Here is a 54753-nt window from a genome sequence, read left to right as displayed (position 1 = left end):
TGGGAGGCGGGTGCGTTGTGATCGAGCAAGGAGGGGCGTCCAGATCAAGGCAGGGAGGGCGCTCGCGGGCCGAAGCACTGTTCGGCCCGCGAGCGGCGATTTGACGGCGAGCGGTGCCGCGCGGCGCGACAGCCGATCGCGGGCCGGCCGGGCGGCTGTCGCGCGCCTTAGCGGCTCGCGCCCGGCTGCTGTCCCGCACCCGGCGACAGGAGCATGCGCACGCGACCCGTGGCGGCGCCCGGCGCGCCGCCACAGTCGCGGCTCTGAAGGCGGGCGACTCCCGTATCCATCTTGATGTTCAGAATGCAGCCCGTGGCGACGTTCTTGCCTTGGCTGAGCACCACATTGCCCCGCAGGACCGCGACCTGGGTCGCCATGTCGAAATCGGCCCGGTCGGCCGTGGCGACCTGATCGGCGGATTTGATCGTGACCTTGCCGAGCGCTTCCAGCTTGGAAATATCGTCCGAGCCGCCCGGCATGTTGGAGCGCGCGGCGGCCGGCTCGGCTTTGGCTGCCTTGCCGTTCGCCCCGTCCTGCTTGCGCACGTAATGAACCACCAGCTTCTCGGCGGTCATCGAGGTCGCGCCCTGCTGGACGCTGACATCGCCCGAAAAGGTCGCGACCGACTTGCCGTCATCGACGTCGAGCTGGTTGGATTCGATCGCGACCGGCTGGTCGCCCTGGACCTGAAGCCCACCGAACGAATTGCCGAAGCCTTGCGACTGGCTCTGGGCCAGCGCCGCGCCTGAGAGTGCGAGCGAGCCGGCCAAAGCCAGAAGCATGGCGCGGGAGCGATGGGTCGGGATCATGGTTTGGGCTCGCTGGATGGGGGCGTCGCCCCGTTGTTGGCGGTGGGCAGGAGGGTCAGTTTCACGCGGTCCCGAAACGAAACCTCGTGGCCGCGCTGGACGATCACGACGCTGCCCGCTTCGAGGGTCTGATTCGGGGTCGCGATGTTCACGGGTCCCTTGCCGGTCAGTTGCCCATCCTGAAGCGAAACGTCGGCGCTCGCCAGCTTGATGCGGATGCCGCTCGTCGTTTCCACGGTGATGTCGTCGTAAAGCCGGAGCATCTGCGTGCGCGTGTCGTAATGGCCCTTGGCGGCTTGAAGCTGGGCCTTGGTATTGTCGTCCACCGTCAGGTCGGCGCGCACGCCTTCCAGATCGACGCCCGAGCCGCCCAAGGTCTGAATGGCCCGGTTGGCCAGCATGGAATAGGGACGGTCGCGCCCATCGACGCCCGACATGCGCGGGTCGGACATGACGAGGCGTCCGTCCTGGATCGAGGTGGACGCAAAGGCCAGATCGCCGGGCACGACACGCGCCAGCCACGTCACGCCGAGGCCCGCCAGGACGATCACGGTCGCGACCGTGGGAAGACCGATCTTGAGCCAGCGCACCCAGCGCGAATGGCGGCGCGCGCGCCGGAACTCACGCTCGCGCCGCTCGTCCCCCTTCGGGTTCGTGGAACTGGCGAGCGCGGCATGGCGCGGATCCTGCGCGAACTGTGTCGAATCGATGCGAGCCTGCAATGGAATTCGATTCCTCGCCTGTCGCGGAAGAGCCTCCGAACCCGGATCGGTCGGATGCCTTCTGCGGTCAATCAACGTATCGTGTCGTATCTATAAGTGATATGGGGTTTTTGCGTGGTTAAGCGAAGGCCGGGCTGTGTCGATGCGCCCGGGACGATCGCGCCTCCGCTTCCCCGAATGGGCCGCCCGCTTGGCAGCGCCCGCGCCGCGTTCTATCGCTTGCCCGATATGGCGGGCCTCGATCCGCCCGGCAAGGAGCACTGGCGGATCATGAATGCGGACAGCCTGATCGATCGGCGGCGCCTGCGTCGCAAGCTGGGTTTCTGGCGGATTCTGGCCGTGCTGGCGGTGATCCTGGCCGTGCTCGCGCTGACAATTGCCGGCGGCTGGCGGCCGGGCGCGACCGTCGCCACCGCTGCGCCCGAGATCGCCCGCGTGGAGGTCGCCGGCCTCATCACCGAGGATCGCGACAGGTTGGAACTTCTCGAAAAGTTGAAGACCGATCCGAACGTTCGGGCCGTCATCATCCGCGTGAATTCGCCCGGCGGCACCACGGTGGGCGGCGAAACGCTCTATCACGCCATCCGGGATCTCGCCGCCGTCAAGCCGGTGGCGGCCGAGGTCGGCACGCTGGCCGCCTCCGCCGGCTATATGGTGGCCATGGCGACGGACCGGGTCGTCGCGCATCATTCCTCCATCGTCGGCTCGATCGGCGTGATCTTCCAATATGTGGATGCCTCCGTCCTGCTCGGGCGGATCGGCGTCGAGGTGAACGCGGTGAAATCCTCGCCGTTGAAAGCCGAGCCTTCGCCCTTCGCGCCGGCCGCCCCCGGCGCGCGCGAGATGATCGCAAGGCTCGTCAACAATTCCTATGACTGGTTCGTCGGGCTCGTCGCGGAGCGCCGCGCCCTGCCCGAAGAGGAAGCGCGGCGGCTGGCGGACGGCTCCGTCTTCACAGGCGAGCAGGGGCTTCAGAACAAGCTGGTGGATGCGCTTGGCGGCGAGCGCGAAATCCGTCGCTGGTTCGAGAGCGAGCGCGGCGTGCCGGCCGGGTTGAAGATCGAGGATCGCGAGCCCGAAAAGGACGGCTGGGGCCTGTTCGGCGCGGCGCGCTCGGCCTTCTGGGGGCTTCTCGGCTTCGATGCCGCCCCGGCCGATCTCATCGGCGCGCTCGGCAAGGCGAGCGGACACCTTGACGGCATGGTGTCGCTTTGGCAACCTTCGACGCCTTGACGCCGGGCCGCGAGTGATGCCGCTTTGCAATTGGAAAACAAGGGCTTGAAGGGCGGCCTCCGTGTCTTTATCCAAGACTCACGCCCGACCCGACGCCCGAGGATATCGCGTTGATCAAATCCGAACTCGTCCAGATCATCGCCAGCCGCAACCCGCATCTCTATCAGCGGGACGTCGAGACCATCGTGAACGCGATCTTCGACGAGATCACGCAGGCGCTCTGCGAAGGCAACCGCGTGGAACTGCGCGGCTTCGGCGCGTTCTCGGTCAAGAATCGCCCGCCGCGCGCCGGCCGCAACCCACGCACCGGCGAGTCGGTGGATGTCGAGGAGAAGTGGGTGCCCTTCTTCAAGACCGGCAAGGAACTGCGCGAGCGGCTGAACGTCGACTGATCGAGCCGGGCGCAACGCGCTTGGCTCGTTCCCACGACCTATGCTGCCATGATGGCCAACATGTTGGATCGGCGACAGGCGTCGGCGTGGAGCGTTTTCACGCTTCCGGCGTGGATGCCGGCCTCGGATCGTGGCGGAAGATTCAAGACCTGTCGCGAGGCGGATTGACCTCTTCCCTCGTATGCCTCATTCCGATGGGACAGCTTGCCGGTTCGGTGCGGCGCACCATTCTCTCTGGGCGTATTCCAAGGTTCGAAGTGGCCATTCGATGATCCTGAAGATAATTTCTTTCCTCATCCTCGCGCCGCTGGCGGTCCTGCTCGTGGTGTTCTGCGTCGCCAATCGCGAGGCGATCGACGTGTCGTTCGACCCGATCGGCACCATGCCGCAATTCGCCTTCCAGGCGCCGCTCTTCGTTCTGCTCCTGTGCTCGCTGATCGTCGGCCTCCTGCTCGGCGGTTTCGGCACCTGGATGTCCCAGGGCCATCACCGCACCAAGGCGGCCAACCGCCGCCGCGAGATCGAGAATCTGCGTCACGAGCTGGAGCTTTCGAACGAGCGGATGCGCCGCTTGCGCGAAGAGCGCGACCGGGAGCTGGCCGCCGCGCAAGGCCCCGCTCTCGCCGCCCCGACGCAGGGGCACGGCGCGCGCGCACTGGCCGGCCCCTCCGTCGCGGCCTGAGACTTTCTCATTCTTCCACGAAAAAGAGGCGGAGCGATCCGCCTCTTTTTTTGCCCGATTGAGGGGGCGCTCAGGCTCCGGCCGGTTCGGAGACTTCCGCCGCCGTGTCGCCGGCGACGCGCGCGGCGAAACAATCGAAGAACTGATGGGCGAATTTCTTGGCGGTGGAATCCACCAGCCGCCCGCCGAGCTGAGCGATCTTGCCGCCGACCTTGGCGTCGACCTCGTAGTGCAGGACCGTGTCCTCGCCGTCCTCCTCCAGCGACACATCGGCCCCGCCCGAGGCGAAGCCCGCGATGCCGCCCTTGCCTTCGCCCACAATGGAATAGCTGCGCGGCGCGTCGATATTCTCGAGCCGCACGACGCCGTTGAAGGTCGCCTTCACCGGCCCGACCTTGGCCACCACGGTGGCCGACATCTCGTTCTCGCCGGTCATTTCCAGGCTCTGGCAGCCGGGAATGCAGCTTTTGAGGGTCTCGGGGTCGTTCAGCAAGGCCCAGACCTTCTCGCGCGGCGCGGCCAGTCGGTATTCACCCTTCAGATCCATCCTCGTCCTCCCATGGGCCGCGCCTTGTCGGATGCGAAGGCTGCGGCAATTCAGAAAGAATACGCCGGTCTCGGTGCTTGCCAAGCGGCGAGACGCGTTTCACCGTTCGGGACGTTTGCTCCAAAACGCCTCCATGCGCTATGAGCCGCCGATGACGAAGAACAGGACATCCCGGCCCGGCGCGCCCAAGCGGCCCGGCCGGCCCGCGAGCCCCGACAGTGGCCCCGGCCATCGCGAGCCGCGCCGGCCCGGCCGCCGCGACGGAGCCGAGGCCGAGCGCGCCGAGCATCGCGCCCCCTCCAGGCGGCCCGAGCCGGCCGAGCGCGTGCGCGCCGCGCCCGAGGAAGCCGAGCGCCCCCGCCTTTCCACCGACGAACTCGGCCGCGAAGGGCGACGCGATCGCCCGGCCGTGGAATGGCCCGAGGGCGCACGCCCGGCCTTTCGCGCGCCTGTTATCCTCACGGTCGAGCCCGGCGCGGACTACGCGCTTCTGGATTCGGGCGACGGCGAAAAGCTGGAGCGTTACGGGCCGCTCACCATCCGCCGGCCGGAGAATCAGGCGATCTGGCCCCGCCGCACCGACGCGGCCGATTGGGACGGGGCCGACGCGATCTTCACCGGCGACACGGACGAGGAGGGCACCGGCCGCTGGCGTTTCCCGCGCGAGGCGCTGGGCGAGACCTGGCCCATGCGCCAGGATGGGCTCGCCTATCTCGGTCGCTTCACCTCCTTCCGGCATGTCGGTGTCTTCCCCGAACAGGCCGTCCACTGGCGCTTCATGACCGACCTGATCGAAGGGGCGGGGCGGCCGGTGCGCGTCCTGAACCTCTTCGGCTACACGGGCCTTGCCTCGCTTCTGGCGGCGCGCGCGGGGGGCGAGGTCACGCATGTCGATGCCTCGAAACGCGCCATCGGCTGGGCGCGCGAGAATGCCGAGATCGCCGGCGTCGCCGACAAGCCGATCCGCTGGATCTGCGAGGATGCCGTGCGCTACGCCGAGCGCGAGGTGAAGCGCGGCGCGACCTATGACATCATCCTTCTCGACCCGCCGAAATTCGGCCGGGGACCGAAGGGCGAGGTCTGGCAGATTTTCGAGGATCTGCCCTATCTCCTGATGCTGATGCGCAAGCTCCTGTCGGCTCACCCACTGGCGCTGGTGCTGACGGCCTATTCCATTCGTTCGTCCTTCTATTCGCTCTCGGCCCTTATGGGCGAGCAATGCCGGGGCCTTGGCGGCGCGATCGAATCGGGCGAACTCGTGATTCGCGAGGCGGGCGAGGATGCCCGTCTTCTTTCCACCTCGCTTTTTTCCAGATGGGTATCCGCTTGAGCCGTGACCGCGACGCCAACTCTTCCGCCCCGCCCGCGCGCCGGCCCGACACGGTCGCGCCCGGCCGGGTGAAGGAGGTTACGAGCGTTTCCAACCCGATCGTGAAGGACATCCGCAATCTCGCGCTGAAGAAGCATCGCGAGGAAACGGGTCTCTTTCTGGCCGAGGGGCTGAAGCTCGTTCTCGACGCGCTGGACGCGGGCTGGCGCATCGAGACGCTGGTGGCCGCCAAGACGCAGCTTCACTCCGAGCTTCTGCAAAAGGCCGCCGCGCGCACCGTTTCGCTCGGGGCCGACGTTCTGGAAGCGAGCGACAAGGTTCTGGCAGCCATCGCCCGGCGCGACAATCCGCAAAGCGCCATCGGCATCTTCCGCCAGCGCCTCCACCGCACGGACGAACTCGACGCGGGCAAGGACGGGCTGCTGGTGGCGCTCGACCGGGTGCGCGATCCCGGCAATCTCGGCACGATCCTGCGCACGGCGGATGCGGCCGGGGCCAAGGGCGTGATCCTGGTGGGCGAAAGTGTCGATCCCTTCTCGCTGGAAGCCGTGCGCGCCACGATGGGCTCGATCTTCGCCGTGCCGATCGTGCGCCTCAGCGAGGCCGAGTTCCTGCGCTGGCGCGGCACGTTCAAGGGGCTGGTGGTCGGCACCCATATGAAGGGCGCGGTGGATTATCGCGAGCCGCCCTATGGCAAGCGCCCGACCCTGCTTCTGATGGGCAACGAACAGAGCGGCCTGTCGGAGACGATGGCCGGGGCCTGCGAGACGCTGGTGCGCATTCCCCAGGTCGGCCGGGCCGACAGTCTCAATCTCGCGGTCGCCACGGGCCTCATGATCTTCGAGGCGCGGCGCGGGAGCCTCAAGCTGTGACGCGGCTTCTGAGTAGCGCGGCGCTGGTCGTGTCCTTCGCCGCGATCGACCAGATCGTGAAGCTCCTCGTCGTGCGCACCATGGGGCTGGGAGAGGCCATCGAGATCCTGCCCTTTCTGGCGCTGCTCCACGCGCGCAACGAGGGCATCGCCTTCTCGATGCTGGACGGGTTCCACGATCTCGGGCTCGCCGTCATCTCGGCCCTGGTGCTCGGCTTCGTGGTCTGGCTCTGGTGGAATACGCCGGCTTCGCGCCGGCTCACCCATTGGGGCTTCGCGTTGATTGCGGGCGGCGCGGTCGGCAATCTGATCGACCGGGTGAGCCTTGGCTATGTCGTGGACTATATCTATTTCCACACGCCGGTCTGGAGCTTCGCGGTCTTCAATCTGGCCGACAGTTTCATCACGATCGGCGCGGCGCTGATCCTGATCGACGAGTTTCTGGTCGGCCGCCGACCCAAGACGTCGGGCGAGATGCCGGCTCAGGACAAGGGCTGACGCGCATTCGGGAGGGAAAGCGCATGGGGAATGACAGGTTTCGGGCGATCCGTCTGACCCAAGGCGAGGGCGGGCAAACCCTGGTCGAGAACGTGACTCTCTCGACCCCCGACCTGATGGATGGCGATGTCGATGTCGCCGTCGAGGCCACCACCATCAACTATAAGGACGCGCTGGCGCTCACGGGGCGCTCGCCTGTGGTGCGCCGCTGGCCCATGGTGCCGGGCATCGATCTCGCCGGCACGGTTCGCGCCTCCCGCTCGCCGCTCTGGCGCGAGGGCGATCGGGTCCTGCTCAACGGCTATGGTCTGGGCGAGACGCATTGGGGCGCCTATGCGGGCCTCGCCCGCGTCAAGGCCGAATGGCTGGTGCCGCTGCCCGATCGCTTCTCTCCCGGCGAGGCGATGGCCATCGGAACAGCCGGCTATACGGCGGCACTCTGCGTGCTCGCGTTGGAGCGCTTCGGCCTCTCGCCCGAGCGCGGGCCGGCGGTGGTCACGGGCGCGGCCGGTGGTGTCGGCTCGATCGCGGTGGCGCTTCTGGCGAAGCGTGGCTGGCATGTCGTGGCGGTGACGGGCCGGCCGAGTGAGGCGGATTGGCTGCGCGGGCTGGGTGCGGCCGAGATTCTGGAGCGGGCCGAGTTGTCCGCGCCGGGCAAGCCGCTCGGCAAGGAGCGCTGGGCGGCAGGCGTCGATAGCGTCGGCTCCCACACGCTCGCCAATGTCCTGTCTCAGACGATGCGGGATGGAGCGGTGGCGGCCTGCGGTCTGGCGAGCGGCATGGATTTGCCGGCTAGCGTCGCACCCTTCATCCTGCGCGGCGTCGCGCTCTTGGGTGTCGATTCCGTCTATGCGCCGCAGGCGGAGCGCCGCCGCGCCTGGGCGCGTCTGGCCGAAGACCTCGATCCGGCCGCGCTGTCGAGCCTTACCAGCCCCATCGGCTTTGCCGACATCGTGCCAACCGCGCAGCGTCTGCTGGCAGGCCACGTGCGCGGGCGCGTCGTGGTGTCGGATGTGGCGACAGCCACTGTCATATGACCGTTTGCTTTGGTTTATGGTTTACGTCATGAAAGGGTCGCGAGGACGGCTTATGTCAATTCTTGGCAGAAGCAAGGCCCGGAGGTCGATCATATGGGTGCTTTCAAACGTATCGACATGACGCAGGCCCAGCCTATCAGGCTCAAGCAGCCGATCGGCGTTCGCATCAAGCTCGGGCGACCCGCGCCCTTCGATCCGCTGGCGCCGGTTCTCGGCCGCCTGTGCGAGCTGGAGGTGCGGCTGGCGCGCTCGCGCGCCGAGCTGCGCGAAGCGCAGCAGCTCCGCTATCACGTCTTCTACGAAGAGATGAACGCCAAGCCCTCCGCCTTCCAGCGGATGACGCGGCGCGATCGCGATGTCTTCGACAAGTTCTGCGACCATCTGCTCGTGATCGACACGACGCGCCCGGCGGGCTCGCGGATCGTCGGCACCTATCGCCTTCTCCAGCAGGACAAGGCGGCTCTGGCCGGCGGTTTCTACACAGCCGGCGAATTTGAGATCGACGGGCTGATTAGCCGGCATCCAGGCGCGCGCTTTCTCGAACTCGGCCGTTCCTGCGTTCTCAAGAGCTATCGCGGCAAGCGCACGGTGGAACTGCTCTGGCAGGGCATCTGGGCCTATGTGAAGCAGCACCGGATCGACGTTCTCTTCGGCTGCGCTTCCTTGAGCGGTACCGATCTCACCGCACTCGAAGCGCCGCTCGCCTTTCTGCGCGAGAACGCGCCTCCGCCGGAAGACTGGCGTGTGTCGGCCGTGCCGGGACGCCGGGCGCGTGTTGCCGGCTCCGTTTCCTGCCTCGACCCCAAGCGCGCGCTGGCCAGCCTGCCGCCGCTCCTGAAGGGTTATCTGCGCATCGGCGGCTATGTCGGGCTCGACGCGGTGGTGGATCACCAGTTCGGCACGACGGACGTGCTCGTGATCATGCCCGTCAAAAACATCAAGGCGCGCTACGTCCAGCATTTCGACACCGAGGGAACGCGCTCCGCCGCCTGACATCTTGGACGCGGACTTCAAAGCGCGTGCCTTAAAGTACGCCGTCGCCAATCTCTCGAGCCGGTCTGTAACACGCCTGTCACCGGGCTCCGGTAGCTCCTTTTCCAGAGAGCGCGGCTTCTGCCGCGTTGATCCTCGGGGAAGGACATTGCCGATGCGCCGCTGCCTCCTGGCTTGCCTGATATCCATGGCCGCGATCGGCGGGGCGCGGGCCGAATATGTCATCTCGGCCTATGGCGGCTATAATTCCTCGTTCGACAGTACGGTGGATGTCGCGCGCGGGCCGTCCACCCGGTCGCTCGATGTCGAATGGGATGGGCGCACCTTCGAAAGCGGCGCGCCCTATTATGGCGTTCGCGGCACGGCCTGGCTGAACGATCTCGGCCAGCCGCATTGGGGCGTCGCTCTGGATTATGCCCATGCCAAGGTCGCGGCCGATCCGCTGCCGGCGGGGGTGAAGGTTCTGGAATTCACCGACGGGCTTAATCTTCTGACGGTGAACGCGCTCTATCGCGCCGATCCGCTCATGGGCCGCGTCACGCCCTATGCGGGCCTCGGGGCCGGCATCGCCATTCCGCATGTCGAGTATCAGGAAGTGGGCGGCCCGCGTACCTTCGAATATCAGGTGACCGGGCCGGCGGTTCAGGCGCTGGCCGGCGCGGACGTCGCGCTCACGGATTTCTTGTCCGTCTTCGGCGAAGTCAAGCTGGCTTACAGCCACCACGACGCCGACCTGACAGGCGGCGGCTCGCTGAAAACCGACATCGTGACCAACCAGTTCGTCCTCGGCGCGAGCTTCCGTTTCGGCGCGCAGTAGACGCTGCGTAGGGCAGGCCGACCCGGCAGCATGTGAAACGGTATGGCTGGGGGAGGTGCGCTGCCTCAAAAAGGAGCGGGCGCGTCCTGAACGGCCGCTGTGACAGGAACGCAAGCCACCCGTTCGCTGCGCGCGGTGGGGGCGAACGCGATGACATTTGGCCGTCAAGATGCGAAGGGCGCGGCACCGGGCGCGCCGCGCCGCGGCAAGGCTTCGAGAAGCCGGCCCTGAAGAGGCCGACCCCTGCGAAGCCCGAAGCGTTCAGTCGATCCGCACGATGGAGCGGGTCGCCATATCGACCAGCACCGGGCGGCCATCATAGTAGAAATAGCCGAAATCCTTCGTGCCCTCGATGGCGGCGAGCTGCACCTGCGCGGGCACCGAAGCGCCCAGCGTCGGCGCAAGGCGCAGCGTCACGTCGGGCACGGGATGATCGACGGCATATTGATGGGCGTTCACCGGCATCTTGTCTTGCGCAAGGGCGGTCAGCGGAGCGGCGGCAAGGCCAAGGGCCACCAGCATTCCCGCAAGGCGGGCTCCGTTCCGTGTCATGGTCATTCCCGTTTCCAAAACTGTTCGCGTAGCGCATCGTCCGCGCTACCTTGCGGTGCATCATAGGCCTCACCGCCCCAGATGCCAACGCGCCAAGAGGGTAGGCCGATCGCTTGAATGAAAATAAGGGTTCGGCGCTGAACGGGCGCTGAATGGCCTAGGTTCCTGTCGGAGGGCTGATCTCATGCCGGAAAGGAGCGGAGGCTGGGTGCCGGCGCGCAGTTCCATGGCATGGCTGGCGCTTCTTTCGTCATTGTCCCCCTTGCGGTGCGGTATAGGCTTTGGAGAGGGGCGCGTCTCGTACAGCCGCCGTTGCTTAGGCCCTCATATGAGGTCGGCGTCCGCGCGCGGCTTGTGGATACCGGGTGCAAGCGCCGCCATGGTGGCTGCGTGACTTTCCTACCCCTCATGAAAACCGATACGATCAGCGGATGCTGGACATGATCCGACCTGCCCCCGCCGTCCCTGCTGCCGCCTCGAAGGCGGAGGGTGAACCTATGCCCGAGATGCGCGGGGCGGAAGCGAAAGGCGATGGCGGCGCGCCGACGCCGATGATGGCGCAGTTTCTGGAGATCAAGTCGCGCCATGCCGACTGCCTCCTGTTCTACCGCATGGGCGATTTCTACGAACTCTTCTTCGACGACGCGGTGGAGGCGTCCAAGGCGCTCGGCATCACGCTGACCCGGCGCGGCAAGCACGAGGGCGCCGACATTCCGATGGCCGGCGTGCCGGTCGTCTCCTCGGACGATTATCTGGAGAAGCTGATCGCGCAAGGCTACCGCGTCGCCGTCTGCGAGCAGGTGGAAGACCCGGCCGAGGCCAAGAAGCGCGGCGCGAAATCGGTCGTCAAGCGCGAGGTCGTGCGCCTCGTGACGCCCGGCACGATCACCGAGGAAACGCTGCTGGAGCCCGGCCGGCCGAACTTCCTCGCAGCGCTCGCGCGTCTCGGTGGGGAGGGCGGGTCCTTCGCGCTCGGCTGGACCGACCTGTCCACCGGGCAGTTTCGCATCGCGCCCTCGGCCGCTGATCGCATCTTTGCCGATGTGGTGGCGCTGGAGCCGGCCGAACTCGTCGTGCCCGACGCCCTGCGCGAGGACGAAGCCTTGCAGCCGCTGCTGCGCCGCCTCGGCCGGCGCGTGCGTTTCGAGCCGGCCAGCCTCTTCGATGCGGCGACCGCCGCCGAGCGCCTGCAAAGCTTCTTCGAGGTTTCGACGCTGGACGGGTTCGGCGCGTTCGGCCGGGCCGAACTCTCGGCGGGCGCGGCGCTTCTCTCCTATCTGGAACGCACGCAGCTGAAAGCCCGCCCGCCTTTGGAGCGGCCGGAGCGGGTCGAAGCCGGCTCCTTCATGGTGATCGACCCCGCGACGCGCGCCAGCCTCGAACTCTCGCGCACCGTCTCGGGTAAGCGGCAGGGCTCGCTTCTCGCCACGATCGACCGCTGCGTGACGGGCGCTGGCTCCCGGCTGCTGGCGAGCCGCCTCGCCTGGCCGCTGACCGACCCGCAGGCGATCGCGCGCCGGCAGGACAGCGTCGCCGCGCTTCTGGACGACCCGGAGCTTCGCGGCGAGCTGCGTGCCGCGCTGAAGGGAATGCCCGACACCGAGCGCGCGCTGTCGCGCCTCGCGCTCGACCGGGGCGGGCCGCGTGATCTCGGCGCGGTGTCCGAAGGTCTGGAGCGCGCGAGCCTGATCGGCGAGCTTCTCCAAGAAGGCGATTTCAGCTGGGAGCTGATGGAGGCCTGCCGCGCCATATCCGCGCTGCCGCAGGATCTGCGCTTCGCCTTGCGCGCCACCTTGCGCGACGAACTGCCCCTGCAAAGGCGGGACGGCGGCTTCGTGCGCGAAGGGGCCGATGCGGCGCTGGACGAGGCGCTGGCGCTGCGCGACCATTCGCGGCAGGTCGTCGCCGATCTCCAGGGGCGCTATTGCTCGGAAACGGGCGTGCGCTCCCTGAAAATCCGGCACAACAATGTGCTCGGCTATTTCGTGGAAGTGCCCGAAGCCCATGGCGCTGCGCTCCTGGAGCAGGGCAGCGGCTTTTCCCATCGCCAGACGCTCGCCTCCGCCATGCGCTTTACCACGGTGGAGCTGTGCGATCTGGAAACGCGCATCGCCCAGAGCGCGGCCGAGGCGCTGCGCATCGAACTCACCCTGTTCGATCGGATGCGCGGGGAGGTTCTGGCCGCGACGGATGCGCTTCGCGCGGCCTCCGCTGCGCTGGCGCTGATCGATGTGACGGCGGCGCTCGCCGAACTCGCGCTGTCGGGAAACTGGGTGCGCCCGCTGGTGGATTCCAGCCTCGCCTTCCGGGTCGAATGCGGGCGTCATCCCGTGGTGGAAGCGGCGCTGAAGGCGTCGGGCGGCGGTCAATTCGTGGCGAACGATTGCGATCTCTCGCCGCCGGCCGGCACGGGAGCCAAGCGCGAGGCCGGGGCGATCTGGCTGATCACCGGGCCGAACATGGGCGGCAAGTCCACCTTCCTGCGCCAGAACGCGCTGATCGCCGTGCTCGCCCAGATCGGCTCCTTCGTGCCGGCGACAAAGGCGCATATCGGCGTGGTGGACCGCCTGTTCAGCCGCGTCGGCGCGTCCGACGATCTGGCGGAGGGGCGCTCGACCTTCATGGTCGAGATGGTGGAAACCGCCGCGATCCTCAATCAGGCGAGCGAAAGGACGCTCGTGGTGCTGGACGAGATCGGGCGCGGCACCGCGACCTATGACGGGCTGTCCATCGCCTTTGCCGCCGTGGAGCATCTGCATGAGGTGAACCGCTGCCGCGCGCTCTTCGCGACGCATTTCCACGAAATGACGGCGCTCGCCGCGCGGCTCAAACGCCTCGCCAATGTCACCGTGCGCGTCAAGGAATGGGAAGGCGAGGTCATCTTCCTGCATGAGGTGACGGCCGGCGTCGCCGACCGCTCCTATGGCATTCAGGTGGCGCGGCTCGCCGGCCTGCCCCCGGCCGTCCTGGAGCGCGCGCGGCAGGTTCTGACCCAGTTGGAAAAGAGCGAGCAGGGCGAGAAGCGCACGGCCTTTATCGACGATCTCCCGCTCTTCGCCGCGCTGAACCGCAAGCCGGCCGAGCCCGAAGTGCCCTCGGCCTTGAAGGCGCTCAGCGAGGTGGACCCGGACGCGATGAGCCCGCGCGAGGCGCTGGAGGCGCTGTATCGGCTGAAGGCGCTGCTGCCGCGCTCGCCCAAGGCTTAGAACTGGAGACAGAACCCTTCGGGTCGATCGACCGGGTCTTGTTCCCGCCGGGCATCGTTGCCGGTGCTCGTCCATGCGCTGCATGGCCTGCGCCCGGCGCCTCGCCGACAGAAACAATCCCTCGCTCGCCCTCCGCCGAATGGTTCTGTCCCCGGTTCTTAGCGGCGGCGCTTCCCTCACAGACATGTAGCCGGCTCACCGAAGCGAGGGCTCGGTCGGCAGCCATGCGGGAACGCATGGGCTTTCGCCTCGCTTCCCCTTTCATGAGCCGGCCTTGGCCGGCATGTGAGAAGGGACCAGCCTCCATGTCGAATTTCCCCGCCCAGCATCAAGATCGGGAACCCGGCCGCGAGCACGAGATGAATCCGCGCCCGGACTACGAGCCGCGCTTTCCTGGATCGGGCCGGTTGAAGGGCAGGAGCGCCATCATCACGGGCGGCGATTCCGGCATCGGCCGCGCCACCGCCGTTCTCTTCGCGCGCGAGGGCGCCGATGTCGCGATCGTCTATCTCGAAGAGGACCAGGACGCCGAGGAAACCAAGGCGCTGATCGAGCGCGAAGGGCAAAAGGCCCTGCTGATCCGGGGCGATGTCCGCTCCAAGAGCTTCTGCAAACAGGCCGTGGACAAGGCTGCGGCCGAGTTCGGCAAGCTCGACATTCTCGTCAACAATGCCGCCCATCAGGAAGAAGCCGAAGACGTCCGCGATATCTCCGAAGAGCAACTCGCCAAGACCTTCGAGACCAATATCTACGGCTATTTCTACATGACACAGGCCGCGCTCGACCATCTGAAGTCTGGTTCGGCGATCGTGAACGTGACCTCGGTCAACTCCTACAAGGGCAACGACACACTGATCGACTATTCCTCGACCAAGGGCGCGATTACGGCCTTCACGCGCTCCATGGCCTCCAATCTCGTGGAAAAGGGCATCCGCGTGAACGGCGTCGCGCCCGGTCCGATCTGGACACCCTTCATCCCGATGTCGATGGACGAGGAGAAGGTCGCGAGCTTCGGCTCCCAGGTGCCGATGAAGCGCGCCGGCCAGCCCAACGAGGTCGCCTCCGCGCTGCTCTTCCTAGCTTCGGAGGATGGCTCCTACTTCACCGGGCAGGTCATGCACCCGAACGGGGGCACCATCGTCGGCGCCTGAAGACGCCGGCGCCGGACGGGGTACCTTGGGCGGTTAAGCTTTTGACAGATCGGGAAATGCACTATAGCGGCAACCACCCGATCAGAAGGCAGTGCCATGACCGCCCAAACGACCCTGTCCCGCCGCGAACGGTCCGGCGGCCAGCCGGCGCAAGCCCGGCAGGTCGTCGCGTCGCAAGCCGATCTTCGGCTGGGCGAGATCGTGGACGGCAAGGCGCTACGCGATGCCATGGCCGCGCTGATTCCGGCCGGGGGCGATGCTTCCGGTTCGCAAACGCGCAACGGGCTGCTGGCGCTGCTCAAGCGCGTCAACAGCGAAGGGCGAAAGGCCGCCGAGCGTCTTCTCTTCGAGGATGGCGGCGGACTTCTTTGCGCGGCCCGTATCTCGCATCTTCAGGACGAGCTGATCCGCGCGGTCCATGATTTCGCGCTGCATCACGTGTTCGGCTCGCCCAATCTCTCCAGCGGCGAGCGCATGGCGATCTGCGCCGTCGGCGGCTATGGGCGTGGGACGCTGGCGCCGGGCTCCGACATCGATCTTCTGTTTCTCCTGCCCTACAAGCAGACGGCCCTGGGCGAGCAGGTTGCCGAATATCTCCTCTATCTCCTATGGGATCTCGGGCTGAAGGTCGGCCACGCCACGCGCTCGGTCGAGGAATGCGTGCGCCTGTCGGCCGAGGATTTCACCATCCGCACCGCGCTTCTGGAGCGCCGGCTGATCTGCGGCGAGGAGGCTCTCTTCACCGATCTCGGCCGCCGGTTCGACGCGGAGGTAACGGCCGGCACCGGCCGCGCCTTCATCGCCGCCAAGCTCGCCGAGCGCGACGTGCGCCACCGCAAGACGGGCGACACGCGCTATCTGGTCGAGCCCAATGTGAAGGAGGGCAAGGGCGGGCTTCGCGACCTTCACACGCTCTTCTGGATCGCCAAGGATCATTACCGCGTCAATACGCGCGAGGAACTGGTGGCGGCCGGTATCTTCTCGCGGCGCGAGGCGCGCCTGTTCGAGAAGGCCGAGGATTTCCTCTGGGCCGTGCGCTGCCACATGCATTTCCTGACGGGCAAGCCGGAAGAGCGCCTCTCCTTCGACCTCCAGCGCGAGATCGCCTCGCGGCTCGGCTACAACACCCATCCTGGGCTGACGGATGTCGAGCGCTTCATGAAGCACTACTTCCTGATCGCCAAGGATGTAGGCGATCTCACCGGCATTTTCTGCGCCGCGCTGGAAGAGGAAAATGCCAAGGACGCGCCGGGCTTTCGCGGCTTCGTGCGCTCCTTCCGCCGCCGCACCCGGCAGATTCCTGGCACGCTCGCCTTTCTGATCGACAACAACCGCATCACGGTCGCCAATCGGAACGTCTTCACGGACGACCCGGTCAATCTCCTGCGCCTGTTCAAGCTCGCCGCCGCGCACGATCTTGAATATCACCCCGACGCGCTGAAGCTCGTGCGCCGCTCGCTGCGCTTGGTGGACGGGGCGCTGCGCGCCAACCCGGAAGCCAACAGCCTGTTCTTGGACGTGCTGACGGATCGCAACAATCCCGAACTGCACCTGCGGCGGATGAACGAGGCGGGCGTGCTCGGCCGCTTCATACCCGAGTTCGGCAAGATCGTGTCGATGATGCAGTTCAACATGTATCATTCCTACACGGTGGACGAGCACTTGCTGCGCACCGTCGCCGGCATGTCGCGCCTCGAACACGGCGAACTCGCCAGCGAACTGCCCATGACGAGCGGCTTCGTGGAGACGATCCGCGACCGCGTACCCCTTTATGTCGCGCTGCTTCTGCATGACATCGCCAAGGGTCGGCCGGAGGATCACTCGGTGGCCGGCGCGGCCATTGCCGAGGAGCTTTGCCCGCGCCTCGGGCTGGACGAGCGCGAGACCGAACTCGTCGCCTGGCTGGTGCAGGAGCATCTCGTTCTCTCGATGACCGCCCAGCAGCGCGACCTGACCGACCGCAAGACGATCCGCGACTTCGCCGAGCGGGTGCAGACGCTGGACCGGCTGAAGCTGCTGACGATCCTGACCGTCTGCGACATTCGCGCGGTCGGCCCCGGCGTGTGGAACAACTGGAAGGGCCAGCTCATCCGCACGCTCTATGCGGAAACCGAGCTGCTTCTGACCGGCGGCTATTCCGAATCCTCGCGCCGCCAGCGCGCCGATTTTGCCCGGCGCGAATTGGCCGAGCGGCTGAAGGACTGGCCGGAGGAGCGCCGCGCGGCGCGCGTCGAGCAGCATTACGACAATTACATGCTGACCGTGCCGCTGGACGATCAGGTGCGCCATGCCGAGTTCATCGATGCCGCCGACGAAAAGGGCCAGAGTCTCGCCACCGTCGCGCGCACCGACAAGTTCCGGGGCGTGACCGAGATCACGGTTCTGGCGCCCGACCATCCGCGCCTTCTCTCGCTGATCGCGGGCTCGTGCGCGGCGGCCGGCGCCAACATCGCCGACGCGCAGATCTTCACCATGACCGACGGGCGCGCGCTCGACATCGTCACCATCACGCGCGACTTCGCCGAGGATGCCGACGAGCTGCGCCGCGCCGATCGCATCGCCAAGACGGTGGAGGCGCTGCTGGGCGGGCGCGAGGCGATCCCCGCGCTTCTGGCGCGCCGCCGCCCGACGCGCTCCACCCAGTCCTTCGCGGTCGCGCCGCGCGTCGAGGTGCGCAACGATCTGTCGAACCGCCTGACGGTGGTGGAGGTCGAGGGGCTGGACCGGCCGGGGCTTCTGGCCGATCTGACCGGCGCGATTTCCGATCTCTCGCTCGACATCCGCTCCGCCCACATCACCACATTCGGCGAAAAGGTGGTGGACGTCTTCTACGTCACCGACCTTCTGGGCCTCAAGATCATCGGCGAGGGCCGGGCCGAGCGCATCCGCCGCCGGCTTCTCGCCGTGTTCGACAGCCCGGAGGGCGAACTCTCCTCCGCCACCGCCAAACCCTCTCCGGTCGCCTTCGGAATCGTCTCTTGAGCCTATTGAAGAAGTTCGCCACGGTTGGTGGCGCGACGCTGATTTCCCGCGTCTTCGGTTTCACCCGCGAAATGATGATGGCCTCGGCGCTCGGCGTCGGGCCGGTCGCGGACGCGTTCAACCTCGCCTTCCGCTTTCCCAACCTGTTCCGCCGCCTCTTCGCGGAAGGGGCGTTCAACGCCGCCTTCATTCCGCTTTTCGCGCGCTCGCTGGAAGAAGAGGGCGAGGAGGGGGCCAAGCGCTTTGCCACCGAGATCTTCTCGACGCTCTTCACCGTGCTTCTGGTCGTCACCGTCGCGGCCATGGTCTTCATGCCGGCGCTGGTGAAGACGATCATCGCGCCGGGTCTTGCCGCCTGCATCGACGATCCGCAGACGCTCGGCCAGCAGATTTCCTGCGAGGACCGCTACGCGATCACCATCGCCTTCTCGCGCATCATGTTTCCCTATCTCGCCTGCATGTCGCTGATGGCGATGGTGTCGGGGATTCTGAACGCCTTCCGCCGCTTCTTCGCCGCCGCTGCCGCGCCCACCATCCTAAACTTCGCGCTGATCGGCGTTCTCGCCTGGTGCTGGTGGAACGGGTCGGACCAGCAGACGATCGGCTTCCTGATGAGCTGGGGCGTCCTGTTTGCCGGCGTCGCGCAGCTCCTGATGGTCACGGTCGCCATGCGCATGGCCGGCTTTTCCGTGGCGCTCAAGCGCCCGCGCTGGACGCCCGCGCTCAAGCGCCTCCTGATCCTGGCCGGTCCAGCCGCCCTGATCGGCGGCATCACGCAGATCAACCTCTTCGTGGGACAGGCCATCGCCTCCTACAAACCGGGCGCTGTGTCGATCCTGCAATATGCCGACCGGCCCTATCAGCTGCCGCTCGGCATGGTGGGCGTCGCCATCGGGGTCGTGCTCCTGCCCGAACTCGCGCGCGCCTTGAAGGCTGGCCGCGCCGAGGAAGCCCAGCACACGCAGAACCGCTCGCTGGAATTCGCGCTGTTTCTCACCGTCCCGGCTGCGATCGCGCTCTATGTCATGCCGGAACCGATCATCCGTCTGATCTACGAGCGCGGGGCCTTTCTGCCGGAGACGACGCATCAGGTCGCCGCCGTGCTCGGCCTCTATGCGCTCGGCCTGCCGGCCTTCGTGCTGATCAAGGTCTTCTCGCCCGGCTATTTCGCGCGCGAGAACACGCGGGTTCCAATGATCGTGACGGGCATTTCGGCCGCCGCCAACACCGTCCTCTCCTTCGTGCTCTTCTGGTTCTATGCCGAGCAGGGCATCGCGCTCGCCACCACGCTGGCCGGCTGGCTCAACGCGTGGCTCCTGTTCGAAGGCCTGCGTCGTCAGGGCCTTTGGCATGTGGACATGGCGCTGGTGAAGCGATCAGTGCTGGTGATCCTGTCGGCCGGCGCGATGGGCGGCGTGGTCTGGTTCCTGTTGGAGCGCCTCGCGCCCTATCTCGCAACCGGTGTCGGCGCGCTGACGCAAGGACTCGCGATCCTCGCCATCGTGGCTGTCGCCATGGCGGTTTATTTCGGCCTCGCGCTGGCCACCGGCGCGGCCGACCGCGCCATGGTGCGCAATCTCCTGAAGGGCCGGCGCTCGAAGCGGGTCTGAGCACCGGCGCCTTTCGTCAGTCGCGAAGGTCGGCGGGAACCTGCCCGCCATTCTCGGCAAGCTTCGTCATGACCGCCTTGTGCAGCCATGTGTTCATGGTCGCGGAGTCATTCGTGTCGCCGGTATAGTGAAGCTCCTGAGCCAGTTCCTTGCGGGCCGACAGGCTCGAGTCGAGATCCAGCAGCTTCAGGAGATCGACAATCGACCGCCGCCAGTCGAGCGGCTGGCCGGCCGCCTTGGCTTTCGTTTCCAAAATGGCGGCGACGTCCACCGGCTGGCTGGGGGCGCTGGTGGAAGGCGTGCCGGCCGGCGCAGCGGGCGAGGCAGGAGCAGGCGTCTGCGGCTGAGGCGCGGCGGGCGCGGAAGCCGGCGCACCGCCAGCGGAGGCAGGAGCGGGAGTCGGGGCTGGCGATGGGGCGGGCGTGGGCGCCGTAGTTGGCTGCTGCGCCGGTTCGGCCGCCTCGGCGCTGCCGAAAATCTTGTCCCGGATGCGGTCGAAAAAACCCATATCGTCTCTCCTTGGCAATGAGGGCTCTAAAACGGCCCTTGATCCTTCGTAAGGGGAGACGACGATCCGCTGCGCTTGGTTCCGCCGGACGTGGGGGCCGGCTTCCCGCTTAGCCCGCTTGCGGCGCGGGCTTCGCTTCGCCATAAGCGCGCCAACCGGCGTTCGTCTCCGGGCCGCCGCTTTCGGAGTTTCCCCATGGCCGATTTCAAGCCCCTCGTCTTTTCCGGCATCCAGCCGACCGGCAATCTCCATCTCGGGAACTATCTCGGCGCCATCCAGAAGTTCGTCGCCTTGCAGGACACGCAGGACTGCATCTTCTGCGTCGTGGACCTTCATGCCCTCACCGCGCAGCTCGTGCAGGAGGATCTCGCCCAGCAGACGCGCGAGATCGCCGCCGCCTATCTCGCGGCCGGCATCGACCCCAAGCGCCACATCGTCTTCAATCAGGCCGCCGTGCCCGGCCATTCGGAACTTGCCTGGATCTTCAATTGCGTCGCGCGCATCGGCTGGATGACGCGCATGACCCAGTTCAAGGACAAGGCCGGCAAGGACCGCGAGAACGCTTCGCTGGGTCTTCTCGCCTATCCCAGCCTCATGGCCGCCGACATCCTTCTCTATCGCGCGACGCACGTGCCCGTCGGCGACGACCAGAAGCAGCATCTCGAACTGACGCGTGACATCGCGACCAAGTTCAACCACGATTTCTCCGCCCGCATCGAGGCCAAGGGGCTCGGCGTGCCCATGGCCATGGGCGATGAAACCGTCAACGGCTATTTCCCGCTGGCCGAGCCCCTGATCGAAGGGCCGGCGACGCGCGTCATGAGCCTCAAGGACGGCTCCAAGAAAATGTCGAAGTCGGACCCCTCCGACCTCTCGCGCATCAACCTCACCGACGACGACGAGACCATCGCCAAGAAAATCCGCAAGGCCAAGACCGACCCGGACGCGCTGCCCTCCGAACCCGCCGGCCTCGCCGGGCGGCCCGAGGCCGACAATCTCGTCGGCATCTATGCTGCGCTGTCCGGTCGCTCGAAGGCCGACATCCTCACCGAATTCGGCGGTCGTCCCTTCTCAGAATTCAAGCCGGCTCTCGCCGATCTCGCCGTCGACAAGCTCGCGCCCATCGCCGGCGACATGCGCCGCGTCCTCTCCGACCCCGCCGAAATCGACCGCACCCTTAAGGACGGCGCCGAACGCGCCCGCGCCCTCGCGGACCGGACGCTCGCCGACGTCAAGTCCATCCTCGGCCTCTTGGGCTGAGCTGGTAGGACGACGCGGGGGCGCTGCCCCCGCACCCCCGTCAGGGGAAATGATTTCCCCTGAACCCCTCATTCGTTTGGCATGTGTCCGAGATTGGGGAGGGCCGCCGGCCCTCCCCAATCTCGGAAAAGTCCCAAAAGAAGGGAAGGGTCCAGGAAGTCTTTCCCGGACGGGGTTCGGGGCGGTAGCCCCGCCATCAACCCACCCGCTTGCCGGAGCCCAAGCAGGCTGGCATGGTCCGGCCATGGTATCCAAGCGACTCGGGCGCGACGCCGGTGGGCGGCGCAAATTTCTGGCGGTGGTCGATGAGACGCCCGAATGCGGGCGGGCGGCGGCCTATGCGGCTCGGCGCGCCAAGGCGAGCGGCGGCGCGGTCGTGTTTCTCTATGTGATCGACGCGGCGGACTTCACGCAATGGCTCGGCGTCGGCGACATCATGCGCGCCGAGGCCGAGGAGGAGGCGCAGACGCGCCTGTCGCGCTTGGCCGAAGACATCCGCACGGCGGTCGGCATCGAGGCCGAGACGATCCTGCGCGAGGGCAAGACGGCGGACGAAATCCGCACGCTGATCGAGGCGGACCGCGAAATCGCGATCCTGGTTCTGGCGGCGAGCGATGCCTCGGACGGACCGGGGCCGCTGGTCTCGGCGGTGGCGGGCTCCGGCTCGGCCTTCCCGATTCCGGTGACGATCGTGCCGGCGACCCTGAGCGACGAGGAAATCGAAAGTCTTTGCTGAGGAGCCGAGCCGAAGCGCGACCGCTCCGGCTCGTCGGACGCTCACTTACTCGCTTTGTTCCTCGATGCGCCGGGCGCGTTCGGCGAAGGTGCGGTGCGTCTGCGGCTTGACGAAGAGAGTCGTGATCTCGGGATGCGCGGCGCGGATGGCCGCTTCGATGCGGTGAACGCTCGCCTCGATCTCGGGCGCGGTCATGGCGTCCTCGAACTCGGCGCTGAGGGCCGCGACGATCTGCGTCGGGCCGAGATGCACGGTGACGACGCCATTGGCGCTCTGTACGCCGGGGTCGCTCTCCGCGATCGCCAGGATCGCGGCCTGCGTGGCGGGCGCGGCGGCCTCGCCGATCAGGAGGCCCTTGCTTTCGCGCGCTAGGAAAATGGCCGTGGCCGCGAGAACGAGGCCGATGCCGATCGAGGCCGCGCCGTCGAGTTCCGGCATATCCAGCGCCTGCGCCAGAAAGATGCCGACGAAGGCGATGGCGAGGCCGATCAAGGCCGCGCTGTCCTCGAACAGGACGGTGAAGGTCGTCGGGTCCTTGGAGCGCTTCACCGCCTCGATATAGCCGAGCCGACCCTTGGTGACGCGAAACTCCTTGAGCGCCACGACCCAGGAAAAGCCTTCGAACAGGAAGGACAGGCCGAGCACAACATAGGTGATGGTCGGGTCCTCGATCGGCTCGGGGGCCAGCATGTGCGAGATGCCCTCGTAGATCGAGACGCCGGCCCCCAGCGCGAAAACCAGAAGCGCGACGATGAAGGTCCAGAAATAGAGCTCTCGCCCATGGCCGAGCGGGTGGGTGCGATCCGCCGGGCGGGCCGCGCGGCGCGTGCCGTAAAGAAGCAGGACCTCGTTGCCGGTATCCACCAGCGAATGCACGCCCTCGCTGACCATCGCCGAGGAGCCGGAATAGGCCGCCGCCACGAATTTGGTGATGGCGATCAGAAGATTTCCGGCGAGCGCGGCATAGATGACCTTTTGCGAGCCGCCGGACTGCGCCCCCGAATGTGATGCCATGACCTGTCCCCTCGATACTGTCGGCAGGGCGGAAATGGCGAGAGGGCCGCATCGTTGCGTCCGGTCGGTCTCTCTTCTGCGGAACTGTGGACGGAGCGGACACGGCTCTTGTGCTTGCGGGCGCGAGCGCGGGGGCTTATCTCGGGGTCAAGCCTTGTCCCCAAGGACAAAGCGTCAATCCTCTTGGCGGACGCAGCCCATGTTCATCCAGACCGAATCCACCCCCAATCCGCAGACCCTCAAGTTCCTGCCCGGCCGGGTGGTTCTGGAAAACGGCACGGCCGAGTTTCTGGAAGCCGCGGAAGCGGCCGCCCGCTCGCGCCTCGCGGGCAAGCTCATGGCCATCCAGGGCGTCACCGGCGTCTTCTTCGGCTACGACTTTATCACCGTGTCCAAGGACGCGACGGACTGGGCGCATCTGAAGCCCGCGATCCTCGCCTCCATCATGGAGCATTTCCTGTCGGGCGAGCCGGTCATGGCGCCGAGCGCCAGCGGCATGGCGGCGTCGGACTCCGGCGAGGAATTCTTCGACGAGTCGGACGAGGGCATCGTCTCCACGATCAAGGAACTGCTCGACACCCGCGTTCGCCCGGCGGTGGCGCAGGATGGCGGCGACATCACCTTCCGCGGCTTCCGCGACGGCGTCGTCTTCCTCAACATGCGCGGCTCCTGCGCCGGCTGCCCGTCGTCCACCGCAACGCTGAAGCACGGCATCGAAAACCTCCTGCGCCATTTCGTGCCCGAGGTCGAAGCCGTCGAGGCGATGGAAGCGGCCTGATCGGAGCCGCTTTCGTGCCCGACAACAAGGACCTGCTGCTGGCGATCGACACGGCGAACGAGCGCTGCTCGGCGGCGCTCCTGCGCCTGTCCGACCGCAGCCTAGCGGCCCTGCGCGAGGACGAGATCGGGCGCGGCCATGCCGAGCGGCTGATGGACCTGCTGCAATCCGTGCTGGCTGACGCGGGCGCGGACTGGAGCGAGGTGGCCAAGCTCGCGGTCTGCATCGGGCCGGGCTCCTTCACGGGCATTCGTGTGGGCGTCGCCGCCGCGCGAGGCCTGCAGATTTCGCTGGGCGTGCCCTCGGTCGGCATCTCCACACTGGAAGCCTTGGCCGAGCCGGAATGGGGCGAAGGCCCGGTTCTGACCGTCCATGACGCCAAGCGCGGCGAGGTCTATGCCGCGCTCTTCGCGCAAGGCGGCGAGACGTTGCGCGAGCCGGAAGCGCTTGCGCCGGACGCCTTGCCCGCCTTTGTCGCATCAGCGGGCGCGGGATTGCGCGTCGTCGGCACGGGCGTGGCAATCGCGGCGGGCGTATTGGGCGAGGGCGCGGCGCTGTTTTTGGCCGAGCGACGCTTCGTCTCGATCGCGGCTTTGGCGCGGCTGGGTGCGGCGCGCGCGCCGGACGGGCCGCCGCTGCCGCTTTACTTGCGCGGGGCTGACGCGAAGGCGCAGGTGCCGCTCGGACTGCGGGCCGCGCCCCTGTGATCAACATTTTCTAGAGCCCTCCCGCCAACATCGATCCGGCGGACTGGGCTCAGAGCGTTCACGGAAAGGCTCTAGCCCAAATGCCTGAGCCGGCGTCATAATGATGCGGAAAGGGGCAGCGCGCAGAATGGGCGCCTGAACCCTTCGCGGAGAGAAGCATGTACTGGTATCTCCCCCTTGCTTGGACCCTTTCGTTCTGGGACGGCCTCCTGGGTCCCTCGGGCTATGTCGCGGTGCCGCTCGGCCTCGACGATCTCGACGAAGCGGCCGAAATTCACTCCGAAGCCTTCACGCAGGCCTGGTCGGGAGACGAGTTCGCCTCGCTGCTCGGCCAGGGCGGCACGTTCGGCTTCATCGTGCGCGCCGAGAGCGGGCACAAGGCCGTGGGCGTCGTGCTCGCGCGCCTCACCGTGGACGAGGCGGAAATCCTGACCATCGCCGTCGACAAGAGCGTGCGCGGCAAGGGGATCGGGCGTCTCCTGATGGACAATGTCCTGCAATATCTCCATGCCGAGCGCGCGGCCTCGCTGTTTCTGGAAGTGGAGGAAACCAACGCGCCCGCGCTCGCGCTCTATCGCAAGCTGCGCTTCGAGGAAGTCGGTCGCCGCCCGGCTTATTATGCGGGCGCGGACGGCACGCGCAAAAGCGCCCTGATCCTGAAGCGGAACCTGCGTGACTGAAGCGAGCCTTCCCGCCGGCGTGGACGCTCCGCGTCGCCGCGACCCACTGGGCACGGCGCGGATGCTCGGCATCGGGCTGGCGCTGGCGCTGATGACTCTCGTGCTGATGCCGCTTCAGCTGCTTGCGATCCGCTTGCGCTGGCCGCTCGCGCGCCGTCTGCCCTTTGTTTGGCACAGTGTCGCCGCGCGGCTCATCGGGCTTCGGCTGCATCTGAAGGGCCGGCCCGTCACGGAGCGGCCGCTGCTTCTCGTCGCCAATCATCAGTCCTGGGCCGATATCGTGGCGCTCGGCGCGGTCATGCCGCTGTCCTTCATCGCCAAGAGCGAGGTCGCCGGCTGGCCGATCTTCGGCCTGCTCGCCAAGCTCCAGCGCACCACCTTCGTGGAGCGCGAGGCGCGCGGGCGCACGGGGCAGCAGGCCGACGCGATCGGCGAGCGGCTGAACGCGGGCGACGCCATGGTGCTCTTTGCCGAAGGCACGACCTCGGACGGGAACCGCGTCCTGCCCTTCAAGACGGCGTTGTTCGGCGCGGCGCAGGCGTCGCTTCGCCGCTCGCAGGCCGAGGCGGTCTGGGTCCAGCCCGTTTGCGTCGCCTATACCAAGGTCAACGGAATGCCGATGGGCCATTACGGCCGCCCGCTCGCCGCCTGGCCGGGCGATGTCGAACTGATGCCCCATCTCCTGGCCTTCCTGCGCGAAGGCGCGGTGGATGCCGAAATCCGCTTCGGCGAGCCCATTCGCTTCGATGCGGCAAGTGACCGCAAGGCCGTGGCGCGGCGCTGCGAAAGCGTCGTCGCCGCCCTGATGGCGCGCAGCCTGCGCGGGGATGACGACCGCGCAGGCTGACTTCGGCAGCGCTCGGTTGAGGCGTTGTTTCGCTCTACCCCAAAGTCTCGGGCCGTTTCGCGGGAATGCCCGCTTGCGCGTTCCCCCCAACCGCCTGATATAGATAGGCTAGGAGCAACGATGGCCGTGGCGTTTTTCGAAAAGGACGTGCGGCTTTCGCGGGCGCCGGATCGACCCTGCCGGACATGATCTCGCCGGACGCAACCAGCGGGCTTGAGGGATCGGCGGGGCCGCGATGGAAGTCTTTTCCGGCAAACCCCGGAAAAGACGCTATGAAGGACGCATGAGCGAGACGATCGACGAACGAGGCGACGAGCAGGGCGACAACCGGCGCAAGGTCTTCATCAAGACCTATGGTTGCCAGATGAACGTCTATGACAGCCAACGCATGGGCGATGCCCTCGCCAAGGACGGCTATCGGCCGACCGACAGCGTCGAGGAGGCCGACCTCGTGCTCCTCAACACCTGCCATATTCGCGAGCGGGCTGCCGAGAAGATCTATTCCGAACTCGGGCGTCTGCGCGTCCTGAAGGCCGAGCGCGCCGCGCTGGGGCAGGAGATGCGCATCGGCGTCACCGGCTGCGTGGCGCAGGCCGAAGGGCCGGAGATCATCGCCCGCGCGCCCGTGGTCGATCTCGTGGTCGGCCCGCAGACCTATCACCGCCTGCCGGACATGCTGGCCCGCGTCGCCAAGGGCGAGCGCGTGGTCGAGACTGACTATGCGGTGGAGGACAAGTTCGAGCATCTGCCGAACCCCTCCAATAAAGAGATTCGCCAGCGCGGCGTCGCCGCCTTTCTCACCGTGCAGGAAGGCTGCGACAAGTTCTGCACCTTCTGCGTCGTGCCCTATACGCGCGGCGCGGAGGTCTCGCGCCCGCGCGCGGCCATCCTAGAGGAAGCGCGGCGTCTGGCCGGGGCCGGCGTGCGCGAGCTGACGCTGCTCGGGCAGAACGTCAATGCCTGGGGGCCGGGCGAGGGCGGTCTGGCCTCGCTCCTGCGCGATCTCGCCGAGATTCCGGGCATCGCCCGCTTGCGCTACACGACCTCGCATCCGCGCGACATGGACGAGGCCTTGATCGAGGCGCATCGCGATCTGCGCGCGCTGATGCCCTATCTGCATCTCCCGGTTCAGTCGGGCTCCGACCGCATCCTGAAAGCGATGAACCGGCGTCACAAGGCCGCCGACTATCTCCAGCTTCTGGAGCGCATCCGGCAGGCCCGGCCCGATATCGCGCTGTCGGGCGATTTCATCGTCGGCTTTCCCGGCGAGAGCGACGAGGATTTCGAGGCGACGCTCGCGCTGGTGCGCGAGGTCCGCTACGCCGCCGCCTACACGTTCAAATATTCGCCCCGCCCTGGCACGCCGGGCGCGACGATGGACGGCCATGTGCCCGAGGACGTGAAGACCGAACGGTTGGAGCGGCTCCAGGCGCTGATCCGCGAGCAGCAGGTGGCTTTTCAGGAAAGCTTCGTCGGCCAGGATACGGATGTCCTGATCGAGAAGCCCGGCCGCCATCCCGGCCAGATGATCGGTCGCTCGCCTTTCCTTCTGCCGGTCGTGGTTCCCGCCTCGGCGGGGGCGATCGGCGATATCGTTTCGGTTCGCGTCACCGCGAGCCTTGCCAATTCTCTCATGGCCGCCGGCGCCGAGCCGGCTGACGCTCCCCACGCGACCCTCCGGGCGCAGGAGCTTCTCGCAAGGAAGATCGCATGAAGGCAGCACGCGGCATGTCACCGGCTTCCGGCGCTTCCGACATGGCCCATCTCGTTCTGACCTTCGACGACAACCGGCTGGCCGGTGCCCTGTTCGGGCAGTTCGACGAGCATCTGGCCCTGATCGAGCAGAAGCTGCATGTCGATGCGCGCGCGCGCGGCAACAAGGTGGAGCTTCGCGGCGACCCCACCGCCAGCGAGCAGGCCCGCCGGGCGCTGGACTTCCTCTATGGCCGGCTGCAGGGCGGGGCCGAGATCGGCGCGTCCGATGTCGAGGGCGCCATCCGCATGGCGGTCGCGGCCGATGACCAGCTCGTTCTGCCGACGCTGGAAAAGAAGGGCCGCATTTCGCTTGCCCAGATTTCCACCCGCAAGAAGACCATCCACGCCCGCACGCCGACGCAGGACGCCTATATGCGCGCGATGGACCGGGCGGAGCTCGTCTTCGGTGTCGGCCCCGCCGGCACGGGCAAGACCTATCTCGCCGTGGCGCACGCCGCCCAGCTTCTGGAGCGCGGTCAGGTCGAGCGCATCATCCTGTCGCGCCCCGCCGTGGAAGCGGGAGAGCGCCTCGGCTTCTTGCCGGGCGACATGAAGGACAAGGTGGATCCCTATCTGCGCCCGCTCTATGATGCGCTCTACGATATGATCCCGGCCGAGAAGGTGGAGCGGGCGCTCGCCGCCGGCGCCATCGAAATCGCGCCGCTCGCCTTCATGCGCGGGCGCACGCTCACCAATGCGGCGGTGATTCTGGACGAGGCGCAGAACACGACCTCGATGCAGATGAAGATGTTCCTGACGCGCCTGGGCGAGAATGCCCGCATGGTGGTGACGGGCGATCCCTCGCAGATCGACCTTCCGCCCGGCCAGACCTCCGGTCTCGTGGAAGCGTTGCGCATTCTCGACGGCGTGTCCAACATCGTCTCCGTGCGCTTCGAATCCAAGGACGTGGTGCGCCATCGCCTCGTGCAGTCGATCGTCGAAGCCTACGAGGGTGACGCGAGCGAGAAGCGCGCGCAGCAGGCCAAGCGCACGTGACGGACGGGCGACAACGCTCCGCGCCACGCATCCTCCTCTCGGAGGACAGCGATCTCTGGCGCGAGCTTCTGAAGGGCGACCCGGAACCTCTCGTGCGCGAGGCAATTTTCGCCGTAGCGGAGGATCAAGGCTTTGCCGTCGATCTCGACACCGAAGTCTCCGTCACGCTGACGGACGATGCCGAGGTTCGGGAGGTCAACAAGGAATGGCGCGGCAAGGACAAGCCGACCAATGTCCTGTCCTTTCCCATGGCCGAGTTGGAGCCGGGCGATGAGCCCGGACCGCTTCTGGGCGACCTCGTTCTGGCGGCCGAAACCTGCGGGCGCGAAGCGGCCGAGGAGGGAAAGACGCCCTCAGACCATGTGCGTCATCTGATTGTGCATGGCATGTTGCATCTTCTGGGCTTCGACCACGAGACGGACGAGGACGCGGAGGACATGGAAAGCACCGAGATCCGCATTCTGGCGGGGCTCGGGATCGCCGACCCCTATGCGGAATCCGAGCTATCGGTCGCGACCGACGGCAACGCCCGAGACTGACGGAAACGAAAGACACGCTTTATGAGCATGACCCATCACCAGGACGAGACGGCTTCGGGCGAGCGCCATGCCCCCGAAGCGCCCGATGTCCGAAGTCGGCGGCGGCCGCGGGAAGACGAGCCCGGTTTCTTCGAGCAGCTCGTCACCTTCCTGAGGCCCCGCGTTCCGCCCTCGCTGCGCGAGGAACTGGTGGACGCCCTGATGGGCGAGGGAACGGAAGCGACCGGCTTCTCTCCCGGTGAGCGGCTCATGCTCACCAATATTCTGGAACTCCACGACATGCGCGTGGAAGACGTCATGGTGTCGCGCACCGAGATCGACGCCGTGCCGGTCACCGCGACGCTCGCCGAACTCATGGCCCGTTTCGAGGAAACCGGCCGCTCGCGGATGCCCGTCTATGGCGACGGGCTCGATGATCCGCTGGGCATGGTTCATATCCGCGACATGGTCGGCCACATCACCCGCGCCGCCCTCTGCTTCGGCCACGACAAGGAGCAGGAAGGCGCGCCGGTGCGCTCCACGCTCGATCTCGCCCGCGTCGATCTCGATCATACGATCGCCGATCTCGGGCTCCTGCGTCAGGTTCTCTTCGTGCCGCCCTCCATGCACGCGGCCGAGCTGATGGCGCGGATGCAGGCGAGCCATATCCAGATGGCGCTGGTGATCGATGAATATGGCGGCACGGACGGTCTCGTTTCGCTGGAAGACATTCTGGAAATGGTCGTCGGCGACATCGAAGACGAGCACGACGACGAGGAAATCCTCGTCACCCATGCCGGCGACGGCGTTTACTACGCGGACGCGCGCGCCGAGCTGGAGGACGTCTGCAAGCTCGTCGGCCCCGATTTCGACGTCAGCGCCCATGAGGACGAAGCCGACACGATCGGCGGTCTCGTGGTGCAGGCCCATGGCGGCCTGCCGGAGATCGGCACGGTGATCGAGGCCGTGCCCGGCTTCGAGATCGAAGTGCTGGACGCCGATCCGCGCCGCGTGAAGCGCCTGCGCATCGTGCGCTTCCCCGAAGGCCCGTCGCCGGAACTGGCGTAGGACCGCACGGACTTGCCTCACTGACTGCGGTCGCGACGGGCTCGGCTCCTGGCGGCGCGTCTGGCTGACGGGCCTCGAGGCGGCCCGCCTTTCCGCCGCGCGCGCATCCGCTTCGCCCTCGACGGATCGGCGCGGGCGGCACAAGGCTCATGCTCGCTTCATGACGGCCTCTGGACGCGGCGCGCCGACATCTTTATCGGCGCGGCAGGGACCGGGCCGGTCATGAAGGGGAAGCGGTTTGCAAACAGGACTTCAGCGTCTGGCGGGGCGCATCATTCTGTCGGACGGCTGGACGCGCGCCCTGATCGCCTTCCTGGCCGGCGCCGCGCTGGTGCTCGGCCTTGCCCCCTTCAACGTGCCGGCCGTCGGCTTCGTCTCCTTTCCGCTGCTCGTCTGGCTTCTGGATGGCGCGAGCGGAAAGCCGGGCGCGGGCCTGATCCGGCGCTCCTGCCCCGCTTTCCGCATCGGCTGGTGCTTCGGCTTCGGATATTTCGTGGCCGGTCTCTGGTGGCTGGGCGCTGCGATCCTGGTGGACGGGGCGGAGTTCTGGTGGGCGCTGCCGCTCGCCGTGTTCGCGCTGCCCATGGCGCTCGCGGTCTACTGGGGATTGGCGGCCGCACTCGCGCGCTTGTTCTGGAGCGATGGCGTCCTGCGCCTGTTCTCCTTCGCGGCCTCGATCGCCCTGTTCGAGGACCTGCGCGGAATGCTCCTCACCGGCTTCACCTGGAACACGGTCGGCGCCATCGCCGCGCCCGTGCCGCTGCTCATGGGCTCGGTTTCGGTGGTCGGCCTCAACGGGCTGACGCTGCTGTCCGTTTTCGTGTTTTCGCTGCCGGCGCTCCTAGTCACCCCAGCGCGCGGACGCGCCCTGGCGTCGGTGTTCGGCGTTGTGCTCGTTGGCGCCCATGTTGCCTATGGCTGGTGGCATGTTTCGATTGCGCCCGCCGGCCATGTCCCCGGCGTCACCCTGCGCCTCGTTCAGCCCAATATCCTGCAGGGCCAGAAATGGGATCCGGCCGAGGCCGAGCGCATCTTTTCGCGCCAGCTGGAACTGACCCAGGCGCCCATGCCGCCCGCGCCCATTCTCCAAGGCGATGGGAGCGCCGAGACACCCTCCACGGAGCCTAGCCGACGCCTCGTCGTCTGGCCGGAATCCTCTTTTCCCTTCATTCTCACCCAGCGGCCGGACGCGGTGGCGAGCCTTGCCGAGGCGCTGGGCCCAGGCGATACGCTGATCGCCGGGGCGACGCGCATGGAAGGGGAGGGCGCCAAGGCCCGCTTCTTCAATTCGGTCTATGTGATCGGCGAGGACGGGACGATCCTCGACGCGCAGGACAAGCTGCATCTCGTGCCTTTCGGCGAATATCTGCCGTTTCAGGCGCTGCTCGAAAGCTGGGGCATCAACCAGCTGACGCATCTGCCAGGCGGCTTCTCGCCCGGTGCCTCGCGCCGCGATCTGGAAGCGGGGCCGGGCGGCCCGCGCTTTCTGCCCCTTATCTGCTACGAGATCATCTTTCCCGGCGAGATCGAGGCGCACGACACGCGGCCGGACTTCATCCTCAACGTGACGAACGATGCCTGGTACGGCCGCACGCCCGGCCCCTATCAGCATCTGCGCCAAGCCCAGTTGACGGCGGTGGCCTTCGGCCTGCCGCTCGTGCGCGCCGCCAATACGGGCATTTCGATCGTCACCGATTCGGTCGGGCGCCCCGTAGCCGGCTTGGCGCTTGGGCAAGGAGGGACGGTGGATGCCGACCTGCCGCTGCCCGGCTCGCCGACGCTCTATGCGCAATGGGGCGAAAAGGTCTTCTACGGGCTTCTGGCCCTGTTCGGCCTTGCGGCTGTCATCGGCTATGTCCGATTTCGCCGCTCCGCCGATTGACGCGCGCACGGGCACTCCCTAACGAAACCTCTGTAGGAATACCTACAGATCAATCGTAGCGCCCGCCGACCGGACGTCATGCCGCTGCGGTTTGCGGACGGCGGGGGCGGAAGGCACGGCGATGGTGGAAGCGAAGAAGACGCCGAACCCTGTGGATGTTCATGTGGGCTCGCGGCTTCGCCTGCGCCGCACGAGTCTGGGCATGAGCCAGGAGAAGCTCGGCGAGCATCTCGGCATCACCTTCCAGCAGATCCAGAAATACGAAAAGGGCACCAACCGCATCGGCGCGAGCCGGTTGCAGAACATCTCCGCCGTGCTTTCGACGCCAGTGTCCTTCTTCTTCGACGGGCTGGACTCCCAGCCCTCCGGGCTGACAGAGCTGAACGAGCCGGCCAGCGATTTCGTGCATGACGCACCGCACTCGGCCGAAATGCTCCAGCTGACACGCGCCTTCCAGCGCATTGCCGATCCCAAGGTCCGCCGGCGCGTGCTCGACCTCGTGCGAGCCTTGTCCTCAGCGGACGATGAGGGCGAAAACGACTGAAACTGGTTGATTTTGGCGCGATCCGGCGGTTTCACGCTGGAAATTTCGCTTGCGCGAAGAGCCCTCATTTCCTAACCCCGGCGAGCCCGCGACCGAAGTGGGCTGAAGCGGCAAGTCGGACCCTCTCCGACGGCACGGGAGAGTTCCAGGCACATGGCGCGCAGCGACTACCTCTTCACCTCGGAAAGCGTTTCCGAAGGGCATCCCGACAAGGTTTGCGACCGCATCTCCGACGAGATCGTGGATCTTCTCTACAAGGAAGCGCGCAAGAGCGGCATGGACGCCTCGCTTCTGCGCGTCGCCTGCGAAACGCTGGCGACCACGAACCGCATCATCATCGCCGGTGAAGTGCGCTGCTCGGTCGAGGCGGGCCGGCTGAAGTCGAAGGTCCGCTCGGCGGCGCGCAAGGCCGTGAAGGCGATCGGCTACGAGCAGGACGGCTTCCACTGGAAGACCGCCAAGATCGACGTTCTCCTACACGAGCAGTCCGCCGACATCGCCCAAGGCGTCGATGTGGGCGGTGAGAAGAACACCGAAGGCGCGGGCGACCAGGGCATCATGTTCGGCTATGCCTGCCGCGAAACGGCGGAGCTGATGCCGGCCCCGATCTTCTATGCGCAGAAGATTCTGGAGCGTCTGGCGACGGCCCGCAAGGCGAGCGAAGGCGACGCCGGCAAGCTCGGCCCTGACGCCAAGACGCAGGTGACGGTTCGTTACAAGGACGGCAAGCCGTCCGAGATCGTCTCGATCGTGCTCTCGACCCAGCATCTGGACGAGTCGCTGAATTCCAAGGACGTGCGCGCCATCGTCGAGCCCTTCGTGCGCGAGGCCGTCGCCGAACTGCCGATCGCGGCCGATTGCGTCTGGCACGTCAACCCGACCGGTAAGTTCGTGATCGGCGGGCCGGATGGCGATGCGGGCCTCACGGGCCGCAAGATCATCGTGGACACCTATGGCGGCGCGGCGCCCCATGGCGGCGGCGCTTTCTCGGGCAAGGACCCGACCAAGGTCGACCGCTCGGCCGCCTATGCCGCGCGCTATCTCGCCAAGAACGTGGTGGCCGCCAAGCTTGCCGATCGCTGCACGATCCAGCTGTCCTATGCGATCGGCGTCGCCGAGCCGCTGTCGGTCTATGTCGATCTGCACGGCACCGGCACGGTGGACGAGGCGGCCGTCGAGACGGCGCTGCGCGAGGTCATGGACCTGACGCCGCGCGGCATTCGCGAGCATCTCCAGCTCACGCGCCCGATCTACGCCAAGACCTCCGCCTATGGCCATTTCGGCCGCAAGCCGGGCCGTGACGGTTCCTTCTCCTGGGAGCGCACCGACCTCATCTCCAAGCTGAAGTCTGCTCTTGGCCGCTGAACGACGCATCAACGGCCCCAAGGCCAGAGTCCGCGAGAACTTCTTCGGCCGTTCTCGCGGCAAGACGTTGCGCCCGCTCCAGGCCGATCTCCTGGACGAGCGGATGCCTGTGCTCGGTCTCGACCTGTCGCAGCCCGCGCCGGGTGATCTCACGTCGCTGTTCGAGGCCGAGGTCTCAGGCGTCCGGCTGGAAATCGGCTTCGGCGGCGGCGAGCATCTTCACATGGAGTCCGGCCGTCATCCCGGCACGGGTTTCATCGGCGTCGAGCCGTTCCGCAACTCCATGGCCAAGATGCTGGTCGCGCTCGAAGAAGAGCCGCGCCCCAACCTGCGCCTGTTCGGCGACGACGCGACGCTGCTTCTGGATTGGCTGCCGGATGCATGTTTGAGCGGCATCGATCTGTTCTATCCCGACCCCTGGCCCAAGAAGAAGCACTGGAAGCGCCGCTTCGTGAACGAGCGCACGCTGCGCCGCTTCGCCCGCGTGATGAAGCCCGGCGCGCTGTTCCGCTTCGCCTCGGACATCGAGACCTATGTGGACTGGACGCTGACGCATCTGCGCGACCACGAGGCCTTCGAATGGCTGGCGCAGTCCCCGGCCGACTGGCACACGCCCTATGAGGGCTGGCCCGGCACGCGCTACGAGGCCAAGGCACATCGCGAGGGACGCAAGGGCGCCTATCTCACCTTCCGCCGGATCTGAGCTTGCGACCCTCCCGCCGCCCCGCGACATAGCGTGGGGCGAGGGCAGCGTCGTTCAGCGCTTGGTCCAGCTCTGCGTCTTGCAGAAGACCTTGAGGGCGCAGCCCGTCAGCTTCAGCGACGCGCCCGCCACCTCGGCCTTGCCGGCATAGGTGCGCTCCGCTTGCGGATCGGTGATCTCTCCCTCATAAGTTCCCGCCGAGCCGCTCATGCGACCGATCTGGCGTCCCTTGAACTTGCCGGTGGTGAGGCTGATGCAGAAGGCGTCGCCGCAGGGCGCGATGCTGGCGATCTCGCCGGACGCGGTGCGCCAGTTGCCGACAACGGGTTCCGCCGCGCTCGCCGAACCGAAGGTCGCGATCAGCAGCCCGCCCGCCGCGATCAGGCGTGTCATCTGGTGTCTCATGCGCTTGGTCCTCCCGGCCTGTGGAACGGGCAGGTTGACCTGTTCCGCGACGTCTGTCGAATGGCAGCGATCTTGGATCAACAGCTTTGACGGAAGCCTGCGGAGCGGGCGCTCGCCAGCGTGGCGCAAGGCTTGCCAGGAAGCGCGTTGAAGCGTATAGGAAACTCAAATTCTCTGCGATGCGATCGTGAGAGTGGGTCCACCCGGTCCCGCTCTTTTTTGTTACAAGGGGTCGGCGTCGCGACCGGGGCAGGGATCGGACGACACCGATCCGATCGCCTCGTGAACCATTCGGAGACTTCGTGACGGATCGCATCATCATCGAACAAGGCATCGAGGCGCGTGTCGCCGCGATCGTGGAGCCCGTGATCGAACAGATCGGATACCGGCTCGTGCGGGTGCGCGTGTCGGCGATGAACGGCGCGACGCTGCAGATCATGGCCGAACGGCCGGACGGTTCGATGACGGTCGAGGATTGCGAAGCCGTCAGCCGGGCCGTGTCGCCTGTGCTGGACGTCGAAGACCCGATGGACCGCGCCTATCATCTGGAAGTTTCCTCGCCCGGCATCGATCGTCCGCTGGTGCGCAAGGGCGATTTCGAGACCTGGACGGGTCAGCTTTTGAAACTCGAGACCAACCGGCTCGTTTCAGGTCGCAAGCGCTTTCGCGGCCGCGTCACCGAGGTGAGTGCCGAGGGTATCCGTCTGGAGCGCGACGGCGTTGCCTCGGAAGGCGGCGAGGCGGTTGTCGAGATCGCGTTCGACGCGCTGGCCGAGGCGCGCCTGATCCTGACCGACGATCTTCTGGCCGCTTCGCTGAAAGCCGACAAGGACGCCCGCCGCGCGCGGGGCCAGCCGGTGGACGAGGACGAGGACGGCGACGCCGCCCTGAACTGACGGGCGAGCCCATCCCAGCCGGACAGCGACCCAAGGGCCGCCCGGCCCATGAAACGAAGTCCCGCTCCGTGCGGGCGCGAGCCGAGAGCGGAAAGCCTTCGGGCCTTCCCCGGTTCACGACGAGGAGACGAACATGGCAGTCAGTGCGAACAGACTCGAGCTTCTGCAGATCGCGGATGCCGTCGCGCGGGAAAAGTCGATCGATCGCGAGATCGTCATCGCCGCCATGGCCGACGCCATCCAGAAGGCGGCGCGTTCGCGGTACGGCCAGGAAACCAATATCCGCGTCGACATCAACACCAAGACCGGCGAAATGAAGCTCCAGCGCCTCTTGGAAGTGGTGGAGCAGGTCGAGGACCCCGCGACCCAGATCTATCTGGAACTGGCGCGAGACAAGAATCCCGATGCCGAGCCGGGCGACTTCATCGCCGAGCAACTCCCGCCCATGGAGTTCGGCCGCATCGCCGCGCAGTCGGCCAAGCAGGTCATCGTGCAGAAGGTGCGCGAGGCCGAGCGCGACAAGCAGTATGAAGAGTTCATCGGCCGCGTCGGCGAGATCATCAACGGCACGGTGAAGCGCGTCGAATACGGCAATGTCATTGTCGATCTCGGCAAAGGCGAGGGCATCATCCGCCGCGACGAGCAGATTCCGCGCGAGCTGTTCCGCTACGGCGACCGCGTGCGCGCCTTCGTCTACGATGTGCGCCGCGAGCCGCGCGGGCCGCAGATCTTCCTGTCGCGCACCCATCCGCAGTTCATGGCGAAGCTCTTCACCATGGAAGTGCCTGAGATCTACGACGGCATCATCGAGATCAAGGCCGTGGCGCGCGATCCCGGCTCCCGCGCCAAGATCGCCGTGATCTCGCGCGATTCCTCGGTGGATCCGGTCGGCGCCTGCGTCGGTATGCGCGGCTCGCGCGTTCAGGCCGTCGTCGCCGAACTTCAGGGCGAAAAGATCGACATCATTCCCTGGTCGCCGGAGGCTGCCTCCTTCCTCGTCAACGCGCTCCAGCCGGCCAAGGTCGCCAAGGTCGTTCTGGATGAGGACGCCGAGCGTATTGAAGTCGTGGTCCCCGATGACCAATTGTCTCTTGCGATCGGCCGTCGTGGCCAGAACGTGCGCCTTGCCTCGCAGCTGACGGGCTGGGACATCGACATCCTGACCGAGCAGGAAGAATCCGAGCGCCGCCAGAAGGAATTCGCCGAGCGCTCCGCGCTGTTCATGGACGCCCTCAATGTCGACGAAATGGTCGGCCAGTTGCTGGCGTCCGAAGGCTTCGCCTCGGTCGAGGAAGTGGCCTATGTCGATGTGGACGACGTGGCCGCGATCGAGGGCTTCGACGAGGACACGGCGGCCGAGATCCAGAACCGCGCCAAGGAATATCTGGATCGCCGCGAGGCCGAACTGGACGACAAGCGCCGCGCGCTGGGCGTCGCGGACGAGCTTCGCGAGATCGACGGCCTGACGACGCCGATGCTGGTGGCGCTGGGCGAGGACGGCGTGAAGACGATGGAAGACTTTGCCGGCTGCGCCGCCGACGACCTGATCGGCTGGAGCGAGCGCAAGGACGGCGAAACCAAGCGCTTCCAAGGCGCGTTGTCGGGCTTCGATGTCAGCCGCACCGATGCCGAGGCCATGATCATGCAGGCCCGCGTGAAGGCCGGCTGGGTCGAGGAACAGCCCGAAGAGGTTGAGGTCGCCGAAGACGAAGACGTCTGAGTCGGTCCGACGGACGGATAGCGGATTGACGAAGGCGGATATGGACGAAGCGTTGGACGACGGACTGGAGGAGGCGGTGATGAACGGACGTATGTGCATCGTGTCGCGCCGCTCTCTCGAGCCCGACGCCCTCGTGCGCTTCGTGGCCGCGCCGGATGGCCGGGTCGTGCCCGATCTCAAGCGCCGGCTGCCGGGGCGGGGCGCGCATGTCGAGGCGCGGCGCGAGACCGTGGAACTGGCGGTGAAGCGCCGGCTCTTCTCGCGTGCGCTGAAGCGCGAAGTCTCCGGCCTCGAAACGCTGGCGGCTGATCTCGACTCGCTGCTCCTGCGTGCCGCGCTCGGCTCCCTCGGCATGGCGCGCAAGGCGGGGCAGATCATCACCGGGTCGGCCAAGGTCGACGCGGCTCTGCGCACCGGCAAGGCGGCCGCGACGCTTCATGCCAGCGACGCGGCGCCCGATGGCATCCGCAAGCTGGACGGCGCGCGCCATGCCGGAGAGGTCTCCGGGCGGGCGCGCCCGACGGTTTCGTTCCGTTTATTCACGACAGACGAAATGAGCTTGGCCTTGGGCGGCGAAAATGTGGTACACGCGGCCATCTTGCCCGGCTCGGCCGGGTTGGCCCTCGTACAACGCCTCGAAGCGCTTTGCGCGTATCGAGGCGAAGAGGCCGGCCAGGACACTCTTCTCCCGGCCGATCCATGAGGCCGCATCAATGTTCAACAACAAAGCTTGGTTGCGAAATGCTCTAGGCACGGATAATGGGCGCGAGGACACGATCCCGCGCAGGAAGCGGAAATACACATGAGCGACACGAAATCCGGCGACGACAAGACGCTGAGCGTCACACCGAAGAAGACCTTGAGCCTCAAGCCCGGCGGCAACGCCTCGCCGGCGACCGTCCGCCAGAGTTTCTCGCATGGGCGTACGAACAACGTCGTCGTCGAAACGAAGAAGCGCAAGTTCTCCAAGCCCGAGGACGCGGCCAAGCCCGCAGCTCCCGCCGCTGGAGCTGCAGCGCCGGCCGGTGCGACCGCGCGCCCCGCGCTGACGCCCGCCCAGCAGGCGGCGCTGGCTCGTGCCGCTGAAAACCCGCAGGCGCCCGTTCCTCCGGATGTGCCGCTCGCCGCCAAGCCGGCCGCTCCGGTGGCGGAAGCCGCCGCGCCCGCGCCCACCCCTGTTGCAGAAGCCCCCGCGCCGGGCCCGGCTGCGAGCGCGCCTGCGCCTGAACCCGTCAAGGCCGAAGCGCCCGTCGCTCCGGCTCCGCAAGCCGAACCCGTGGCTCCGGCCGCTCCGGTGGCAGAGGCTCCGTCCGAGCCGGTTGCCGCCGCCGCTGCGCCTGCGCCCACTCCCGTTTCCCCGCCCGAACCGCCAAGAGCCGACACCCTGAAGCCGACCGCCCCCGAATCTACCAAGGCCGCACAGGCCCCTGCCGCTCCGGCTCCCACCGGCACCGCGCGCCCGGCTACGGGTGCCCCCGCGCGCCCCGGTCAGCCCGCGGGCCGCACCGACGGCCATCGTCCGGCTGGATCGCAGGGCGCAGCGCGCCCCGGCCAGCCTGCGGGCGCGCGTCCCGGCCAGTCCGGCGCTTATGGCCAGCAGCGCCCCGGCCAAGGCCCGGCCGGTCAGCAGCGCCCCGGTCAGCCGGGACGTCCCGGTCAGCCGCAGGGCAACCGTCCGGGCGCTCCGGCGCAGAACGCGGCCCCCGGCGCGAAGCAGCCGCGCGGCGCGGTCCTGTCGGACCTGTCGTCCAAGGAAATGGATGCCCGCCGCCGCGCGCTGATTCTCGCGCAGCAGCGCGAGGTCGAAGACCGTCGCCTGTTCCAGATCGAGGAAGCACGCCGCGTCGCCGAGGACGAGCGTCGCCGCGCCGAGCGTGAGGAATCCGAGCGCCGTCAGGCCGAGGAACTCGCGCGCGTCGAGATGGAAGCCGCTGCCCGCAAGAAGGCCGAGGAGGACGCCGCTCGCCGCGCCGCCGCCCGGCCGCAGACGACGGGCCGCGCCAAGCCGGCCGAAGTCATCCCCGGCCCGCCGCCGGTGGACGATGGTCTCGGCCTGCGTCCGGCCGGCCGCACCGACCTCACGAAGAAGACCCGTGCGGACGACGAGGACGATCGTCGCGGCCCCGCTGGCGCGCGTCGTGGCCCTCCGGGCCGCACACCCGTTGTCGAGGCGCCCAAGCCGACGCGTTCGCGCACCGGTGACGATCGTCGTGGCGCTGGCCGCGTGAATGTCGAGCGCGCCTTGTCGGACGAAGATGCGCGCGGCCGCTCGCTTTCCTCGATGCGTCGCCGTCAGGAGAAGTTCAAGCGTTCGCAGCAGAACCAGCAACGTGAGAAGATTTCCCGCGAAGTGATCATCCCCGAGACCATCACCATCCAGGAACTCGCCAACCGCATGTCCGAGCGGGCGGTGGACGTCATCAAGTATCTGATGGCGCAGGGCCAGATGATGAAGCCCGGCGACGTGATCGACGCCGATCTGGCCGAAATCATCGCGACCGAATTCGGCCACACGCCCCGCCGCGTGGCGGAGTCGGACGTCGAAACCGGCATCTTCGACGTCGCCAGCAATCCCGAGAAGCTCGTCTCGCGTCCCCCGGTCGTCACGATCATGGGCCACGTCGATCACGGCAAGACCTCGCTGCTCGACGCCATCCGCAAGACCAGCGTCGTTTCGGGCGAAGCCGGCGGCATCACGCAGCATATCGGCGCCTATCAGGTCGAGCGGGACGGTCACCTGATCTCCTTCATCGACACGCCGGGCCACGAGGCGTTCACCGCCATGCGTGCTCGCGGCGCTCAGGCGACCGACATCGCGATCCTCGTGGTGGCGGCCGACGACAGCGTCATGCCGCAGACGATCGAGTCGATCAGCCATGCCAAGGCGGCCGGTGTGCCGATCATCGTGGCGATCAACAAGATCGACAAGCCCGGCGCCGACGCCCAGAAGGTCCGCACGAACCTCCTCCAGCATGAGGTGTTCGTGGAATCCATGGGTGGTGAAGTGCTCGACGTCGAGGTTTCGGCCAAGGCCGGCACCAATCTCGACAAGCTGCTCGAAGCCATTCTCCTTCAGGCCGAAATCCTTGACCTCAAGGCCGATCCCGAGCGCACCGCCGAAGGCGTCGTCATCGAAGCGCAGCTCGATCGTGGCCGTGGCCCGGTTGCGACCGCGCTGGTCCAGGCCGGTACGCTCAAGCAGGGCGATATCGTGGTGGCCGGCGACCAGTGGGGCCGCGTGCGCGCCCTGGTGGACGACAAGGGTCGCCAGCTGAAGACGGCCGGTCCTTCGACCCCGGTCGAGATCCTCGGCATGCAGGGCACGCCGCTGGCGGGCGACCGCTTCGCCGTGGTCAAGGACGAGGCGCAGGCCCGCGAGATCACCGAGTACCGCCAGCGTCTGACGCGCGACAAGGCCGTGGCCAAGTCCGCCGGCCAGCGCGGCTCGCTCGAGCAGATGATGATGACGCTGCAGGATTCGGGTCTCAAGACCTTCCCGCTGCTCATCAAGGGCGACGTGCAGGGTTCGGTCGAGGCCATCAACGTGGCGCTCGAAAAGCTCGGTACCGACGAAGTGCAGGCTCGCATCGTCCATTCGGGCGCCGGTGCCATCACCGAGTCCGACGTTCAGCTGGCCGCGACCTCCAAGGCCGCGATCATCGGCTTCAACGTCCGCGCCAATGCGCAGGCCCGTCAGGCCGCCGAGCGCGAGGGCATCGAGATCCGCTACTACAACATCATCTACGATCTGGTGGATGACGTGAAGCAGGCGATGTCGGGCCTTCTCTCGCCGGAGCGCCGCGAGACGTTCCTCGGCAATGCCGAGATCCTGGAGGTCTTCCAGATCACCAAGGTCGGCAAGGTCGCGGGTTGCCGCGTCACGGAAGGCAAGGTCGAGCGTGGTGCGGGCGTGCGCCTTATCCGCGACGGCGTGGTCATCCACGAGGGCACGCTCAAGACGCTCAAGCGCTTCAAGGACGAAGTCGCCGAAGTGCCGGGCGGTCAGGAATGCGGTATGGCCTTCCAGAACTACGACGATATCCGCGTCGGCGATATCATCGAAAACTTCCGCGTGGAGCACATCGCCCGCTCGCTGTAAGGCAAGGGCGATCGGGGACCGGTTCGCCGGTCCCGCTTCCCGGCGAACCCGCTCGGCGTCTGCGTGGCGCATGGTGCGATCGGCGGGATCGATAGGGAAACCGGCGCGCCCAAGGGCGGCCATAGTTTCCAGCGAAGACTGATGAGGCCCGGCGGCGACGCCGGGCCGTTCTCTTCGTGTGGATCGAAACGGCCGGTCTCCGAGCGAGACGGCCAGGACGTCGCTGAGCTCGAAACTCTCCGTTCGAACCGGTGCGGTCGGCTTCCTTGGGCGCGGCCGATGGCGCAGCGTTGCAAGAGGCAAACATGGCTAAGCATGCCAATACCCCCAAGGGGCCGTCGCAGCGTCAGCTGTCGGTCGGCGAAAAGGTTCGCCACGCGCTGACCGAGGCGCTTCAGCGCGGCGATCTGCGCGATTCGCTTCTGGAGCGCGCCGTCGTGACCGTGTCGGAAGTGCGCATGTCGCCCGACCTCAAGCTCGCGACCGCCTACATCACGGTTCTCGGCCAAGCCGAGCTGAAGCCCTTCGTGGACGCCCTGAACGGCCACGCGAAATATCTGAGGGGGCGGCTTTCGCCGGCCCTTCGGCAGATGAAGTACATGCCCGAGGTTCGCTTCCGCGAGGACGACAGTTTCGACAATTACGCCCGGATCGACGCGCTTCTGCGCTCGCCCGACGTGATGCGAGACCTGGAGGAAACCGAGGGCCGGGACGATAACGAGGAAGAACGCTGATGGCACGGCGCGGCAAGAAGCCGAAGGGGCGCCCGATTTCGGGCTGGGTGATCTTCGACAAGCCGGTGGGCATGGGCTCCACCGAGGCGGTCGCCAAGATCAAGTGGTTGTATTTCGCGCAGAAGGCGGGTCACGCCGGAACGCTCGATCCGCTGGCGTCCGGCATGCTGCCGATCGCGCTGGGCGACGCCACCAAGACCGTTCCCTTCGTGATGGACGGTCGCAAGACCTATCGCTTTGCGGTGACCTGGGGTGCGGAAACCACGACCGACGACACGGAAGGCCCGGTGACGAACACGTCCGACCTGCGCCCGACGCGTGCCGAGGTGGAAGCTCGCCTGCCCGCCTATATCGGCGAGATTTCGCAGGTTCCCCCGGCCTTCTCCGCCATCAAGATCGATGGCGAGCGGGCCTATGATCTCGCCCGCGCCGGCGAGGCCGTGGAGATCGCAGCCCGCACCGTGACGGTCCACAAGCTGGACATCGTCTCGATGGACGAGACGACCACCGTGTTCGAGGCCGATTGCGGCAAGGGCACCTATGTCCGCTCGATCGCGCGCGATCTCGGCCGCGATCTCGGCTGCTTCGGCCATGTCACGGAACTGCGCCGCATCCGCGTCGGCGCGTTCGACGAAGACGATCTGATCACGCTGGACGACCTGATGGACGCCGCCGAGGACGGGCTGGAAGAGCTCGACCAGGAAGCGATCGATTCGGGTGCGCGCCCGCGCGTCGTGCGCTTCCAGGCGCTGGACGAGTTCGTGCTGGATGCTGCGACCGCGCTGTCGGACCTCTACGAAGTGGCGCTCAGCGACGATCAGGCGGGCCGCGTTCTGTCGGGCAATCCGGTGCTTCTGCGCGGGCGCGATGCGCCGGCCTTCTGCGAGGAAGCCTATGCGACCGGCCATGGCCGGCTCGTCGCGCTCGGCTCGATCGATCAGGGCGCCTTCCATCCCAAGCGCGTCTTCGGCGGGCGCGGCTGAACGCCGCCACGCCACGGAGGCAACCATGCTCCGCCCGGTCGCTTTAGAAGCGGCCGGGTTTTTTGTGGCCTGGGCTTTGGAAAGAGGGAACCGGGCATGAGAATCGACCCGCAGGCGCAGGCGGTGCTGGACGAGATCGCGGCCAGATCGAAAGGCCAGCCGATGCCGCGCAACGCAGTCGAAAAGCTGGCGCAGGCGCGCGCCGACACGGCCTCGCTCGCGCGCTTTTCGGCCCCGCCCCCTGCCGGCGTCGAGGTCGAGCACGGCGAAGCGCCAGGGCGGAGCGGACATACCATCCCGTTGCGCCTGTATTGCCCTTCCGGCGCGTCCCACGTGCTTCTGTGGTTTCACGGCGGCGGTGCGATCGCGGGCTCGCTCGACACCCACGAGGCCCCGCTCATGGCGCTCGCCGAGCGCACCGGGCGGATCGTCGTGTCGGTCGGCTACCGCCTCGCTCCCGAAGCGCGCTACCCCGCTCAACACGAAGACTGCTTCGACGCTGCGCGTTATGTCGCCGAGGGCGGTCTCGGCTTGCCAACTGAGAACTGGGCAATCGGCGGAGATTCGATCGGCGGTCTTTACGCGACGGCTACGGCCCATGCGCTGCGCGAGGAGGGCGTTCGCCCGCTGCCGCAGGCGCAGATCCTGCTCTACCCCAACACGGATCTTCGCGACACGCGCACCCATGCGTCACTGGAGGAGAACGAGGGGCGGATCATGACGCGCGCCTCGCTCCATTACGAAGCCGATCAATCCGTGCCGCGTCATGCCGACCGGCTGAAGCCCGACGTCTCGCCGCTCGTGGCGGACGATCTCGCCGGTCTGCCGCCCTGCTTCCTGGCCATCTGCGAGGCGGACCCGCTGCGCGACGAGGGCGACGCCTATGGCGACGCGCTGGAGACGGCGGGCGTGCCGCTGGAGCGCCGTCGCTATGCCGGCATGATCCATGCCTTCCTTCAGATGAACGGCCGGATCGATCGGGCCGGTCAACTCCTGGGCGATATCGCAGCCTTCCTGAAACCGCGTTGAACGCGTCCGACAGGCCTGCGGTTCGAGGACGGGCGCCGGGTGCCTGCCCGTCTTTATGGAGGAGAACCGCGCCGATGAATGAGGATCGGCGAGCCCTCGCGCCAATTCGAGGGCGGACGACAAACCGACCGCCGAGGCCTTTCGATAGGCCCTACAAACGCCCGCCGACCTCATCGAGATGGGCCAGCATATCGGCGGGGTCTTCATAGACGCGATAGGCGCCGGCGCGCTCCAGCTCGCCCGCGCCATAGCCGCCGCACAGAAGGCCGACGCCAAGGGCGCGGCAGCGCTGGGCGGCCAGCATGTCCCAGATGGAATCGCCCACCACCATGGCCGTTTCGATGGGGCGGTTCAGGCGCTCGGCGGCGGCCAGAAACAGATCGGGGTCGGGCTTGGCGTATTTGACGAGATCGCGCGTGATGACGGGAACCTCGTTCGGATCGACATCCAGCGCCGCGAGATTGTGAGCCGCCGTCTCCATCCTTCCGCTGGTCGCGATGGCCCATGCGATGCCGGCCTCGGTCAGCGTACGCAGCAACGCGCGCGCGCCGGGCAGGGGGCGGATGCGCGGCGCCTGCCGGCCATAGGCGTCGGCATGGCGATGGCGGAGGCGCTCCAGAAGCTCTGGGCTGATGTCGGTGTTGGTCTCGCGCAGGAGCTGGTTGGTGAAAAGCCCGCCGCTCATGCCGATCTTGCGATGGATGCGCCAGACCGACAGGTCGATGCCCTCGGCGTCCAGCGCCTCCTGCCAAGCGAGAACATGGTGATAGACGCTGTCCACCAGCGTTCCGTCGAGGTCGAAAAGGAAGGTCGGCTCGATCCGCATGGCAGGGCCTTTCGCTCGGGGGCTGGAGCCTCGCGGCAAGGTGAGGCGCGCGAGCCTAGTCCTGCCTCCATCCGCCCAAAGAAAGTGCGGGAGCGGGGCGGGTCAAGCGTCTGGCTGAGCTGGAAAAGTTGGACGGCCTCTCTTCGGCAGGAAGAGCCTGGAGAACGAGAGCGCTTTTCTCCACGCTCCGATGGCCGTCCCGCGCCCTTGCTGGTCCGCTCGAAGACGCCATTTCGCGTGATGTCGATGGGACCGACTTTTCATCGCGCGGAAAGGAATTTAGGAACGTGCGATCGCGCTCGGCGCCTGATGGGACATCGATGGTCAAGGACGTGTCACCCGGAGACTCGTTGGAGCCGAGCGAGCGCGAACGAGCTCGGCTTGCGGCGCTGGCCGCCTATGGCATTCTCGACACGCCGCCCGAAGAAGGGTTCGACGACATCGTTCTTCTGGCGCGCAGCCTGTGCAGCGCGCCCGTGGCGCTGGTCAGCCTCGTGGACCGGGACCGCCAATGGTTCAAGGCGCGCTCGGGGTTCGAGCCGCAGCAGACGCCGCTCAGCCAATCCGTCTGTATCCATGCGCTCGGCGGCGAAGGGCTGCTGGTCATTCCGGACCTGACGAAGGATGCGCGCACGGCGGCCAACACGCTGGTGACGCAGGACCCATTCCTGCGTTTCTATGCCGGCGCGCCCTTGATCACGCCATCGGGCGAAGTGCTCGGCTCGCTGTGCGTCATCGACCATGCGCCACGGCCCGAAGGCTTGCGCGAGGGCGAGGCGACAGCCCTTTTGGCGCTGGCCCGGCAGGTGATGAGCCAGATGGAACTGCGGCGGGCCGTGCAGGACCGGGATCGCGCGCTTCTGCAGAAGCGCCAGGGCGATCTTCGCCACCGGCAGATTCTGGACAGTGCGCTCGACCACGCGATCCTGTCGCTCGATCCGGGCGGCCGGATCACGGCCTGGAGTCGGGGGGCGGAGGCGCTCTGGGGTTGGGGTGAAGACGAGGCGTTGGGCCGGGAGGCCGATTTCGTCTTTCGCCAAGCCGGTCTGTCGCTCCCCATGCCCCCGATCTCCGTTGTTCTGGATGGCGCCAGCACGGGAGCCTTGTCGGAAGGCTGGCGTCAGCGCGCGGACGGCACCCGCTTCTTCGCCTCCAGTCGCATCACCCCGCTTCTGGACGATGGCGGGGTGCGCACAGGCTGGGTCGTCATCGTCAGCGAGCGGACGGTGGAGCGTCGGCGTGAGGATCGGCTGACGCTTCTGGCGGAAGCCTCCTCGGCGCTCCTGTCCAGCCAGGAGCCGAGCGAGACGCTGGCCTCGATTCTACGCGCCGGCGCGGGCACGATCGGCTTCGACGAATGCTACCTGTTCGAGGTGGCGGAGGACGGGTGCCATCTTCATCTGGCGCAGGGCATCGGCCTCGACCCTTCCTTACGCGAAAGCCTCAGCCATGTGCCGCGAGAGCGCCCGCTCTGCGGGATCGTGGCCGAGACGGGAGAGCCGCTCGTGCTGTCGGGCCTCTTGGGCGATGGCGAGCCGCGTCATGCGATCGCGCGCGAAGTCGGCTTCGACACCTATGCCGGCTTTCCGATCATCAGCAAGAAGCGGGTGCGCGGCGTCATCTCCTTCAGCCGGCGGGACGCTGCACCGTTCGACGCCGAAACGCTGGTTTTCTTCGCAACGCTCGCGCGCTTTGCCTCCGTGGTGCACGAGCGCATCGACGCCGAGCGCGAGCTGCGTGCGAGCGAAGCCAAATGGCGCGGCCTGTTCGAGGAGTTGAACGATGGTTTCGCGGTGGGGCGCATCGTGCGCGACGCGGGCGGCCGGATGTTGGATCTGCGCTACGAGGCGGTGAACCGCTCCTGGTGCCAGATGGCCGGCCGCCCGCCGGGCGAGGTGGCGGGCCGGACGCTGCGCCAGATCTTTCCCCAGTTCGCGGCCGAATGGATGCTGGATTTCGTGCGTGCCGAAGAGACCGGCAACGCCGCGCGGTTCACCCGCTCGATCGAAGCGCTCGGCCGCTCCTATGACGGCGTGATGCAGATCACGGAAGGTGACGGTTTCGCCATTCTCCTGACCGAGGTCACGCACCGGGCCAAGGCCGAGGCGCATCGCGACGCGCTCGCGCGGATCGGCGATCTCCTGCTTCTGGTCGAGGACGAAGCGGAGATGCTGGACTGTGTGACGGGGCTTCTCGGCCGCACGCTGGATGTCGCCGCCGTCGCCTATGCCCATCCATCGGACAATGGAACGGCCCTGCTCATTCTGCGCCAATGGCGACGGGAGGCGGAAGCGGGCGCCATCGAACCCCAGGGCGCTCTGGTCGGACCGGCGGCGCTGGAACGGCTCCGTCGAGGGGAGGGGCTGGTCTTCCAGGAGGCGGAGAGTGGCTCCACCATCGACCATCCGGTGATGGAGGACGGACGTCTGGCGGCGGTGCTGCATGTCGGCGATATCAGCGCGCGCCGCTGGAGCGAAGAGGAAATCGCCTTCGTGCGCGATGCGGCCACGCGCATTCGCGCTGCGCTGGAACGCCGGCGCGTGGAAAGCCTCTTGCGCGACAACGAGAAGCGCCTGTTGACCCTCGTCCAGACCATGCCGGTCGGCGTGCTTCTGGCCGAGGCGCGCAGCGGGCGGCTGATCGCCAGCAACCGGCGCATGGAGGATATTCTGGGCCGGCCGGTCGCCAGCATTCTGCCGGCGGCCGATCTCGGCTTCGTTGCCTTCGACGGCGAAGGTCTGAAGATCGGCGTCGAGCGCTTTCCGCTTTGGCGCATGTTGAACGGCGAGGCCGATCGCGCCACGCTTGAAGCGCATCTGGAACGCCCCGATGGCAGCCGGGTGTGGATCGAGTTCCTGGGCGAGGCCATCCATGATGCGACGGGGCGGCTGCGCGGCGCGGTTCTCTGCGCCACCGACATCGAAGACCGCAAGCGCGCCGAAGCGCAGCAGCGGGTTCTGGCGCGCGAGCTGTCGCACCGTTTGAAGAACACACTGGCCGTGGTGCAATCGATCGCCTCGCAGACGCTGCGTTCGGCGCCCGACATCGAGACCGCGCGCGGCACCCTGTCCCAGCGCATCCAGGCCCTGTCGAAGGCGCATGAGATTCTGCTGATCGGCCAGCGCGACGCCGGCTCAGTGGAAGCAATTCTGCGCAGCGCCCTGGAGATCCACGACGCGGCCGGGCAGATCGCGCTGTCCGGGCCCGACCTTTTCGTGGGCCCGAATGCCGCGCTGTCACTGGCGCTGATCACCCATGAACTGGCGACCAACGCGGTGAAATACGGCGCCTTGTCCGTCCCCGAAGGCCGCGTGGACGTCGTCTGGCGCAGGATCGCGGGCGATGAAACGCGCGAGCCGAGCTTCGAGCTGCTCTGGCGCGAGCGAGGCGGGCCGCCCGTCACGCCGCCCGCCCGAAAAGGCTTCGGCACGCGGCTCGTCGGCATCGGCCTGTCGCGCACCGGGCAGGGCCAAGTCGAACTCGACTATGATCCGGCCGGGCTTTGCTGCCGGATCACTACTGTCCTGTCCGAACTCGCCGCCGATCAGGAGATGTGAGGCATGAGCCAGCGTCTTCTTGCCGATCCGGCCGCAGCCGTCGTGCTGCGCATCTGTCGCTCGTCGCCGGGCTTCATTCCGATCGTTGCGCGTGGGCAGGTCTATCCCGTGCGCGAGAGCGATATCGGAAACTATCCCGTTCATTCAGACCTGTCGGTCGAGGATTTCGTTCTGGGGCTCGAAGCCCTGGGATGCCATTTCTTTCGCGACGGGATGGACGATGTTTGCGTGCGCGAGCCCGAAAGCTTCCGCTCTCCCGTTTGGGCCACGCGCGCCCGGCAAATCCAGGCCTTGATGACCGATACGTGGGAGGGGCGCCGCACCGCCCTGTCGGATTATCTGCACGAGCAGGATGGGCTATCCGACGCAGATTGAAAGGGTGGCGTTCAATGGCGGACAGCCTCGCGCCTACGACGCAGGCTACGCGTCCCGGTCGCCAAGGCCAGCTCGCGCCATACGATCGCTGGCCAATGCAGCGCCGCCGGAAAATCAAACTGATCCGCCGGTGTTCGATTTCGAAGATGGAGAAGAGCGGGCTTCCCGGACTTGTCCGGTGAATTGGTGCCCAGGAAAGGACTCGAACCTTCACGCCTCGCGGCACACGGACCTGAACCGTGCGCGTCTACCAATTCCGCCACCTGGGCACGGGCGGACCAATAGGGGGCGGGCTTCGTGCTGTCAATCGTCTTTGCGACAGATCGGTGAAAGGACGTGCAGCTTGCGATGAGCCGGGCAGTGATGCCGCAGGGCAGCGGGTTTTGCGTCCTGTCTTCTTTTCCGATTCACGCATTGCCGCTAAAGCAGTTCGCGACAGATGAGCGAGGCGCGGACGAGGCTCCGGCTCCCCCTGAAGCGAGGCTATGCGGTCATGGAAGTCGATACGAAGAAGCAGATCACGGTGTTCGGGGGATCCGGCTTCCTCGGACGCTATGTCGTCCACGCGCTCGCCAAGCGCGGGCATCGCATCCGCGTCGCGTGCCGCCGCCCGGATCTCGCCTATCATCTCCAGATCGCCGGCCGTCTTGGCCAGATTCAAGCCGTGCAGGCCAATCTGCGCTATCCCTGGTCGATCGACCGTGTGGTCGAAGGCTCCGACCATGTCGTGAATCTGGTCGGCATTCTCGCGGAAGTCGGCAAACAGAACTTCACGCAGCTTCAGGCCGAAGGCGCGGGCCATATCGCGCAAGCCGCCGCCAAGCGCGGCATCGGCATGGTGCAGATGTCGGCGATCGGCGCGGATGCGCAGTCGCGCTCCGAATATGCGCGCACCAAGGCCGAGGGCGAAGCGCGCGTCTTCGCCGCGCGGCCGGACGCCGTGGTGCTGCGGCCCTCCATCATCTTCGGTGCGGAAGACCAGTTCTTCAACCGCTTCGCCAACATGGCGCGCCTGTCGCCCTTCCTGCCGCTGATCGGCGGTGGCAAGACGCTGTTCCAGCCGGTCTTCGTCAACGATGTCGCGGTGGCCGTGGCCGATGCGGTGGACGGTCTCGTGCCGGGCGGCAAGGTCTATGAGCTGGGCGGGCCGAATGTCCTGTCCTACCGCCAGATGATGGAGGAGATGCTGCGCATCATCGAGCGCCGCCGCCGCTTCATCGACCTATCGTTCAGCACTGCCGCTTCGCTGGCCAAGACGCTCGGCAAGCTGCCCGGCGCGCCGCTCACCACCGATCAGGTCGAGCAGCTCCAGCACGACAATATCGTCTCGGACGCTGCCAAGCGCGAAGGACGCACCTTCGAGGCTTTCGGCATCGCGCCGACCACGCTCGACGCCGTGCTGCCGAGCTATCTCGTGCGCTTCCGGCCGCAGGGCCAGTTCTCCAAGCCCCAGCCCCATGACGACCGTCCGGCCGAAGACGAGTCGTTGCCGGGCGACAAGGGCGTCGCCAAGGCTTGAGGTCCGGCGAAGAAAGTCGCGGATATGAAAAAAAGGAGGGCGGGAGCCCTCCTTTTTTGTGGGTCAATGGTGACGAGGCTTAGCGCAGCGCCAGGAGGACGCCGATGCCGACCGAGCCGACGACGATGCGCCACCAAGCGAAGGGAGCGAAACCGTAGCGCGAGACGAAGGCGAGGAGCGAGCGCACGACCACCAGCGCCGACAGGAAGGCCATGACGAAGCCGACGCCGATCGTCACGGCATCGGCCGAGTTCAGCGACTTGTAGTTCTTGAGAAGATCGAAGGCGAAGGCGCCCGCCATGGTGGGCATCGCGAGGAAGAACGAGAATTCGGCCGCCGAGCGTTTGTCCGTGCCGAGTAGGAGCGCGCCCGCGATGGTCGAGCCCGAGCGCGAGGTGCCGGGAATCATGGCAAGGCACTGGAACAGGCCGATCTTCAGGCAGAGCGACAGCGGATAGGATTCGATGTCCGTGTAGCGCGGCTGGCTGGGAATACGATCGATGATCAAAAGCGCGATGCCGCCGAGCAGCAGCGCCACGCAGATCACCATCGGCGTTTCGAACAAAACCTCCTTGATGAAATCATGCGCGATCACGCCGATCACCACGGCGGGCAGGAAGGCGACCAGAATGCCGGTGATGAAATGGCGCGAGCGCGGCGAGGAGGGCAGGGTCGTGACGAGATGCCAGAGCTTGCCAAAATACACCGAGAGAACGGCGAGCACGGCGCCCAATTGAATGAGCACTTCGAATGTATTGCCGGTGGACTTGAAGCCCATCAAATCTCGGGCGAGAATCAGATGCCCTGTCGAGGACACGGGGATGAATTCGGTCAAGCCTTCGATCACGCCGAGGATCATGGCTTCGAAAATCTGGATAGTGTCCATCAAGGGTCCTGAAAGGCGGTCTGCAAGGCAGCGGCTGGGCCGGAATTCCGTCTGGGCGGGGCGGTCGGCAGGGCGCGCGACGAAGCTTTCGGCGCGATGACACCGCATCCCCCGTCTTGCGCATTCGAACGATTCGATTATGTGCTCGCCAAGATGCGGATCGCAACGATCCTTCACGATCCGCCAACGATTTCAGCCGTAGGGTTGCAGCCTTGCGGCGGTGCCGTCGTCCTTTTGGTCCGATCTGCCCGGAAGCATCGAGTTCCTCACCCTTCATGTTGACCCTCCATCATCATCCCATGTCCGCCGCCTCCCGCTTCGTTCGGCTGATTCTCGGCGAGTACGGCGAGCGCGCGGAGCTGGTGGACGAGCGTCCCTGGGAGCGGCGGCCGGAATTCCTGGCGCTGAACCCGGCGGCGACCGTGCCCGTTCTCGTCGAAGACAGCGGCCCCGGTATCGTCGGCGGCATGGTCGCGGCCGAATATCTCGATGAGACGCGCGGCGCGTTTCAGCGCGAGCGCCGGCTGCTCGCCGAAAAGCCCGCCGAGCGCGCCGAGATCCGCCGGCTGACCGAATGGTTTCTCGGCAAGATGGATTCGGAAGTGACGCGCTATCTCGTGCGCGAGCGCATCTTCAAGCTGGAGATGCGCGCCAACGAGGGCGGCGGGTCGCCCGACGCCTCGGCGATACGGGCCGCCCGCGCGAATCTGAAGAATCACATGCGCTATATCGGCTGGCTGGCGGAAAGCCGGAACTGGCTGTCCGGCCCCAAGCTCTCCTATGCCGATCTTGCCGCCGCCTCGGCGGTCTCGATTCTCGACTATCTCGGCGAAGTCTCCTGGGAAGAAGAGCCGGCGGCCAAGGACTGGTACATGCGCATGAAGTCGCGGCCCGCCTTCCGGCCTTTCCTGGCCGAGCGCGTCCGCGGTCTGCCGCCCGCCGCCCATTATCCCGAACTCGACTTCTGACGCGTCGCAGAGGTTCGAAGCGCCTCCAGCGGATGACGATGATCTTCCCGCCTTGGCAAGGCGGGGCACTGGGAGCGTGACGCCCTTCGGGTGAGGTCGCGTTCAGGTCCGACGCTCTCGTTACGGGTTTTGCCCGCTGCCCATTCGGCGCGCGATCGCCTATATCGACGCCATGGCCGATCCGCTTTCCCTTTCCGCGCTCAGGCGCTTTCTGGACGAGGACGCACGCCGCCTGGGCTTCTCCTCGCTCGGCGTCGCGCCGGCCTTCGATGAGGGCGTGAGCGGCGCGCGGTTGGAGGCTTTCATCGCGTCGGGCTTCCACGGGACGATGGGCTGGCTGCCCGAGACGGCCGAGCGCCGCCGCTCCGTCAACGCGCTCTGGCCGGAAGCGCGCGCCGTCATCGTGTTGGGGCTGAATTACGGGCCGGACGAGAACCCACTCGATCTGCTTCAGCGACCCGATCGCGGGGCGATCTCCGTGTATGCGCGGCACCGCGACTATCACGACGTCATCAAAGGCAAGCTGAAGGAACTGGCGGGCCGCCTCGTCGCCCGCGCGGGCGTGCAAGCGGATGGGCAGCCGCATGACGTGAAGGTCTTCGTGGACACTGCCCCGCTCATGGAAAAGCCACTGGGGCAGGCCGCCGGCCTCGGCTGGCAGGGCAAGCACACCAATCTCGTTTCGCGCACTTTCGGGTCCTGGCTGTTCTTGGGATCGATCGCGACCACCATTCCCCTGGAGCCCGACCGGGCGGGGCAGGATCTCTGCGGCTCCTGCCGCGCCTGTCAGGATGCCTGCCCGACGCAGGCCTTCCCTGAGCCCTACCGGCTCGATGCCCGCCGCTGCATCTCCTATCTCACCATCGAGACGCGCCGCCCGATCCCGCGCGAGTTTCGCGCCGCCATGGGCAATCGCATCTATGGTTGCGACGATTGCCTGGCCGTCTGCCCCTGGAACAAGTTCGCCCAAGAGGCTTCGGAGGCCAAGCTGCGGGCGCGCGAGGACTTGAAGGCTCCGTCGCTCGCCAGCCTTCTGGCGCTGGACGATGCCGGCTTTCGCGCGCTCTTCGCTGGCTCCCCGGTGAAGCGGATCGGGCGGGACAAATTCGTGTCCAACTGCCTGATCGCGGCCGGCAATAGTGGCGACCTTGCGTTCGTGCCGCTCGTGACCCCGCATTTGAGCGATGCCGCTCCGCTGGTACGTGCCATGGCCGTCTGGGCGCTCGGCCAGTTGGGCGCGCCCGACCTCGCCTCCATGCGCAAGGCGGCGCTGGCGCACGAGGACGACCCGCTCGTGCGCGAGGAATGGGCCGCCACGATCGCGCTCCCGTCCGACATCTTTTCACCCGCCTCTTCCGGAGACCTCACTCGATGATGCCAGCCGCCTCGACCCAGCCGCTCCGCGCCCGCCCCACGCGGCTCTTCGTCTTCGGCTGCGGCTATAGCGCCAAGCGGTTCGTGGAAGGGCTGGCGCGCGAGGACGTGTCGGGCGTCACCACCCGCTCGCCCGACAAGTCCCGGCATTTCGCAAGCGCGGGTCTGGTGCCCTTTCTGTTCGACGGCACGGGGCCGGGGGAGGGGATCGATGCCGTTTTGGCCGAGACGACGCATCTTCTCATCTCGATCGCGCCCGGCCCCGAGGGCGATCCGGTGCTGCGCCATCATGGCGACGCGATCCGCTCGATGATGCCGGAGCTCGAATGGATCGGCTATCTGTCGACCGTCGGCGTTTATGGCGACCATGGCGGGGCGTGGGTGGATGAGACGACGCAGCTTCGCCCGGTCTCGCAGCGCTCGCGCGAGCGCGTCGAGGCCGAGGCGCTGTCTCTTATCCACCTCTGACGCTGCCGACGCTCTGCTCTGTATATGTCTTCGTGGGTGCCTGATCATTTACAATATATACATCAACAAGATCTAATCTATGAATCGAATACCACCGGTGTGAGAAAGAAATACCGTATAA

The 54753-nt window shown here is 66.9% G+C and carries 49 protein-coding genes and 1 tRNA gene; 40 read left to right on the top strand and 10 right to left on the bottom strand.

What is annotated here, in order from left to right; all coding sequences use genetic code 11:
• Positions 1-167: 167 nt before the first annotated feature.
• Positions 168-809, bottom strand: a complete 642-nt coding sequence (locus NS365_RS19925; protein ID WP_058602049.1) for an LptA/OstA family protein — start codon at positions 807-809, stop codon at positions 168-170.
• Positions 806-1531, bottom strand: coding sequence for an LPS export ABC transporter periplasmic protein LptC (gene lptC, locus NS365_RS19920; RefSeq protein WP_058602048.1), 726 nt, complete (start codon positions 1529-1531; stop codon positions 806-808). Before lptC ends, NS365_RS19925 begins: the two co-directional genes overlap by 4 nt.
• Before the next feature lie 177 nt (positions 1532-1708).
• Here lptC and sppA point away from each other — a divergent pair, with 177 nt between their 5' ends.
• From sppA to NS365_RS19905, 3 genes are all read left to right on the top strand, one after another.
• Positions 1709-2764 (top strand): signal peptide peptidase SppA, encoded by a 1056-nt coding sequence (gene sppA, locus NS365_RS19915; protein ID WP_082684736.1) that lies wholly within the window; start codon positions 1709-1711, stop codon positions 2762-2764.
• Between the two features lie 110 nt (positions 2765-2874).
• The gene (locus tag NS365_RS19910) at positions 2875-3156 is read left to right on the top strand and encodes an integration host factor subunit beta (RefSeq protein ID WP_058602047.1); all 282 of its coding nucleotides are present in this window, start codon (positions 2875-2877) and stop codon (positions 3154-3156) included.
• Positions 3157-3424: 268 nt separating this feature from the next.
• On the top strand, positions 3425-3838 hold the full coding sequence (locus NS365_RS19905; RefSeq protein ID WP_058602046.1) for a LapA family protein: 414 nt from the start codon (positions 3425-3427) through the stop codon (positions 3836-3838).
• Between the two features lie 70 nt (positions 3839-3908).
• Here the strand turns inward: NS365_RS19905 and NS365_RS19900 are convergent, their stop codons facing one another.
• Positions 3909-4385, bottom strand: a complete 477-nt coding sequence (locus NS365_RS19900) for a CoxG family protein (RefSeq protein WP_058602045.1) — start codon at positions 4383-4385, stop codon at positions 3909-3911.
• A gap of 151 nt (positions 4386-4536) precedes the next feature.
• Between NS365_RS19900 and NS365_RS19895 the strand changes: the two genes are divergently transcribed.
• The 6 genes from NS365_RS19895 (at position 4537) to NS365_RS19870 (ending at position 9931) form a co-directional block, all read left to right on the top strand.
• Positions 4537-5715 carry a class I SAM-dependent methyltransferase gene (locus tag NS365_RS19895; protein WP_244498510.1) on the top strand — a complete coding sequence of 393 codons (1179 nt, stop codon included), beginning with the start codon at positions 4537-4539 and terminating at the stop codon, positions 5713-5715.
• Positions 5712-6587: a TrmH family RNA methyltransferase gene (locus NS365_RS19890; RefSeq protein ID WP_058602057.1), complete on the top strand. Its 876-nt coding sequence runs from the start codon at positions 5712-5714 to the stop codon at positions 6585-6587. The genes NS365_RS19895 and NS365_RS19890 overlap by 4 nt, the downstream gene beginning before the upstream one ends.
• Positions 6584-7084 (top strand): signal peptidase II, encoded by a 501-nt coding sequence (gene lspA, locus NS365_RS19885; protein WP_058602043.1) that lies wholly within the window; start codon positions 6584-6586, stop codon positions 7082-7084. The genes NS365_RS19890 and lspA overlap by 4 nt, the downstream gene beginning before the upstream one ends.
• A gap of 23 nt (positions 7085-7107) precedes the next feature.
• Complete coding sequence (locus NS365_RS19880) at positions 7108-8121, top strand: MDR family oxidoreductase (RefSeq protein ID WP_058602042.1); 1014 nt, start codon at positions 7108-7110, stop codon at positions 8119-8121.
• A 93-nt stretch (positions 8122-8214) separates the two neighbouring features.
• The gene (locus NS365_RS19875; protein ID WP_058602041.1) at positions 8215-9114 is read left to right on the top strand and encodes a GNAT family N-acetyltransferase; all 900 of its coding nucleotides are present in this window, start codon (positions 8215-8217) and stop codon (positions 9112-9114) included.
• 154 nt (positions 9115-9268) lie between these two features.
• Entirely contained in the window at positions 9269-9931 is a 663-nt protein-coding gene (locus NS365_RS19870) for an outer membrane protein (protein WP_058602040.1), read from the top strand.
• Positions 9932-10192: 261 nt separating this feature from the next.
• On the opposite strand, the gene NS365_RS19865 is transcribed toward NS365_RS19870, so the two are convergent.
• Positions 10193-10483 (bottom strand): DUF1236 domain-containing protein, encoded by a 291-nt coding sequence (locus tag NS365_RS19865; RefSeq protein ID WP_193752868.1) that lies wholly within the window; start codon positions 10481-10483, stop codon positions 10193-10195.
• Positions 10484-10980: 497 nt separating this feature from the next.
• On the opposite strand from NS365_RS19865, the gene mutS reads away from it, so the two are divergent.
• The 4 genes from mutS (at position 10981) to murJ (ending at position 19432) form a co-directional block, all read left to right on the top strand.
• Positions 10981-13689 (top strand): DNA mismatch repair protein MutS, encoded by a 2709-nt coding sequence (gene mutS / locus NS365_RS19860; protein ID WP_082684735.1) that lies wholly within the window; start codon positions 10981-10983, stop codon positions 13687-13689.
• Positions 13690-13994: 305 nt separating this feature from the next.
• The gene (locus NS365_RS19855) at positions 13995-14840 is read left to right on the top strand and encodes an SDR family oxidoreductase (RefSeq protein WP_058602038.1); all 846 of its coding nucleotides are present in this window, start codon (positions 13995-13997) and stop codon (positions 14838-14840) included.
• 96 nt (positions 14841-14936) lie between these two features.
• Complete coding sequence (locus NS365_RS19850; protein ID WP_153003868.1) at positions 14937-17822, top strand: [protein-PII] uridylyltransferase; 2886 nt, start codon at positions 14937-14939, stop codon at positions 17820-17822.
• Positions 17819-19432 (top strand): murein biosynthesis integral membrane protein MurJ, encoded by a 1614-nt coding sequence (gene murJ / locus NS365_RS19845; protein WP_058602037.1) that lies wholly within the window; start codon positions 17819-17821, stop codon positions 19430-19432. Before NS365_RS19850 ends, murJ begins: the two co-directional genes overlap by 4 nt.
• A 16-nt stretch (positions 19433-19448) precedes the next feature.
• On the opposite strand, the gene NS365_RS19840 is transcribed toward murJ, so the two are convergent.
• Complete coding sequence (locus NS365_RS19840; protein WP_058602036.1) at positions 19449-19940, bottom strand: DUF3597 domain-containing protein; 492 nt, start codon at positions 19938-19940, stop codon at positions 19449-19451.
• A gap of 195 nt (positions 19941-20135) precedes the next feature.
• Between NS365_RS19840 and trpS the strand changes: the two genes are divergently transcribed.
• Together trpS and NS365_RS19830 are read left to right on the top strand one after the other, a co-directional pair.
• Positions 20136-21200 carry a tryptophan--tRNA ligase gene (trpS, locus tag NS365_RS19835; protein WP_058602035.1) on the top strand — a complete coding sequence of 355 codons (1065 nt, stop codon included), beginning with the start codon at positions 20136-20138 and terminating at the stop codon, positions 21198-21200.
• A gap of 244 nt (positions 21201-21444) precedes the next feature.
• Positions 21445-21936 carry a universal stress protein gene (locus tag NS365_RS19830; protein ID WP_058602034.1) on the top strand — a complete coding sequence of 164 codons (492 nt, stop codon included), beginning with the start codon at positions 21445-21447 and terminating at the stop codon, positions 21934-21936.
• A gap of 45 nt (positions 21937-21981) precedes the next feature.
• Here the strand turns inward: NS365_RS19830 and NS365_RS19825 are convergent, their stop codons facing one another.
• Positions 21982-22950, bottom strand: a complete 969-nt coding sequence (locus NS365_RS19825; RefSeq protein ID WP_058602033.1) for a cation diffusion facilitator family transporter — start codon at positions 22948-22950, stop codon at positions 21982-21984.
• 199 nt (positions 22951-23149) lie between these two features.
• Between NS365_RS19825 and NS365_RS19820 the strand changes: the two genes are divergently transcribed.
• From NS365_RS19820 to trmB, 12 genes are all read left to right on the top strand, one after another.
• Positions 23150-23728 carry a NifU family protein gene (locus NS365_RS19820; RefSeq protein ID WP_058602032.1) on the top strand — a complete coding sequence of 193 codons (579 nt, stop codon included), beginning with the start codon at positions 23150-23152 and terminating at the stop codon, positions 23726-23728.
• Between the two features lie 14 nt (positions 23729-23742).
• On the top strand, positions 23743-24435 hold the full coding sequence (gene tsaB, locus NS365_RS19815) for a tRNA (adenosine(37)-N6)-threonylcarbamoyltransferase complex dimerization subunit type 1 TsaB (protein WP_058602031.1): 693 nt from the start codon (positions 23743-23745) through the stop codon (positions 24433-24435).
• A 158-nt stretch (positions 24436-24593) separates the two neighbouring features.
• Positions 24594-25115: a ribosomal protein S18-alanine N-acetyltransferase gene (gene rimI / locus NS365_RS19810; RefSeq protein WP_058602030.1), complete on the top strand. Its 522-nt coding sequence runs from the start codon at positions 24594-24596 to the stop codon at positions 25113-25115.
• Between the two features lie 61 nt (positions 25116-25176).
• On the top strand, positions 25177-25962 hold the full coding sequence (locus tag NS365_RS19805) for a lysophospholipid acyltransferase family protein (RefSeq protein ID WP_058602054.1): 786 nt from the start codon (positions 25177-25179) through the stop codon (positions 25960-25962).
• Positions 25963-26245: 283 nt separating this feature from the next.
• Complete coding sequence (miaB, locus tag NS365_RS19800; protein WP_058602029.1) at positions 26246-27676, top strand: tRNA (N6-isopentenyl adenosine(37)-C2)-methylthiotransferase MiaB; 1431 nt, start codon at positions 26246-26248, stop codon at positions 27674-27676.
• Positions 27673-28713 (top strand): PhoH family protein, encoded by a 1041-nt coding sequence (locus NS365_RS19795; protein WP_058602028.1) that lies wholly within the window; start codon positions 27673-27675, stop codon positions 28711-28713. Before miaB ends, NS365_RS19795 begins: the two co-directional genes overlap by 4 nt.
• Entirely contained in the window at positions 28710-29252 is a 543-nt protein-coding gene (gene ybeY / locus NS365_RS19790) for an rRNA maturation RNase YbeY (protein WP_082684734.1), read from the top strand. The genes NS365_RS19795 and ybeY overlap by 4 nt, the downstream gene beginning before the upstream one ends.
• Before the next feature lie 21 nt (positions 29253-29273).
• Positions 29274-30299 carry a hemolysin family protein gene (locus NS365_RS19785; protein WP_058602027.1) on the top strand — a complete coding sequence of 342 codons (1026 nt, stop codon included), beginning with the start codon at positions 29274-29276 and terminating at the stop codon, positions 30297-30299.
• Between the two features lie 238 nt (positions 30300-30537).
• Positions 30538-32181 carry an apolipoprotein N-acyltransferase gene (gene lnt / locus NS365_RS19780; protein ID WP_058602026.1) on the top strand — a complete coding sequence of 548 codons (1644 nt, stop codon included), beginning with the start codon at positions 30538-30540 and terminating at the stop codon, positions 32179-32181.
• Positions 32182-32302: 121 nt separating this feature from the next.
• On the top strand, positions 32303-32725 hold the full coding sequence (locus NS365_RS19775; protein WP_058602025.1) for a helix-turn-helix domain-containing protein: 423 nt from the start codon (positions 32303-32305) through the stop codon (positions 32723-32725).
• 153 nt (positions 32726-32878) lie between these two features.
• Entirely contained in the window at positions 32879-34090 is a 1212-nt protein-coding gene (gene metK, locus NS365_RS19770) for a methionine adenosyltransferase (protein WP_058602024.1), read from the top strand.
• Complete coding sequence (gene trmB / locus NS365_RS19765) at positions 34080-34793, top strand: tRNA (guanine(46)-N(7))-methyltransferase TrmB (protein ID WP_244498509.1); 714 nt, start codon at positions 34080-34082, stop codon at positions 34791-34793. Before metK ends, trmB begins: the two co-directional genes overlap by 11 nt.
• Positions 34794-34847: 54 nt before the next feature.
• Here the strand turns inward: trmB and NS365_RS19760 are convergent, their stop codons facing one another.
• Entirely contained in the window at positions 34848-35198 is a 351-nt protein-coding gene (locus NS365_RS19760) for a DUF2147 domain-containing protein (protein WP_082684733.1), read from the bottom strand.
• 302 nt (positions 35199-35500) lie between these two features.
• On the opposite strand from NS365_RS19760, the gene rimP reads away from it, so the two are divergent.
• The 7 genes from rimP to NS365_RS19725 all read left to right on the top strand — a co-directional run bounded on the left by rimP (position 35501) and on the right by NS365_RS19725 (position 44659).
• Positions 35501-36094, top strand: a complete 594-nt coding sequence (gene rimP, locus NS365_RS19755; protein WP_058602022.1) for a ribosome maturation factor RimP — start codon at positions 35501-35503, stop codon at positions 36092-36094.
• 133 nt (positions 36095-36227) lie between these two features.
• On the top strand, positions 36228-37814 hold the full coding sequence (gene nusA, locus NS365_RS19750; protein WP_058602021.1) for a transcription termination factor NusA: 1587 nt from the start codon (positions 36228-36230) through the stop codon (positions 37812-37814).
• Between the two features lie 40 nt (positions 37815-37854).
• Positions 37855-38517 (top strand): RNA-binding protein, encoded by a 663-nt coding sequence (locus NS365_RS19745; RefSeq protein WP_082684732.1) that lies wholly within the window; start codon positions 37855-37857, stop codon positions 38515-38517.
• A 99-nt stretch (positions 38518-38616) separates the two neighbouring features.
• Entirely contained in the window at positions 38617-41913 is a 3297-nt protein-coding gene (gene infB / locus NS365_RS19740) for a translation initiation factor IF-2 (RefSeq protein WP_058602020.1), read from the top strand.
• Positions 41914-42218: 305 nt separating this feature from the next.
• Entirely contained in the window at positions 42219-42647 is a 429-nt protein-coding gene (rbfA, locus tag NS365_RS19735) for a 30S ribosome-binding factor RbfA (RefSeq protein ID WP_058602019.1), read from the top strand.
• Positions 42647-43630, top strand: a complete 984-nt coding sequence (gene truB, locus NS365_RS19730) for a tRNA pseudouridine(55) synthase TruB (protein WP_058602018.1) — start codon at positions 42647-42649, stop codon at positions 43628-43630. Before rbfA ends, truB begins: the two co-directional genes overlap by 1 nt.
• A 96-nt stretch (positions 43631-43726) precedes the next feature.
• Complete coding sequence (locus tag NS365_RS19725; RefSeq protein ID WP_058602017.1) at positions 43727-44659, top strand: alpha/beta hydrolase; 933 nt, start codon at positions 43727-43729, stop codon at positions 44657-44659.
• 151 nt (positions 44660-44810) lie between these two features.
• On the opposite strand, the gene NS365_RS19720 is transcribed toward NS365_RS19725, so the two are convergent.
• Complete coding sequence (locus tag NS365_RS19720; RefSeq protein ID WP_058602016.1) at positions 44811-45485, bottom strand: HAD family hydrolase; 675 nt, start codon at positions 45483-45485, stop codon at positions 44811-44813.
• 320 nt (positions 45486-45805) lie between these two features.
• Here NS365_RS19720 and NS365_RS19715 point away from each other — a divergent pair, with 320 nt between their 5' ends.
• Entirely contained in the window at positions 45806-49042 is a 3237-nt protein-coding gene (locus NS365_RS19715) for a GAF domain-containing protein (protein WP_193753489.1), read from the top strand.
• A 3-nt stretch (positions 49043-49045) separates the two neighbouring features.
• A complete protein-coding gene (locus tag NS365_RS19710) occupies positions 49046-49417 on the top strand; it encodes a hypothetical protein (RefSeq protein WP_058602014.1) in 372 nt (123 codons plus the stop codon).
• A gap of 184 nt (positions 49418-49601) precedes the next feature.
• Here the strand turns inward: NS365_RS19710 and NS365_RS19705 are convergent.
• Positions 49602-49686, bottom strand: a tRNA-Leu gene (locus NS365_RS19705).
• Positions 49687-49910: 224 nt separating this feature from the next.
• Here NS365_RS19705 and NS365_RS19700 point away from each other — a divergent pair.
• Positions 49911-50936, top strand: coding sequence for a complex I NDUFA9 subunit family protein (locus NS365_RS19700; RefSeq protein WP_058602013.1), 1026 nt, complete (start codon positions 49911-49913; stop codon positions 50934-50936).
• 79 nt (positions 50937-51015) lie between these two features.
• Here NS365_RS19700 and NS365_RS19695 read toward each other — a convergent pair whose 3' ends face one another.
• The gene (locus NS365_RS19695) at positions 51016-51822 is read right to left on the bottom strand and encodes an undecaprenyl-diphosphate phosphatase (protein ID WP_058602050.1); all 807 of its coding nucleotides are present in this window, start codon (positions 51820-51822) and stop codon (positions 51016-51018) included.
• Between the two features lie 275 nt (positions 51823-52097).
• Here NS365_RS19695 and NS365_RS19690 point away from each other — a divergent pair, with 275 nt between their 5' ends.
• The 3 genes from NS365_RS19690 to NS365_RS19680 all read left to right on the top strand — a co-directional run bounded on the left by NS365_RS19690 (position 52098) and on the right by NS365_RS19680 (position 54632).
• Positions 52098-52790, top strand: a complete 693-nt coding sequence (locus tag NS365_RS19690) for a glutathione S-transferase family protein (RefSeq protein ID WP_058602012.1) — start codon at positions 52098-52100, stop codon at positions 52788-52790.
• 172 nt (positions 52791-52962) lie between these two features.
• On the top strand, positions 52963-54165 hold the full coding sequence (gene queG / locus NS365_RS19685; protein WP_058602011.1) for a tRNA epoxyqueuosine(34) reductase QueG: 1203 nt from the start codon (positions 52963-52965) through the stop codon (positions 54163-54165).
• Positions 54162-54632, top strand: coding sequence for a hypothetical protein (locus tag NS365_RS19680; RefSeq protein WP_058602010.1), 471 nt, complete (start codon positions 54162-54164; stop codon positions 54630-54632). Before queG ends, NS365_RS19680 begins: the two co-directional genes overlap by 4 nt.
• The last annotated feature ends 121 nt before the right edge of the window (positions 54633-54753 follow it).

The sequence above is a fragment of the Aureimonas ureilytica genome, from assembly GCF_001475935.1.
GTDB classification, from domain to species: domain Bacteria; phylum Pseudomonadota; class Alphaproteobacteria; order Rhizobiales; family Rhizobiaceae; genus Aureimonas; species Aureimonas ureilytica_A.
Note: the sequence above shows the minus strand (reverse complement) of the source record. Positions and strands in the feature narration are given on the sequence as shown.

Excerpts from the sequence above, each read along its gene's own strand:
- NS365_RS19925 (WP_058602049.1), bottom strand. The coding sequence starts at position 809 with ATGATCCCGACCCATCGCTCCCGCGCCATGCTTCTGGCTTTGGCCGGC.
- sppA (WP_082684736.1), top strand. The coding sequence starts at position 1,709 with ATGGGCCGCCCGCTTGGCAGCGCCCGCGCCGCGTTCTATCGCTTGCCC.
- NS365_RS19905 (WP_058602046.1), top strand. The coding sequence starts at position 3,425 with ATGATCCTGAAGATAATTTCTTTCCTCATCCTCGCGCCGCTGGCGGTC.
- NS365_RS19900 (WP_058602045.1), bottom strand. The coding sequence starts at position 4,385 with ATGGATCTGAAGGGTGAATACCGACTGGCCGCGCCGCGCGAGAAGGTC.
- NS365_RS19895 (WP_244498510.1), top strand. The coding sequence starts at position 4,537 with ATGACGAAGAACAGGACATCCCGGCCCGGCGCGCCCAAGCGGCCCGGC.
- NS365_RS19880 (WP_058602042.1), top strand. The coding sequence starts at position 7,108 with ATGGGGAATGACAGGTTTCGGGCGATCCGTCTGACCCAAGGCGAGGGC.
- NS365_RS19875 (WP_058602041.1), top strand. The coding sequence starts at position 8,215 with ATGGGTGCTTTCAAACGTATCGACATGACGCAGGCCCAGCCTATCAGG.
- NS365_RS19870 (WP_058602040.1), top strand. The coding sequence starts at position 9,269 with ATGCGCCGCTGCCTCCTGGCTTGCCTGATATCCATGGCCGCGATCGGC.
- NS365_RS19865 (WP_193752868.1), bottom strand. The coding sequence starts at position 10,483 with ATGACACGGAACGGAGCCCGCCTTGCGGGAATGCTGGTGGCCCTTGGC.
- mutS (WP_082684735.1), top strand. The coding sequence starts at position 10,981 with ATGCCCGAGATGCGCGGGGCGGAAGCGAAAGGCGATGGCGGCGCGCCG.
- NS365_RS19855 (WP_058602038.1), top strand. The coding sequence starts at position 13,995 with ATGTCGAATTTCCCCGCCCAGCATCAAGATCGGGAACCCGGCCGCGAG.
- NS365_RS19850 (WP_153003868.1), top strand. The coding sequence starts at position 14,937 with ATGACCGCCCAAACGACCCTGTCCCGCCGCGAACGGTCCGGCGGCCAG.
- NS365_RS19840 (WP_058602036.1), bottom strand. The coding sequence starts at position 19,940 with ATGGGTTTTTTCGACCGCATCCGGGACAAGATTTTCGGCAGCGCCGAG.
- trpS (WP_058602035.1), top strand. The coding sequence starts at position 20,136 with ATGGCCGATTTCAAGCCCCTCGTCTTTTCCGGCATCCAGCCGACCGGC.
- NS365_RS19830 (WP_058602034.1), top strand. The coding sequence starts at position 21,445 with ATGGTATCCAAGCGACTCGGGCGCGACGCCGGTGGGCGGCGCAAATTT.
- NS365_RS19825 (WP_058602033.1), bottom strand. The coding sequence starts at position 22,950 with ATGGCATCACATTCGGGGGCGCAGTCCGGCGGCTCGCAAAAGGTCATC.
- NS365_RS19820 (WP_058602032.1), top strand. The coding sequence starts at position 23,150 with ATGTTCATCCAGACCGAATCCACCCCCAATCCGCAGACCCTCAAGTTC.
- rimI (WP_058602030.1), top strand. The coding sequence starts at position 24,594 with ATGTACTGGTATCTCCCCCTTGCTTGGACCCTTTCGTTCTGGGACGGC.
- NS365_RS19805 (WP_058602054.1), top strand. The coding sequence starts at position 25,177 with ATGCTCGGCATCGGGCTGGCGCTGGCGCTGATGACTCTCGTGCTGATG.
- miaB (WP_058602029.1), top strand. The coding sequence starts at position 26,246 with ATGAGCGAGACGATCGACGAACGAGGCGACGAGCAGGGCGACAACCGG.
- NS365_RS19795 (WP_058602028.1), top strand. The coding sequence starts at position 27,673 with ATGAAGGCAGCACGCGGCATGTCACCGGCTTCCGGCGCTTCCGACATG.
- NS365_RS19785 (WP_058602027.1), top strand. The coding sequence starts at position 29,274 with ATGAGCATGACCCATCACCAGGACGAGACGGCTTCGGGCGAGCGCCAT.
- NS365_RS19775 (WP_058602025.1), top strand. The coding sequence starts at position 32,303 with ATGGTGGAAGCGAAGAAGACGCCGAACCCTGTGGATGTTCATGTGGGC.
- metK (WP_058602024.1), top strand. The coding sequence starts at position 32,879 with ATGGCGCGCAGCGACTACCTCTTCACCTCGGAAAGCGTTTCCGAAGGG.
- NS365_RS19760 (WP_082684733.1), bottom strand. The coding sequence starts at position 35,198 with ATGAGACACCAGATGACACGCCTGATCGCGGCGGGCGGGCTGCTGATC.
- nusA (WP_058602021.1), top strand. The coding sequence starts at position 36,228 with ATGGCAGTCAGTGCGAACAGACTCGAGCTTCTGCAGATCGCGGATGCC.
- NS365_RS19745 (WP_082684732.1), top strand. The coding sequence starts at position 37,855 with ATGGACGAAGCGTTGGACGACGGACTGGAGGAGGCGGTGATGAACGGA.
- infB (WP_058602020.1), top strand. The coding sequence starts at position 38,617 with ATGAGCGACACGAAATCCGGCGACGACAAGACGCTGAGCGTCACACCG.
- rbfA (WP_058602019.1), top strand. The coding sequence starts at position 42,219 with ATGGCTAAGCATGCCAATACCCCCAAGGGGCCGTCGCAGCGTCAGCTG.
- truB (WP_058602018.1), top strand. The coding sequence starts at position 42,647 with ATGGCACGGCGCGGCAAGAAGCCGAAGGGGCGCCCGATTTCGGGCTGG.
- NS365_RS19725 (WP_058602017.1), top strand. The coding sequence starts at position 43,727 with ATGAGAATCGACCCGCAGGCGCAGGCGGTGCTGGACGAGATCGCGGCC.
- NS365_RS19720 (WP_058602016.1), bottom strand. The coding sequence starts at position 45,485 with ATGCGGATCGAGCCGACCTTCCTTTTCGACCTCGACGGAACGCTGGTG.
- NS365_RS19715 (WP_193753489.1), top strand. The coding sequence starts at position 45,806 with ATGGTCAAGGACGTGTCACCCGGAGACTCGTTGGAGCCGAGCGAGCGC.
- NS365_RS19710 (WP_058602014.1), top strand. The coding sequence starts at position 49,046 with ATGAGCCAGCGTCTTCTTGCCGATCCGGCCGCAGCCGTCGTGCTGCGC.
- NS365_RS19700 (WP_058602013.1), top strand. The coding sequence starts at position 49,911 with ATGGAAGTCGATACGAAGAAGCAGATCACGGTGTTCGGGGGATCCGGC.
- NS365_RS19695 (WP_058602050.1), bottom strand. The coding sequence starts at position 51,822 with ATGGACACTATCCAGATTTTCGAAGCCATGATCCTCGGCGTGATCGAA.
- NS365_RS19690 (WP_058602012.1), top strand. The coding sequence starts at position 52,098 with ATGTTGACCCTCCATCATCATCCCATGTCCGCCGCCTCCCGCTTCGTT.
- queG (WP_058602011.1), top strand. The coding sequence starts at position 52,963 with ATGGCCGATCCGCTTTCCCTTTCCGCGCTCAGGCGCTTTCTGGACGAG.
- NS365_RS19680 (WP_058602010.1), top strand. The coding sequence starts at position 54,162 with ATGATGCCAGCCGCCTCGACCCAGCCGCTCCGCGCCCGCCCCACGCGG.